This window comes from Janthinobacterium aquaticum (genome assembly GCF_009208565.1).
In the GTDB taxonomy this organism is placed as follows: Bacteria; Pseudomonadota; Gammaproteobacteria; order Burkholderiales; family Burkholderiaceae_D; genus Janthinobacterium.
The window spans coordinates 115343-171302 of record NZ_WFLK01000002.1 but is presented as its reverse complement, the minus strand read 5'-3'; the positions used below and the strand labels follow the sequence as shown (position 1 = coordinate 171302).

Sequence of the window (55960 nt, the reverse complement as noted above, 5' to 3'; positions counted from 1 at the left end):
GTATTGAAAACCACCTCACCAGTGGTGTGACCGGCAGCGCCGATCGAAAAACCTTTGAAGATCGTTCCATCAGCAAGCGCTAATATGGCTGGAACGGCAGGGCCAGAAAAAAATGGCGGCAAGGGCAACTCCTGATAAAGTTACCGTAGCTGCGCCACGTCAGACCGACCGCCTAGGGGCTCGAAGCGTGCACTTCGGGCATTTCAACGGTCATTTTGAATGAGGGGATGGGTAGTCGCTACGGTATATGTGTGATTGGCTAAACCTTTGAATTATAACCAAAAGGCAGTCTTTATACAAGGTGAAAAATACCAAACCGACGGCATTTTTTTTGCGCAGCAACATAAAAACAGCGTTCATGAAAAAAGCCGCCAGACGCGTTACGCGTGGCGGCTGTTTTCCTGCACGGGCTGTTTATGCCGTCAGCGCAGCAATACCGGCTTTGGCCACCTGCGCGTCTTCGATCGACTTGACGCCCGACACACCCACCGCGCCGAGGCAGTGGCCTTCATGCATAATCGGCACGCCGCCTTCGAGCATGCCATCGATTTCAGGCGCGCTCAGGAAGGAATAGCGGCCATTATTGATGATCTCTTCATAGATGCGCGACTCGCGGCGACCCATGGCGGCCGTCTTGGCCTTCGATGGCGCCAGATGCGAGGAAATCGGCGCCACGCCATCCATGCGTTGCAGCCACAGCAGATGACCGCCATCGTCGACGATGGCAATCGTCACGGCCCAGTTATTCTTGACAGCTTCCGCTTCGGCAGCGGCCGCGATTTTCTTGACGTCTTCGAGTGTCAGTACTGGCTTTGATTGCATCATGTTTCCTTGTGGTTGAATAATATATAGCTCGGGGCTTACGGCTGTTCGCGTTTGGCCTTGAGCTTTTGCTTGATCTGCGCCATCACGGCGAAAGTGGCTTGCTCGCCGGCCAGGATGGCCTGGTTGCGGCTGTTGAAATCGTTGCCTTTCATGCTGCCCAGGCTGGGCTGGATGACCACGTCGGCGTCCTTGAGCTCGAACTGGTTGATGCGCTGGCCCATAATGGCAAAGGTCTGCATGATCACCTCCATCGAGCTGATGGCTTTCTGGCTGTCGGTTTGCGATGAAATATTGACGGCGATAATAAAGTCGGCGCCCATGTCGCGCGCAAAGCGCACCGGCACCGGCGCCACCAGGCCGCCGTCGACATAGGTATGGCCGGCAATCACCACCGGCTGGAACACGCCGGGCACGGCAGACGAGGCGCGTACAGCCAGGCCGGTATTGCCGCGCTGGAACAGGATCGGTTGGCCATTCTTCAGGTCGGTTGCCACCACGCCAAACGGAATCTTGAGCTTTTCCAGCGAGGCGCCGCCAACGGCCTTGTTGACATAGCTTTGCAGCGCCTCGCCCTTGAGCACGCCCGAGGACTTGCCGAACAGCGGCAGGGCCCAGTCCGAAATGGCCGCCTCGTCCATGTCAAACGCCATCTTTTGCAGGGCAAAACCGGAGTTGCCTGCCGCATACAGCGCACCGACCACGCTGCCGGCGCTGGTGCCGGTCACGATATCGGCATTGATACCCTGCGACTCAAGCGCCTTGATCACGCCAATATGGGCAAAGCCGCGCGCGGCGCCGCCGCCCAGCGCCAGGCCGATCTTGATCTTGCGCGGCGTAACGGCAACCGGCTCGGGCGGCGTCAGCACCTGCGTGGGTTTAGGGGTAGTGGTATCGCAGCCAGCCAGCGCAAAGGCAGCCAGGGCAAGCAGGGTCAGGCGTTTAGGAAACATGGTGACAGTAAGAAACTGCTGTAAGGGAAGCGGCGATTGTAGCGCAAGCGCTGCACCGCGCGCTGAAGAGTATATAAGTAGGTCGGATTAGCCGCGTAGCGGCGTAATCCGACAACAGCGCTGACGCCAACAATGTTGTCGGATTACGCGGGGCTTCGCCCCGCTAATCCGACCTACGGCCCGCGGCACCATGATCTGGCCCCACCTCGAAGAAATCCATTGACAGGCAGGCCCTGCCTCCCTTACATTAAGTGCATGTCCTCCTTCAAATTTCATTCCCCTTCCCTGTCGCTATCGCGACTACTACCAGCAAACGCATAAGTTTGCCGCATTGCTTCGCCTGGCCACACGCCAGCGTGTTTCAAAAACCCTGGAAGGTTTGATGATGTTTGTACCATCCCCACAAGTACACCGTATTTTCGCGACCGCTGGCGCTTTCGCCGCTGCCCCGCTTTGCCTGCTAAAACTACCGATCGCCTGCCTGGCCTCGTGTCACGTGGCCGCCGGGCGGGCTTGCGCCACACCGCTTTGATTTCGATTTCCCCCAATTCAGGAGTACCCGATCATGATGTTGCAGAATCCAGCTACCAAATACCGCGCTTTTCCTCCAGTCAATTTGACCGACCGCCAATGGCCCAACCAGATCATCAGCAAGCCGCCGATCTGGATGAGCACCGACTTGCGCGACGGTAACCAGTCGCTGATCGAACCGATGAGCGCGGAAAAGAAACTGCGCTTCTTTGACATGCTGATCGCTGTCGGCCTGAAGGAAATCGAAGTGGGCTTCCCGTCTGCTTCACAAACCGATTTCGACTTCGTGCGCAAACTTGTCGAGGAAAACCGCATTCCCGACGATGTCACCATTATCGTGCTGACGCAGTCGCGCGAAGAACTGATACGCCGCACGGTCGATTCCGTGGTGGGCGCCAAGCGCGCCATTATCCACCTGTACAACTCGGTGGCGCCGGTGTTCCGCAAGGTCGTGTTCGGCATGTCGCGTGAGGAAATCACGCAGATCGCCACCACCGGCACCACGCTGGTCAAGGAACTGGTGGCGCAGCATCCTGAAACCGAATGGGGCTTTGAATACACGCCGGAATCGTTCTCGACTACCGAACTCGATTTTTCCAAGCATATCTGCGACGCCGTCAGCGCCATCTGGAAGCCGACCCCGGCCAACAAGATGATCATCAACCTGCCGTCGACGGTGGAATGCAGCACGCCGAACGTGTATGCCGACCAGATCGAATGGATGTCGCGCAAACTGGCGCGCCGCGATTCCATCATTATCAGCGTGCACCCGCATAACGACCGCGGCACTGCCGTCGCCTCGGCCGAACTGGCCGTGATGGCCGGCGCCGACCGTGTCGAAGGCTGTTTGTTCGGCAATGGCGAGCGCACCGGCAACGTCGACCTGGTCACGCTGGCGATGAATTTGTACACCCAGGGCGTCAACCCCGGCCTCGATTTCTCGGACATCGACACGGTGCGCAAATGCGTGGAAGAATGCAACCAGTTGCCGGTTCACCCGCGCCATCCGTATGCGGGCGACCTGGTCTTTACCGCTTTCTCCGGCTCGCATCAGGATGCCATCAAGAAGGGCTTTGCCAAGCAACAGCCGGACAGCATCTGGGAGGTGCCTTACCTGCCGATCGACCCGGCCGACCTGGGCCGCAGCTACGACGCCGTGATCCGCGTCAACAGTCAGTCCGGCAAGGGCGGCATGTCCTACCTGCTGGAACAGGAATACGGCCTGGTGTTGCCACGCCGTCTGCAGATCGAGTTCTCGCGCGCCGTGCAGGCCGTGGCCGACGCCACCGGCCGTGAAATCGCCGCCCAGGACATCCATGAAATCTTCCAGCGCGAATACCTGGAGCAGGATGCGCCTTACGCCTACGGTTCGCACCGCCTGGTGGAAGACACCAAAAATGCCGAATCGGTACAGATCGATATCAACCTGACCCATCGTGCCAGTGCACTGGCCCTGCAGGGCGGCGGCAACGGCCCGATCGACGCCTTTGTCAATGCGCTGGGACTCGACATCAAGCTGATGGACTACCATGAGCACTCGATCGGCTCGGGCGCCAACGCCAAGGCCGCCTGCTATGTGGAACTGCGCCTCGATAACGGCCCGACCCTGTTTGGCGCTGGCATCGACAGCAATATCGTGACCGCTTCGTTCAAGGCGGTGCTGTCGGCAGTCAACCGCCGCATCAAGCAAACCGAGGGCGAAAAAACAACAGCGGCAGCAGCATAAGTTCCGCACTTCCAGCTTTGCCGCAATAGAAAACGGCACGACTTGACGGTCGTGCCGTTTTTTCATTCTTCCGGGTAATTATGACCTCCTGCCCTCTGTTGCCGCCCCTATAATGGATTAAAAAAGATACTTGGGAGACAACTTGATCAGCTATCGAAGGAAGCAAGATGAAATTGACGGACATGAAGATCGGCACGCGCCTGGGCGCAGGCTTTGGCGTGGTACTGCTGCTGATGGTGGTGCTGGTACTGACCGGGCTGCTACGGCTTGACAAGATCGGCGGCCTGTCCGAATCGATCATCAAGAGCGACTGGGCCAAGGCCGACGCGATTGCCACCATCCGCAGCACGACCCGCTCCAATGCCGCCCTGGTGCTGGAACTGTTTATTCACGAAGAGCCGGCACGTGCGGCCACCATCCATGACGAGATCGATGCCAACAAACGCACCATCAGCGAGGCACTGGTCATACTCGATCGCCTGGTCACCCGCCCCGAAGGCAAACAGCTGCTGGCCACACTGAAGGAACAGCGCAAAGCCTATGTCGCCTCGTTCAGCCAGGCTGACAAGATGCTGACCGAAGGCCAGCGCGCCGAAGCGGCCGTATTCGTGCGCGACGATACCCTGCCCGCCCTCAATCGGCTGCAGGTAACCGTCAATCAGCTCAATGAGCTGCAGCGCCAGATCGTGCTGCAAAGCGGCGATCTGATCCAGCATCATATCTCGCTGGCCAATGTGCTGATGGCCGGCTTCGGCACGGCAGCGCTGCTGCTGGGTATCGCCTTTGCCTGGCAGGTCACGCGTTCGATCACCACGCCGCTGGGCGACGCGCTGCGCGTGGCGCAGGCGGTCGCTTCGGGCAACCTCGGCACCCGCATCGTGGCGGAAGGAAAAGACGAAACCGGCCAGCTGATGCAGGCCCTGAAAGAAATGAACGGCAACCTGGCAGCGCTGGTGGGCCAGGTGCGCACCGGCACCGGCACCATTGCCGTGGCCTCGAGCGAAATTGCCAGCGGCAACGCCGACCTGTCGGCGCGCACCGAAGCGCAGGCCAGCGCCCTCGAAGAAACAGCCTCGTCCATGATCGAGATGACCGGCACCGTGCGCAGCAACAGCGACAACGCGCGCCAGGCCGACCAGCTGGCGCGCAACGCCTCAAACGTGGCGCAGCGCGGCGGCAACGCCATGACGGAAGTGATCGACACCATGAACGCCATCAATGCGTCCTCGCGCAAGATCGTCGATATTATCGGCGTGATCGACGGCATCGCCTTCCAGACCAATATCCTGGCCTTGAATGCGGCCGTGGAAGCGGCGCGCGCCGGCGAACAGGGCCGCGGCTTTGCGGTGGTGGCCACTGAAGTACGCAGCCTGGCGCAGCGCTCCGCTGCCGCCGCCAGGGAAATCAAGGAACTGATCGCCGACTCCGTCAGCCGCGTCGACCAGGGCGCCCAGCTGGTCAATGCGGCCGGCAACACCATGCAGGAGGTGGTCAGCAGCGTCGGCCAGGTCAGCGCCATCGTCGGTGAAATCAGCGTGGCCAACCACGAGCAGAGCGAAGGCATCGAGCAGATCAATGCGGCCATCATGCAGATGGACCAGACCACCCAGCAAAACGCGGCGCTGGTCGAGCAGGCAGCAGCGGCTGCGGCCGCCATGCATGGCCAGGCCAATGAACTCGAGGCGCTGGTGAGCCGGTTTGTTCTGCACGAAACCCAAGTGGCACGCCGCCCGGATTAAGGCGTAGGTCGGATTAGGCCCCGCAGGAGCCGTAATCCAACAACATTGTTGGCGTCAACGGTGTTGTCGGATTACGCGCCATCAGCGCACCATCAGCACGCCAATTCACCGCGCCAGCCTGATCCCGCTAAACTGCCAGCGCGCCCCGGCCGGAAAGAAATTGCGGTAGCTGGCGCGCGCATGGCCTTCCGGCGTGGCGCACGACGAGCCGCGCAGCACGTATTGATTGAGCATGAACTTGCCGTTGTATTCGCCCAAAGCGCCCGGCGCGGTGCGGTAGCCCGGATACGGCGCATAGCTGCTGCTGGTCCATTGCCAGCAGTGGCCGAACAGTTGCCGCAAGCCGGCCTGCGCGGCGGCCACCGCCGGATGCCACTGGCCGCCCTGCACCGCCTGGCCTTGCGCGGCCAGTTCCCACTCCGACTCGGTCGGCAGGCGCGCGCCAGCCCAATGGGCGTAGGCGTCGGCCTCGAACAGCGACAAGTGCACGACTGGCAGCGCCGGATCGAGCCGCTGCAAGCCATGCAGCGTGAATTCGAGCCACTGGCCGGCCTCGCCTTCTTGCCAGTACAGCGGATGCTGCAGGCGATTGCTGCAGACCCAGTCCCAGCCCTCGGCCAGCCACAGATGCGCGGTGCGGTAGCCGCCCGCTTCGATAAAGGCCAGGTACTGGCCATTGGTAACCAGAGTTGATGCGAGCTCGAACGGCGCCACGAACTGCCGGTGGCGCGGCAACTCGTTATCGAAGCAAAAACCATCGCCATCGTGGCCGATCTCGACCAGGCCGCCGTCAAACGCCACCCAGCCGGCCAGCCCGTCCGGCGCTGCCACCAGCTCACGCACGGCGCGCGCTGGCGCATCCAGATAGGCGGGAAACAGCGGGTTTTGCGCCAGCAGGTGCTTGACGTCGGTCAGCAGCAGTTCCTGGTGCTGCTGCTCGTGCTGCAAACCCAGCGTCAGCAGCATGCTCAGCTGCGCACGCTGCTGCGGCGCAAGCTCAGAATCCATCAGGCGCACCATGCGCGCATCGACGTCGTGCCGGTAGGCGCGTACCTGCGCCATGGCCGGACGCGTCAGCAGGCCGCGCTGTGGCCGCGGATGCTTGTCTCCGACACCGTTGTAATAAGAATTGAACAGCACCCGGAAGGCCGCATGAAACGGCGCAAAGTCCGGCTCCAGGGTTTCCAGGATAAACGTTTCAAAAAACCAGGTGGTATGCGCCAGATGCCACTTGACCGGGCTGGCGTCGGGCATTGACTGGGCGCCGCAGTCTTCGTCGGACAGCGGCTCGGCCAGCAGCAGCGTGTGCTGGCGCACCTGCCGGTAGCGCGCCTGCAGTTGTTCCAGCGGGCAGCAATGGTGCTCGGGCGGCAAGGTGGCAATCGCATTGGACATGTTGTTTCCTTCCTTGCCGCTCAGTCGCGGATCGCGCGCGCATGGATCACGGCAAACCATTGCTGCTCATCGGTCCAGATATCGCGGGCGGCAAAACCGGCCTGTTCGAGCAGGCCGACAAAGCTGGCGCGCGTGTATTTGTAGCTGTCTTCGGTATGGATGCGTTCGCCCTGCGCAAAGCGGCGCTGGCCGCCCTGCCAGCGCACCAGCTGGTCGCTGCGCGCTTCCAGATGCATCTCCACCCGGCTTTCCACGGCGTTGAAAAAGCCGTGGTGGCGCCAGGCGCGCACATCGAAGTCGGCGCCCAGCAAGTGATTGAGGTGGCGCAGCAGGTTCAGGTTGAAGGCGGCCGTGACGCCCAGCGCATCGTCGTAGGCGGCGTCGAGCGTGGCCTGGTCCTTGATCAGGTCAACGCCGATCAGCAGCCCGCCGTCGTCGCCGGCCTGCGCGCGCAGGCGGCGCAAAAAGGCAATCGCTTCTTCGGGCGCGAAATTGCCGATCGAGGAACCGGGATAGAAAAACAGGCGGCGCGACTGGCGCACGCTCGCTGGCAAGGCGATCTCGCCCGACAGATCGAGGCCCAGGCCGGTCATCTCGATCTGCGGAAAGCGCTGCTGCAAGCGGCTCAGCGACTCGCACAGGAACTCATAGGAAATATCGATGGGCACGTATTGGGCCGGCTGCAAGCGCGGAAACAGGCTGGCAGCCTTGGCGCAATTGCCGGCGCCCAGGTCGATCAGCGTGCTGCCAGTGCCGGCCGCCAGTGCGATATCGGCGCCATGGCGCTCGAAAATGGACGCCTCGGTGCGGGTTGGATAGTATTCAGGCAAGGCGCAGATGGCCTCAAACAGTTTGGAGCCGAGCGCATCGTACAGGTACTTGGGCGAGGTCCAGGCCGATGGCGCCATCAGGCCACGGCTGACCTCGACTATCGTGGCAGGAGTGGCGTTGGCGCGGTTCAATGGCGTGCTGGCTGGCTGGGTGTGCTGCACCGTCTGCTGTTCGAGGGAGATGCTCATGTGGGCTGGCCGATCAGTAAAATAGCGATAAAGTAAGGCAGCAAAACGCGCCGCTCTATAGAGGAGTACCGGACAAAACAGGCGCCAGGTACCGATAACGTTTTTCCATCATAGCCGAAGTTCTCATTGCGATACGTACGGTTGCTAACAAGAAAAAATATTGTAAAAAGCTGAATCCACTTCGGCATTTTTTACGTAAATGCATGTGTCCAAGCAAAAGTAGCAAGCCTGACATATACTACACATTGCCGGCCAAACAATCCGCGCGCCAATGCAGTTTCCAGGCCCCCTCCTCCCCGCGGCCAACTCTTACGATCGTTATGACTATGCTTGAATTACGCCATCTGTCGAAGTCCTATGCCCACGCGCGTCCCGTGCTGGCCGATATCTCCTGCCAGTTCAAGGCCGGCGAGTTCATTGCCATCATGGGCGATTCGGGCGTCGGCAAGTCTACCCTGCTGAACCTGATTGCCGGCCTCGATACGCCGGACGCGGGCAGCGAAGCGCATCCGATCCGCATCGACGGCATCGCCATGTCCAGCCTCGATGATGCGGCCGCCACGCGCTTGCGACGCGCCCGCATGGGCTTTATCTTCCAGGCTTTCCATGTGCTGCCGCACCTGACGCTGCAACAGAACGTGGCCTTGCCGCTGCTGCTCAACGGCCTGCCGCAAGAGCGCGCCGCCGTCATGCTCGACGCGGTTGGCCTGGGCGGACGCGGCAACGACTTTCCGCAGCAGCTGTCGGGCGGCGAAATGCAGCGCGTGGCCATTGCCCGCGCGCTGGTGCACCAGCCAGCGCTGGTGCTGGCGGACGAACCGACCGGCAACCTCGATCCGGACACGGCGCACGGCATCTTGCAACTGCTGCGCGCCGAGATCAAGGCCAACGGCAGCTGCGCCATCATGGTCACCCATTCGCTGGCTGCCGCCGCGATGGCTGACCGCACCATGATACTGACCCGCAATGGCTTGCATAACGCAACACTCAGTTAATTTTATCAACCATCTATCACTATTTTTGTTATCGTAGTATTATTTTAAAAATTGTTTCGCAGCTAATGTTTTTACCAAAATGATATTGCGATAATGCCCACTGCGGGGCGTGATTGCCCCGCTCAACTTGCCTGAAGGAGGAGTAAATGAACGTTCGGCAAAAGAAGCTGGAATTGATTGAAGCGATGAACCGGGCGCGTGCGCTGGAACCATCAAGCTTTGTTCCCAACAAGCTGCTCGATACCCTGATCGAAAAGCTGAACCTGAAAAATGACGCGGAGCTGTGCCGCCTGCTGGAAGTACAGCCGCCGATTATCAGCAAGATTCGCCACGGCAAGCTGGCCGTGGGTGCCACGATCCTGCTGCGCATGCATGAGAAGTCGGATCTCAGTATCCGTGAATTGAAAGAACTGTCCGCTACGCCGACTCATTGAAGTCCAACGTGATGCCTTGCCAGGCACTGCGTACCGGCGCACCGAACTTCAGCCACACCCTCGCTCGAGTTCCTGCCCCATAAAGCAACCAGACAGCCGCACCCGATAGTGGAAGAAGCACAGCCCCAACCCTGCTGGCCGTTTCTGCCCCCCCTCGATCAAGCGCGCGCCCCACCACCCTCCGCATTTCATCTGCTGCACCATCCAGATACTTCCTTGACGCTGCCTTCAGATCAGACCGGCACGACCCCGTAATGACGCGCATAGCGTTCATCAAGATTAGCCAGCGGCATCATCATAAAGATATCGGCACTCTCGAAATCAGGATCCCAGGCCGGTTCGCCGCATATCCACGCGCCCGAACGCAGGTACCCCTTGATCAGCGGCGGCACCTGCGGCTTTTGCGCCGCCTGCACCTGATGAATCGGAAATGGCAGGTGCGGCGTGACGCGGTACTCGGCCGGCGCCAGGTGTTTTTCCGCCAGCGCTTCATACACGGCCACGGCGTTGTGGCCGCCGTCGACCAGGCTGATGCTGGCGCAACCCACCAGATAGTCGCAACGCTCGCGGCGCATGTATTCGGCCAGGCCCGACCACAACAGCATGATCACGCTGCCGCCGCGGTATTTCGGATGGATACAGGCGCGGCCCGCTTCGACCATGCGGCCGCGCAGGTGCTTGAGGCGGCTCAGGTCGAATTCGTTTTCCGAATACAGGCGGCCGATCCTGGCGGCTTTGGCGGCGCTCAGCACGCGATAGGTGCCGACCACTTTCAGGGTATCGGCGTCGCGCACGATCAGATGATCGCAGTGCTCGTCGAATTCATCGCTGTCGAGTCCCTCGGCGTTGGCCAGCGAACTCAAGCCCATGGTTTCGATAAACACCTTGTAGCGCAGGCGCTGCACTTCGCGCAGCTCTTCCGGCGTGCTGGCCTGGCTCAGCACCAGTTGTACTGGCCGCGCCTTGGCGTCGGCACTTGCGATAACGTTCTGCATGGTTTCCATCCCGTGTGATAAGACGGTTCCAGCGTACTTGCCAAATATGTCAGGAAAATGACACCTTGGTGTCATTTTCGTGACGCAAATCAGATTGTGGGCAGCATGATTTCCGGCGTGTAATCGACAAAGGTATCGTGCCGGCAAAAGCCCACCAGCTTCATGCCAGCCTGGCCGGCAATGCGGATAGCCAGCGTGCTGGGCGCGGAAATGGTGGCCAGCAGCGGGATCTGCATGCGCGCCGCCTTGCGCGCCAGCTCGTAGCTGCCGCGACTGGACAAAAACACGAAGCCGCCGCGCATGTCGACATTGTGTAACGCCAGATGGCCGATCAGCTTGTCGAGCCCGTTATGACGCCCCACATCCTCGAACGCATGCACGATCGTGCCGTCGGGCGCGCACCAGGCGGCCGCATGCACGCCGCCGGTCTGCTCCATCAAGGCCTGGTGCGAACGCAAGCCGGCCGCAGCGCGCGCCAGCGCCGCCGGCAGGTCGATCTGCAGGCGTGCCGGCGGCAGCGGTTCGGGCTGCAGGTCGAGCAATTCCAGGCTTTCAATGCCGCATACGCCGCAGCCGGTACGCCCGCTCAGCGCGCGGCGGCGCTGCTTGAGGCGCATGAAATCCTGCTGCGCAATGGTCATGGCCACTTCGGCACTGTTGTCGCCAAGCGACACTTCGCAATCGAAAATATCGGCGGCCGACGCCACCACGCCTTCGGTCAGGGCAAAGCCGACCGCAAACGCTTCAAGGTCGCGCGGGGTCGCCATCATGACCACATGGGAAATGCCGTTAAAGACCAGCGCCACCGGAATTTCTTCGGCAACAGAGTCGATCGCCGGCGTGCTGCTGGCGCCGCGATGGCGCACAATGGCGCAGCCGGCAAAGCCGGCGCGCGGGGAGATGGGTGTTTCTTGTTCTGCGGACATGGCAACCATGAGGGTACGGTACAGGCCTCATGGTAAACCAGAATGGGGACGGAGGTTTGGTGTCGGCTGGCTGGCAACCGAGTTAGCGCATATCACGTAGGTCGGATTAGCCGGGCCGCGCAGGCCGTGTAGCGGCGTAATCCGACAACATTGTTGGAGTCAGCGGTGTTGTTGGATTACGGCCCTATGGGCCTAATCCAACCTACATCCGCTGTCTCGTCGGCGACTGCGGTCAAATCGCCCGCAAGACCATCAGTCTTTCTTCGGACGACCGGTTTTCAGCTGCGGCAGGCCGGCCAGCACGTTTTGCAGCGTGGCCAGGTCGATCTGGCTGATCAGGGCCACGCCGATGCGAAGCAGTTCGCTTTTCTTGATTTCAAAACCCGCTTTCAGGCAGGCTTTCTTGACCTGGCCCAGCACTTCGTACTCGGCTTCCGGCATGGTAAAGCTGTCGCGCACCAGTTTTGGCTTGCGCGCTTTTTCCTTGGCGGCAGCGACCGGCTTGGCGGCTGGCGCCTTCTTGGCAGCGGCTTTCACGGCAGGTTTCGCTGCGGCTTTGGCGGCTGGCTTGGCGGCGGCGGCTGGTGCAGCCTTGGCGGCGGCGGGCTTGGTTGCTGCCGGCTTGGCAACAGCGGTCTTGGCTGCCGGCTTGACTGCTGCAGGCTTTGCTGCAGCTGGCTTGGCGGCGACCGGCTTGGCCGCTGCCGTCTTCGCTACCGCAGCTGGCTTGACCGCTGCCGGCTTGGCTGCAACCGCAGGCTTGGCTGCACGCTTGGCGGCTGGCTTGACAGCCACTACTGCTTTTGCGGCATCGTCTGGGGCTGCGGCGGCTGCGGCCTTGACCGACTCGCTGGTCGGGAAAATCGGTGCCGCTGGCGCGCTCGATGCTGCGGCGTCGGCTGCTGGCTTAGTGGCTAGTTTGGTGGCTGGCGTGGTCTTGGTCATATGCTCTCCAATATTATTAATATAAACAATATATACTGTTTTCAGAAAATTTGCTTGCCCGCTTCAGGCAAACACCGTCAGGCCGTGGCGCGCACGGTAAAGTCGACGCCCACCTCGTCCCAGAATTCCTGTTCCTTTTCGATCCAGAACGACACGGTCGGATGATGCGCCACCCAGCTGCGCTTGATATCGAGCTCGATGCGGCTTTTCATGCGCAGGCGCAGTTCGCTGAAATCGGGCTCGATGCGCGCATGCATCAGCAAAATCGACAAACGCAGCGCCAGCACTGCCTTGGCAAAATCGGGATCGGCCAGCACATTGTCGATCTTGCGCAGGTTGCCCTTCTGCGCCAGGATCAAGCGGCTCATGGTGTTCTGCTCGCGCGTGGTAAAGCCGGGCAGGTCGGCGTTTTCCACGATATAGGCGGCATGCTTGTGATAACCGGTCTGCGACACCACCATGCCCACTTCATGCAGCAGGCTGCTCCAGCGCAGTGCCTTGACCAGCGCATCGGAGCTCGGCTTCAACTGCGCGTACATGGCCAGCGCCTGTTCGGCCACGTGGCCGGCACGCTGCTGGTCGATATGAAATTTGTCCATGCAGGCCTGCACCGACTGCTCGCGGCGGTCACGCCTGGTCGAACGCAGATACAGGTCCCACATCACGCCCATGCGCAGGCCCGCCTCGATCGGCGTCATGACGGGAATGGCCAGCTCGCGGAACAGGCCCAGCAAAATTGCCAGGCCGCCGACGATGGTGCTGGCGCGGTCGGGCCGCAGGCCTGGCATGTCGATCTTGCTAGTGTGGCCGATTTCAATAAAGCGACGCACCAGCGCTTCCAGGCTGACGGCCGTCAGCAGGCCGTCGCCCAGCTTGTTGCGGGCGATGATGTCGGCAATCGTGCGGATCGTGCCCGATGAGCCGTAGGCGCTCTTCCAGTGCTGCGGGCCATAGGGCGGCGCGCCGTCCTCGAAATGGCTGCGCGCCGACAGGATCGCCGCCTCGAACGACGGTGCGTCGATGCGCCCGCCGATAAAGAACGACAGGCTTTGCTTGACCGTGCCCAGGCTGAACGACTCGACCCGCTCGACATCCTGGCCGCGCCCCAGTATCAGCTCGGTCGAGCCGCCGCCGATATCCATCACCAGGCGCCGCTCGCCGGGAATGGCCAGCGAATTGGCCACGCCCATGTAGATCAGGCGGCCCTCTTCTTCGCCCGAGATGATCTCGATCGGGTAGCCGATGGCCGCTTCGGCCAGCGGCAGGAACACCGCGCCGTTACGCGCCACGCGCATGGCCGAGGTGGCCACCACGCGCACGGCGTCGAGCTGGTAGCCGTCAAGCACGGCGCGAAAACGCTGCAGGCACGCCAGCGCGTTCTGCATGGCAGCCTCGGTCAGGTCGCCACTGGCGTCCAGGCCGGCAGCCAGGCGTATCGGATCGCGCACGCTCTTGATTACGCGGATCGCCTCGCCATCATGTTTGCCCACGTGCAAACGAAAACTGTTGGACCCCAGGTCCACCGCTGCATACATACTGGCCTCTATCTAGTCTGGAGACTTCCCTGCCCGGAAGACAGAGAAATTATATAAATCATTTAAACGATTTAAAAATCCTACCACACTAACGCCATCATATGACAACAGCATGACACAACCGTGACATGCCGAAGCGGCTGACCATCACCATGTCAGGGCACGATGGTGGTAAACAAATACACGGCAAAGATCACCAGATGCACCGTACCTTGCATGACAGTGGTGCGACCGGTACCGAGCGACAGCGTGGCCACCATCAGCGACAGCAGCAGCAGCACGGTCGACTTGATGTCGAGCCCCAGCGTAATGGTCATGCCGGTGGCCAATGCCACCACTACCACCGCCGGAATCGTCAGGCCGATGCTGGCCAGGGCCGAGCCGAGCGCCAGGTTCAGACTGGTCTGAAGGCGGTTGGCACGCGCCGCGCGCACGGCGGCCAGTCCTTCCGGCAGCAGCACGATGGCGGCAATCACGATGCCGACCAGGGTCTTCGGCGCACCCATGGCGGCAATCGCCGTCTCCAGCGCCGGCGCCAGCGACTTGGCCAGCAGCACCACCGCCCCCAGGCACACCAGCAACGCGCCGGCACTGATCCAGGCCACGCTCGCTGCAGGCGGCTCGGCATGCGCCTCTTCGTCGCCGTTTTTATCCTTGGGCAGGAAGTAGTCGCGGTGACGTACCGTCTGCACCAGCACGAAGGTACCGTATAGGACCAGCGAAATGACGGCAATAAAGATCAGCTGGCTGGAGTTGTAATACGGGCCGGCCGCGCTCGAGGTGTAATTGGGCAGCACCAGCGTCAGGATGGCAATCGCCGCCAGCGTGGCCAGCGAAGCGCTGACACCGAGCAGGCCAAAACTCTGTTCCTTGTGGCGCCCGGCGCCCAGCAGCAGGCAGATGCCGACGATGCCGTTAAGGATAATCATAATGGCGGCAAACACCGTGTCGCGCGCCAGGCCGGTGGTTTCCGGGCCACCGGCCAGCATCAGCGAGACGATCAGCGCCACTTCGATCAGCGTGACGGCCAGCGCCAGCACCAGCGTGCCGTAAGGTTCGCCGATGCGATGGGCCACCACCTCGGCGTGATACACGGCGGCCAGCACGCTGCCGATCAGGCCGGCAACGAGCAGCAACTGGTACGCGCCGCCAAAACCAAGGGTGGAACCAAACAGGAACAGCCAGCCGGCAACCGGCGCAGCCAGGGGCCAGATTGGCAGGGATTTAAGAATTTTCATGGGGTTCGCCTGACAAGAGTGGGGAAAATTACAACGCTTTTGCACAGCGCTATCTTCCCTGATAATAACTTGCCAAACTTAGAACACCGTTAGATCACGCGTCCAGTGTGCTCGCTTGCGGCGCTTCAACCACGCGATTGCGTCCACCCGCCTTGGCTGCCTGCAGTGCTTCGTCGGCGCGCTTGAACAGGCTGACGGTGCTGTCTTCGGCGCGGATGGTGGTCACGCCCAGGCTGGCCGTCAGGTTCAATACCGCCTTGTCGGTCTTGACCGGCAGGCTGGCGACGGCGGCGCGGATGCGTTCGGCCACCATCAGCGCGTCAGCCAGGCTGGTGCGCGGCAGCTGGATGGCAAATTCGGCGCCGCCCAGGCGGCCCATCAGGTCGCTGTCGCGCAGCTGCTGGCGGCAGGTGTCGACCACGGTTTTAAGCACCGCATCGCCGACCGGATGGCCATAACTGTCATTGACGCGCTTGAAGTCATCGAGGTTGAGCACCACCAGCGCCGTCGGCAGGCCGGGCCGGCGCGCTAGCGCCATCCACGGCGCCAGCGCCTGGTAAAAGCCGCGCCGGTTCGGCACGCCCGTGGCCGCGTCGACCACTTCCAGGCGCGCCAGTTCACCGCCGAGCTTTTCACGCGACAGCAGCAGATAGCCAAAGGCGTTGGTCAGCATCATCAGGTACAAGGCGCCAAAACCGGCCAGTTGCATCAGTTCGGCGTCAAACCCGTCGACAAGGGCGGCCAGCACGCCGCGCAGTGCAATCAGCAGCGACAGCAGGCCCATGCTGACGACCAGGAAGCGGCGCAGCATGGTCGCTTCGTTCCATTTCAGGCACAGCGCCGCCACGCCCGACAGGAAAAAGCCGGCCACGATCAGCGAACCACCGGCGCTGCGCAGCAGCGGCGCCACGTCGAACAGGTAGCAGGCGGCAAACAGGCCAACGGCCGCACCGAGCGCCGGCATGATCGTGCGGCGCCAGCCGGCGCGCCCGGCCGCCTGCCACAGCGCGCCGGCGTCGAGCGCCATGCCGGCAAACAGCAGGCAGTTACCGAGCAGCACCGAGAGCAAGTCGGGCAGCACGCCACGGAAATACAGCAGTATCCAGGCGATCGCCTGGCATTGCTTGGCCACCGCCCAGGTCGACATGCTGAGCGACTTCTTGCGTTCGTATTCAAAGAAAAACAGCGCCGCGCACAAGCTCAGATTGCCGAGCGCCAGGGCCAGTACCAACGTCTTGATATCCATAAATTATTCCGCCGCAATTGCGTACCGATGCGCCTGCGCCTCAGATCTCGTGTTCGACATTGGTGCTGCCATCGCCAACCTTGCTGGCCCAGGCCTGCACGAAATAGTGCTTTTCGGCCTCGCTCGGGGCCTCGTGCCAGAACACGATCAGGGTGCCCTTGTGGTCGTGGATCTGCGCCACTTTTTCAATAAACTGGGCGCTGCCACCGTGGTCGGCCAGCGCAGCGGCGTAGCCGTACACCCGCGTCAGCCGTTCTATGCGGTCATGCTCGGTAAAACTGTTGGTGGCCGTGATAATGGGGTGATCCAAAAACATGCTTGTCTCCATGGTGCCCGATTGCGCGGCCTTGAAGGGTCATAAATCAGGTGTGCTGCTGGCAAGTTGCGGGTATTCTTCGGGGAGCTTATCAGATTTCTCTCATTGCAACAAAACATCGCTGCACTTGCCTGCCACTTATCGACCATCGACCACCATGGAGCCGCATGCCCGACCGCCAGTCCTCTCCACCCTTGCCGCTGCGCGTGCTGACCGACGGCGACCGGCGCCGCCTGGAATTTCGGCCCGGCATGATCCAGAGCGAGATGCTGCTGTCGCGCCCCAACCATCTGCTGCTGCGCTATGTACGCGCGATGATGTGCTTTACGCTGTTCGTACCGCGTCCGCGCCATATCCTGATGGTCGGCCTGGGCGGCGGCTCGCTGCTGAAATTCTGCCACCGCCACCTGCCCGATACGCGCATCACGGTACTTGAACTGCGCGCCGACGTGATCGCACTGCGCGAACAATTCAAGCTGCCAGCCGACGACGCGCGCGTGCGCATCATCGAGACCGATGCCCTGAGCTATATTGCGCGCCACCCGGCATGCGCCGATGTGCTGCTGCTCGACGGCTACGATGCCGACGGCCTGCCGCCGGCGCTGGGCAGCGCGCGCTTTTATGCCGACTGCCACCGCGCCCTGCTGCCCGGCGGCGTGCTGGTGGCCAATCTGTTCAGTTACGACCCGCATTACCGCGCCATGCTGGCGCGCCTGATGCAGATCTTCCATGGCGCCGTCTGCCATTTCCACGGCATTGCCGGCAATAACCGGATTATTTTTGCGGCCCGTCCCGAGTGCGCCGCGCCCGGGCGCGCCATGCGCGTAACGCGACTGGTGCGCTGGCGCCGCCTGCTGGGCATGGGTTTCCTGAACCGCCTGCTGCCCGGCTGGCAACTGTGGCGCCTGCGTGGCCGCTCCGGGCGCAACGATGACTGAGCGGCAGGCACAGGCGAACTGCGTGCAAAAATGTTGCGTAATTGCACGAATCAAGGGCAAAATCAAGGCCGGCACACTGCTTTTATGACACACTACTGCCTTCGCCTGGCGGCTACCACCGAACCAACCGGTCTTTACAGTCAATCCAAGGAATATTCATGCTGCGTGGCCGCCTGCCATTGTCTCTATCTGCTGCGGCCGTACTGACCTTTGCCTGCGGCCTGTCGGTCACGGCCGTGCTGTTTGCCGCCATCAGCCAGCTTGAATACGACAAGATGAGCCTGAGCCTGCAGCAGCGCGCCGGCGTGCGCGTGGCTGCCGTCGAACAGGGGCTGGCCGATGCAGTCGAGGTACTGACCACCACCAACCAGCTGTTTTCGGCCATCGTACCGGTCACGCGCCAGCAGTTCCACGACTTCACCACGCCGCTGCTGGAGCGCCATCCGTTTATCCAGGCCTTCAATTTTCACCGGCGCCTGCCGCATGGCGAGCGCGCTGCACTCGAAGCCGACCTGCGCAGCATCGTGCCTGACTATGTCATGCAGGAGATGCACGACGGCGTGCTGGTGCCGGCGCCGGAGCGCAGCCAGTATATGGTGGTGGAGTATCTCGAACCGATGCAGGGCAACCTGCCGGCCTTTGGCCTGAACGTGCGCCCTGACGGCCTGTTGTCGAATGCGCTGGAACAGGCCATCACGGCCAACAAAACCGTCGCCACCGGCCTGGTGGCGCTGGCGCAGGGCAGCGAACCGGGTTTCGTGATCATGCGTCCCGTCTACCGCCACGGCATGCCACTGTCGACTTCGGCACAGCGGCGCGCAGCGCTGATCGGCGACACGGCAGCGATTATTCGCGGCAGTTCGCTGGTAGAAAAAATCCTGGCAAACGCCGACCTGCTCGACGACGCGCAACTCGACATTGCCGTCTATGCGGCCGCCAGCGCCGATCCGCAGGCGCGCATTTTCCATCAGGGCGCCAGCACCGACAGTGAGGCCGGCACGCGCTGGCCGCTGCCGCGCTGGCTGCAGTTCGCCTATCACAGCCAGGTTGACAGCGCCTTCATGGCGGCGGGGCGCCCCTGGCATGTGCAGGTGATCGCCCATCCGCGCCCTTTCCTGAACGACCATCTGGGCTCGCTCTTTACGCTGATCACCGGCCTGCTGTTCAGCATCCTGACCGCCGCCTTCGTGCAGTCGCTGACGCAGCGTTCGCGCCGCGTGCAACTGCTGGTGGAACAGCGCACGGCCGACCTCAAGCGCAGTAACGAGGCCCTCAGCGAAGACGTGCGGGCACGCCAGCGCACCGAACGCGCGCTGCAGGAAAGTGAAAAGCGTTTCCGCCGCCTGCTGGCCCTGTCGTCGGACTGGTACTGGGAACAGGACGCCAATTTCTGCTTCAGCCATATCACCAGCGGCTTTGCCGACAAATCGAATATGCCGCTCGAGCAGTTCCTCGGCAAGACGCGCTGGGAGCAGCTGCCGGCCATGCACAACACGCGCTGGGGCCGCCAGCATATGGCCGACCTGCAGGCGCACCGGCCCTTCTTCAACCTCGAATATGCGATGGCCGACCGCGGCGGCAAGCAGCGCTGGTTCAGCATCAACGGCGAGCCGCTGTTCAGCGATGCCGGCGACTTCTGCGGCTACCGCGGCACCGGTTCGGAAATTACCGAACGCAAGCTGGCCGAGCAGCAAATCCGGCATATCGCCCACCACGATGTGCTGACCGGGCTGCCCAACCGCGCCCTGCTGCGCGACCGCCTGACGCAGGCCATGGCCATGTCGCGCCGCAAGGGCCGCGCGCTATGGGTGTTGCTGATCGACCTGGACCGCTTCAAGTTCGTCAACGACAGCCTGGGCCACAAGGCCGGCGACGATCTGCTCAAGACGATCGCTGCGCGCCTGCAGGCCAGCCTGCGCGAGAGCGACACGGTGGCGCGCCTGTCGGGCGACGAATTTGTCGCCATCCTGTGCGAGCAGCCCGGCGAAACGCTGAGCGCGACGGTAGTGCAGCGCGTGATGGATGCGGTGGCGCAGCCGGTGATGTTGGACGGCAAGGAGTTCATCGTTACCTGCAGCATTGGCGTGGCTGTCTACGACATCTCGCAGTTCGATGCGCCGGGCGACGTCACCCTCAACGGCGAGACGCAGAACCTGATCGAGCAGGCCGATATCGCCATGTACAGTGCCAAGAAACAGGGCCGCAACAATATCAAGTTCTATACCTCGGCCATGAACCAGGCCACGCTGGAGCGGCTGCGCATCGAGACGGCGCTGCGCAATGCGCTTGAACGCGAACAGTTCGTGCTGCACTACCAGCCGCAGATCGACTTGGCCAGCGGGCGCGTGGTCGGCGTCGAGGCGCTGCTGCGCTGGCGCCATCCCGAACTGGGCATGGTCGCGCCCAGCCGTTTTATCGCATTGGCCGAAGACACCGGCCTGATCGTGCCGATCGGCGCGTGGGTAATGCGCCAGGCCTGCGCGCAGATGCAGGCCTGGCATGCGGCCGGCCTGGGAGCGCTGCGGCTGGCCGTCAACCTGTCGGCGCGCCAGTTCAACGAGCCCAATCTGGTGGCCTCGATTGCCGACGTGCTGCGCGACACCGGCCTGGCGCCGGCCTGCCTGGAGCTGGAGCTGACCGAAAGCCTGTTCATGCACGATGTGGCGCTGGCCGTCAGCCAGTTGCACGACATGAAGGCGCTGGGCGTGCAGCTGTCGATCGACGATTTCGGCACCGGCTATTCCAGCTTTGCCTACCTGCGCACTTTCCCGATCGACGTACTCAAAATCGACCGCAGCTTTGTCGGCGACGTTGCCAGCGACGCCGACGACGCCGCCATCGTGGTGTCGATCATCGCGCTGGCGCACAACCTCAAGCTGCGCGTGGTGGCCGAAGGCGTCGAGACGGCGGCCCAGCTCGACTACCTGCGCCACCACGGCTGCGACGAGGCGCAGGGCTATTACTTCAGCCATCCGCTGCCGGTCGAGGAGGTAGAAGTGATGTTGCGCAACCAGAGCCGGCACGATTAGTTCCGGCCGATCCTGTTACAGCTTCTGCTGCAGGAACTCGAGAAAGCAGCTGATGCGTTGCGCCAGCTGGGTGTTGCGGTAGTAGACGGCGTGAATCTGCTGGCGGTAGCCGGTATTGAACGGCGCGAGCAGCGGCACCAGCCGGCCGGCAGCGATATCGGCGCGCGTCATGAAGTCGGCCAGGCAGACGATGCCCTGGTCGTGCAGGGCCAGCTGGCGCAGCGTCTCGCCGCTGGAGGCGGCCAGCGCCGGCGCGATCTGCAGGCTGTTGCCGCTGGCGTGGCGCAGCGGCCACTGATTGCCCAGTTCATACTGCGCAAAACCGAGCAGCGCATGCTGATTCAGCTCTTCCGGCGAGGCCGGTGCGCCGTGGCGCGCCAGATAGGCAGGCGCGGCCAGGATATGCAATGCGCTGGAGGTGAGCGGACGCGCATGCAGGGTCGAATCGACCAGCGCGCCGATGCGGATGGCAATATCGGTGCGGTGTTCGAGCAGGTCGGCAATCTGGTCGTTGCTGGTCAGCTCGAGCCGGATCTCGGGATACATGGCGCGAAACTCGGCCACATGCGGCACCACGCAGTGCAGCATAAAGGGCGAAGCAGCATCGACCGACAAGCGCCCCGCCGGCTTCTGGCGGCGGATACGGATCGACTCTTCCACGTCTTCCATCGAAGCCAGGATGGCGCGCGCCTTGTCGAGGAACAGCTGGCCTTCTTCCGTCAGCTCCATGCGGCGCGTGGTGCGCGTCAGCAGCGAGGTGGCCAGCTTGTCTTCCAGGCGCGACAGGCCGCGGCTGACGCCCGACGTGGTCTGCCCCAGATGCACGGCCGCTGCGCTAAGGGTGCCGCTGTCGATCACGGTGACGAAAATTTTCAGATCGTCGGAGTTGATATCCATTGCTTATTATTGCCTCTATCTCACAGATCGGGCCATTATAATGGAAATCGAGCAATAGTTTCTTGCGACTATATTATCTATCCCCGGCTAGACGACGTAGAGCAGGATCGCAATAAAATGACACATGCTGCCAACGAGCACAAACAGATGCCAGATACCGTGGGCGTGGCGCAGCCTGCCGTCAGCGATATAGAAACCGATGCCACCGGTGTAACTGAGGCCGCCAGCGACCAGCCAGGCAATGGCACGTGTGTCCAGCGCAGCCAAGAGCGGCTTGATGCCGATCACCACCAGCCAGCCCATGGCGATATAGATCACCAGCGACACGATGCGCGCGCCCTTTGCAAACAACCATTCCTGCACGATGCCGATCACGGCCAGGCCCCATACCACGCCAAACAGCGACCAGCCCCAGGGCCCGCGCAGGCTGACCAGCATGAACGGCGTATACGTCCCCGCAATCAGCAGATAGATCGCGCAATGGTCAAGCCGCTGCAGCACCGGCTTGGCCTTGCCGCGCACGCTGTGATAGAGCGTCGAGGTCAGATACAGCGTCAGCAGCATGGTTGCATAGACACTGCAGCTGACGATTTTCCAGGGGTCACCGGTGCGCGCCGCCGCCACGATCAGAATAACGCCGCCGACAACTGCCAGCAGCGCACCGATTGCATGGGAAATACCGTTGAAACGTTCGCCGTCATACATGCCAGGCCTGTCGTCCGGTTGAAAACACGCCATGCTACACCGGATGACGGATCAGGCGCGCTAGTCGCTGCGGCTATGCGCCTGCGAGACGTTGCTGCCCGGCGGCACGCTGTGGGTCAGCCAGACATTGCCGCCCACGGTGGAGCCGGCGCCGATGGTAATGCGCCCCAGCACGGTGGCGCCGGCGTAGATCACCACGTCGTCCTCGACAATCGGATGGCGCGGCGTGCCCTTGATCAGCACCCCGCTGGCGTCGGCCGGGAAGCGCTTGGCGCCCAGCGTGACGGCCTGGTACAGGCGCACGCGCTGGCCGATAATGGCCGTCTCGCCGATTACCACGCCGGTGCCATGGTCGATAAAGAAACTGGCGCCGATCTGCGCACCCGGATGGATATCGATGCCGGTCAGGGTATGGGCGATATCGGCAATGAGCCGCGCCAGGAAGGGCGAACCGAGCGCCTGCAGCTGGTGCGCCAGGCGGTGGTACAAAATGGCGATGGTGCCCGGGTAGCACAGCATGATTTCGGCAATCGAGGTGGCGGCCGGATCGCCCGCGTAGGCTGCCTGCACGTCCGACACCAGCAGCGCGCGGATGTCCGGCAGGCTGGCAGCAAAGGCGCGCGTAATGTCGCGCGCCCTGGTCGCCAGTTGGGCCTCATCGGCCTCGCTCTCATCGGAAAACAGCAGGCCGCGCCGCACCTGTTCGGACAGGCGGTTGAGGGTGGTGTTCAATGTATCGCCGACAAAATAATCGATGCTCTCGTCGGTCAGGTTCGGCCGCCCGTAATGGGTCGGGAACAGCGCGGCCGACAGGCCGTTGACGATGGTGATCAACGCTTCGCGCGACGGCAGTTCGCGCACCCTGCCCTGGTGGCGGATCTTGTGCTTGTCCTCGCGCGAGACGCGCAGGGCGGCGATCACCGGGCCCAGGTTCCATTGGGCGGCATCGTCGGCGGAATGTGGCGCCGACACCGGGCCGGGCAGATTGCTGTTGTACATGTATGGCCTGAAGGTAGAAGTAGCGGTTGCGCCGCACCAGCTTAGCGGCTCATGGCGGACTCGCCTACGAACAATTTCGCACTTGCATATGCAAAATCCGCATATACGGCCGATGGCGTCGCCAACCGAGTTTGCGCCACTCGCGTAAAATGGCGGCCTAACAAAAACACCGTTGAACATGACTAAATTATTAACCTGGATACTGGCGGGCCTGGCGATGGTCGGACCGCTGGCCATTGACACCTACCTGCCCTCCTTCCCTGCGATTGTGCAGGATCTGCACACCAGCCCCTTGCTGGTGCAGCAGACGCTGAGCTTTTTCCTGTTTACCTTTGCCTTCATGATGCTGTTTTACGGCACCCTGTCGGACTCGTTTGGCCGCCGCCCGGTAATCCTGGTATCGCTGGTGCTGTACGTGATTGCCTCGATCGGCGCCGCGCTGGCGCCGTCGCTGGGCGTGCTGCTGGCCTGGCGCGTGCTGCAGGGCCTGTCGGCCGGCGCCGGCTCGGTGATCGGGCGCGCCATCGTGCAGGACCGCTATGCGGGCGCCGAAGCACAAAAAATCCTGTCGCATATCATGATGGTGTTTGCGCTGGCGCCGGCGATTGCCCCGGTACTGGGCGGCTGGCTGCAGGTGGCGCTGGGCTGGCGCTCGGTGTTCTGGTTCCTGACCGGCTTTGGCGTGCTGATGTTCGTGGTGGTGTATCGCGCCCTGCCGGAAAGCCTGCCCAAAGAGCAGCGCCACGCCTTCCATCTGGGCCAGATCGCCGTCAATTACTGGAGCGTACTGCGCCACCGCCAGTTCCTGCTGCTGTCGGTGGCCATCGGCGCGGCCTTTGGCGGCTTTGCGCTGTATATCGGCTCGGCCGCGTACTTCATCATGAATATCCTGCACCTGCCCGAGACGGCGTTTGCCTGGCTGTTTATTCCCCTGATCAGCGGCATGGTGTTCGGCTCGGCCCTGTCGGGCAAGATCGCGCACCGCTATAGCCAGCGCCAGATGATCTGGGCCGGCTTCGTGCTGATGATCGTTGCTGCCGCCGCCAATATTGGCTACAACCTCTTCTTTGCCGCCGAAGTGCCGTGGGCCGTGCTGCCGCTGTTCTTCTACTCGTTTGCGCTGTCGATCGCCATGCCGCCAATGACGCTGATGGCGCTCAACCACTTCCCCAACAACAGCGGCCTGGCTTCGTCGATGCAGTCGTTTATCCAGATGCTGCTGTTTGCGCTGGTCTCGGGCCTGGTCGCGCCGCTGCTGTTCGACAGCGCCCTCAAGCTCGCCTACGGCGTGATGGGCGGCCTGCTGGTGGCGCTGCTGTGCTGGGTTGGGGTGGCTTCAACGGGTAAAAAATCGTAATTCAGGCCTCAGCGGCCGTCCCCCACCCTCAAGGCCAGGGTGCGGGGGTTACATCGCGGTATTGCGGGCCGCCGTCTTCCGGCTCGGCGGCTGCATCGGCGTGGTTGGGTTGGTTCAGCGATCCGGTCGGCGAGCGCAGGCTCAGAATTTCCTTGCGCGCTTCGACAAAGTCGGCCGAGCTCAAAGGATGCTGCGGGTCGGGCCAGTTGCTGATGGCCCATTCCTGCAGCGCCTCGTAGCGGCGCCACAGTTCGGCCACGAATTCGCGCCGTGCCTGCTCATGCTGCTCCTGCTGTTCTGGCGTGCGCTCGGCATCGCTTCCGGTAAATGCTTGCATTGCTGGCTCCTCATATCAGGTGGACAATGGCAGCAGCATACAGCCAAGCGCAAACAGGCGTCGGTTCGCCTGCAAACTTAGTCCGGCATTTTGCCAAAGCCGACCGCCAGGCGATTCCAGGTATTGATGGTGCCGATGGCCAGCGATACGTTGACCATCTCGGCCGGTGTCAGTTCGGCCGCCAGCGCTGCGTAGTCGGCGTCTTGAGGATGCTGCTGCGCGATATTGGTCAGCGCTTCGGTCCAGGCCAGTACGGCGCGCTCGCGTGGCGTAAAGAACGGCGTCTCGCGCCAGACCGAGACGGCGTACAGGCGGCGCTCGGTTTCGCCGGCCTTGCGCGCGTCGGCCGTATGCATGTCGACGCAAAAGGCGCAGCCATTGATCTGCGAGGCGCGCAGGCGGATCAGTTCAAGCAGCGAATGCTCAATGCCGAACTTGGCAATCGCGCCTTCAAGCGCATACATAGCTTTGACGGTATCGGGCGAGGCTTGCATGAAGTCGTGGCGTTGCTGTGTCATGATGGCATTCCTTGTTGAGGTAAAGAAGCTATTCTAAAATTGCCGCGCACAGGCGCGGCAGACCAATCGAGCGCAATCACGGCAGACCAAGATGGAACTTCATATCAGTATCGAAGGCACGCGCGACCTCGGCGGCCAGTTATACCGGCAACTGAGCGACGCCATCCGCAGCGGGCGCCTGGCCGACGGCCAGCAGTTGCCGCCGTCGCGCCTGCTGGCCAGCCAGCTGGGCCTGTCGCGCAAGACCGTATCGGACGTGTATGACCGGCTCGGCTATGAAAAGCTGCTGCAGGGCCGCGTGGGCGTAGGCAGCTTCGTACAGGCGCCACCGGCTTCTGCACCCAAGCCCCAGCACACCGTGGCGCTTGCCAGCAGCGCGCGCCTGGCGCGCTGGGAAGCTGCGCCGCGTCCGCTGGTTCAAGGGCCCAAGTCGGAAAGAGCGCGTTATGCGTTTATTGGCGGGCGCGCCACGCCGTCGCTGTTTCCGCAGGAAGCCTGGCGCAGCTGCGTGCTGCAGGCGCTGCGCCAGGACCGCGGCGAGCGTGGCAACTATGCACCGGTCGAAGGCCTGGCCGGATTGCGCGCGGCCATTGCCGGCCACGCTGCGTTTAGCCGCGGCATCGTCTGTACACCGGAGCAGGTACTGGTCACGGCCGGCGCGCAGCAGGCATTGTCGCTCTTGGGCCTGACGCTGCTCGAACCGGGCGACACGGTGGCAGTGGAAGAACCGGGCTACCCGATGGCGCGCCAGCTGTACGCCTGCCAGGGCGCCACGGTGGTGGGCGTGCCGGTCGATGCAGAAGGCATGCAAGTGGCGCAGATACCGGACGGCACACGATTGATCTATGTCACGCCGGCGCACCAGTTCCCGCTCGGCATGCCGATGAGCATGGCACGCCGCCAGGCGCTGCTGGCGCGCGCCAGGGAACTCGGTGCGGTTATCGTGGAAGACGATTACGACAGCGCCTACCGCTATGAGGGCCGGCCGACCGACTCGCTGCAAAGCATGGACCTGCATGGCCTGGTGGTGCATGTCGGCAGTTTTTCCAAGACCATGCTGCCCGAGCTGCGCCTCGGTTACGCCGTGCTGCCCCCTGCACTGCTCAAGGCTGTGCAGACCGTCAAATACCTGCACGACTGGCATACGCCCAGCCTGAACCAGCTGGCGCTGGCCAAGTTTATCGGCGACGGCCATCTGCTGCGTCATATCCGCCGCTGCCATGAGGTCTATGCGGCGCGACGCGCACGGCTGCAGCACTGGTTCCATGGCGCGCTGGCACCGTGGTTCGAACTGGTGCCGGCCACCGCCGGCTTTCATATGACGGCGCTGGTGCGCGCCAGCGTGGCGCTGGACATGGCACAGCTGCTGCGCCGCGCCCGCCAGCAGGACGTCGGGCTATTGTCGGTAGCGCAGTTCTATCACGGCCAGGCTGGCCGCGACGGCCTGTATCTGGGCTACGGCGCCATCGACACGCTCGATATCGATGCAGCGCTGGCCATCGTGCACGCTATCGTGCAGCAACTGGCGCCAAGTTCGGCATCTACCTCGGTTGCCAGCGATAGTGGCCCGTGACGGCATAACCGAACAGGATATCCTCCTCGCGCGTACCGGCGCCGATATTATGAATAATCAGCGGCACCCCGCTACTCGTTTGCTTGTCGCTGACAATGCCGATATGGGTCAGGTTACCCGGCAGCAGCCAGGTCACGATATCGCCCGGGCGATAGTCGTGCGGCGCCTTGCTCGGTGGCAGGCTGCTGCCGTGGCGGCCGAAAAAAGTGGCCAGGTTAGGCACGCGCCGGTGGTCGATATTACGATCCGGCGCCTTCATCTGCCAGCGCCCGTTCTTCTGGTAGACGGCCCACGATTTTTTCATGTCTTCATGCACCAGCACCTGCAGGTCGGCCCCAAGCTTGCGATAGGCGCGCACCACCACGTCGGTGCACACGCCGCGCTCGGGCGGCACGTCGCCACCCGGATAGGTCAAGCGCTCGTAGCGCGGATCGTAGGACAGCGTCACGCCTACCTGGCTGCGGGCGGCGGCAACCAGCGGCGTGGAAGCGGTGGCGCTGAAAGCTGGTGCAATCAGCAGGGAAAACAGCAATACAGGCAGTAGACGCATGGACAAGTCATGAAATGGGGAAAATATGACTGTAGCGCAAAGGCGCTTGCTGCGACGCATGAAACCTTATTGCGCTTGATTGGCCTTGCGCGCCCAGGCAATAATCGTATTGGCGTCGACCGCACCGGGCTGGCGCGCCACTTCGCGGCCGTTGCGAAACAGCGCCAGCGTGGGAATGCTGCGGATATTGTAGCGGCTGCCGATATCGGGCGACGCTTCGGTGTTGACCTTGACCACGCGGAAATGCGGCTCCAGCGTCTGCGCGGCCTGGGCGTAGAACGGCGTCATGGTACGGCAAGGGCCGCACCACGGCGCCCAGAAGTCGACCAGCACGGGAATATCGCTGCGTTCGATATGCTTGAGAAAACGCGCGCTGGCCAGGTCGACCGGCTGGCCGGTAAACAGCGCTTTCTGGCATTTGCCGCAGGTGGGCTGTTCGGCAAGGCGTGCTGGCGGCAGGCGATTGACGGTGTCGCAGTGCGGGCAAACGATATGCAGGGCGTCGGGCGTAGTTGATGTCATGGTGTCCTCTGTGCGGTATGGCGGCCACCCGGGATCACCCGGACGCCGGCCTGAAAAACCTACCTTAGCAGAAATCGCGCCGCCGTTCCGCAGGCTTGCTTACAGGAACAAGGAAGCCGCGATCGCCCACATCACCAGCGCAATAATACCGTCCAGCACGCGCCAGGCAACCGGCTTGGCAAACACCGGCGCCAGATAGCGCGCACCAAAGCCCAGCAGGCAGAACCACAATGCCGAAGCCATAATGGCGCCGCCGGCAAAGTAGATGCGTCCATCGCCGTCATGCTGGCCGCCAATCGAGCCGAGCAGGATGACGGTGTCGAGAAACGCATGCGGGTTGAGCAGGCTGAACGCCAGCGCAGCGCCGATCACGGCCCAGTAACCATCGGGCGCCTTGGCGGTCGAGGCGTTCAGCGCCGAAGGGCGCCAGGCCGATTTGGCTGCACGCAGGCCATAGGCGATCAGGAAGGTGGCGCCGCCAGCCTTGGCCCACAGCAGGAAGCTGGGGTTATCGGCAATAAAGCTGCCCATGCCGGCCACGCCGGCTGAAATCAGCATGGCGTCACATAGCAGGCATACCAGGATGCAGGTAAGCACATAATGGCGTTTCAGGCCCTGTTTCAATAAAAATGCGTTTTGTGTGCCGATGGCCACGATCAGGCTGGCGCCGAGGCCCATGCCTTTCAAGAAAATTGCGCTATCCATAGTGTTTGCCTTTCCAAGCTGTTGCATTCCACGCGCGCGCAGGCGTTCGCATCCGGCCGGTGTCAACACGGCGGAAATATCATTGAAAGATGAAAATGTCGCGGCGACTGGCGCGGCGGCGTGGAATAGTTATCTCAAGCGACTATTTTAAAGAAAGCGCTTACATAAGTATAATCAATGATTTTAAACATATATAAGACATTCTTATGCGCACAGTCGATTACCGTGGCCTGGCGGCGCTCGATGCCGTGATCGGCCTGGGCAGTTTCGAGCGCGCGGCGCAGGCGCTGGCCATCAGCCAGCCAGCCATCTCGCAGCGCATCCGCACACTGGAAAACCTCGAGGGGACACTGCTGATTATCCGCAGCCAGCCACCCAAGCCGACCGAGGCCGGCCAGCGCCTGATCGCCCACTACCGCCAGGTCAAGCTGCTCGAAGCGGCGCTGGACGCCAAGCCTGGCCCCACCACGCAGCTGCCGGAACTGGCGATTGCCGTCAACGCCGACAGCGCCGCCACCTGGATACCGGAAGCGCTGGGGCCCTTGCTGACGCCGCCCTCGTGCCTGCTCGATATTCGCCTGGACGACCAGGACCACACCCTGAGCCAGCTGCGCGAAGGGCGCGTGTTTGCCTGCGTGACCAGCACCACCGAGCTGGTGGCCGGCACCACCGCCACGCTGCTGGGCAGCATGCGCTACCTGTGCCTGGCTTCACCGGCGTTTGCGCAGCAGTGGTTTGCCGACGGTTTCACAGCCGAGGCCGTCAGCTTAGCGCCGGCGATTACCTTCGGCAGCAAGGACGCCATGCATGAGCGCTACCTGGAACACCGGCTCGGCTATACGGGTCGCTACCCGCACCATGTGCTCGGTTCGGCGCGCGACTTCGTGCGCTTTATCGAAGCCGGCTACGCCTACGGCATGGTGCCGCAGTTGCAGGCGGAAAAATCGCTGGCCGAAGGCAAACTGGTGGACGTGGCGGCCGGCCAGGCCATCGATGTGCCGCTGATGTGGCATGCATGGGATATCCAGACGCCGCTGACGCGCACGCTGTCGGACGCGGTAATTGCCACCGCCCGCAAATGGCTGCTGCAAGGCGGCGCGCGCCTAACGAGCCTCGGCCTGGCCGGCGTGTCGGATGCCGACAGCGGCCAGGCATGAACAGCTTTTCTGCCACTTTGGTGCGCTGCCACCCAAACGAAGATGCGCAGCTGCACTACACTAGCTCAACAATAAAACCGTGGCGGACTTCATGACAATAGCGCGCACCACCCTGCTGACCCTGCTGGCCATCGTTCCTGTCACGGCCGGCCTGGTCGCCTGCTCGCCGCTGACGGCCATCAACGCGCTGTCCCCGGGCGGCGCCTCGCAGGTCACGCACGACCTGGCCTACGGCCCCCTGCCGCGCCAGAAGCTCGACGTGTATGCCCCAAAACAGCATGCCGGGCCGGTGCCGGTGGTGGTATTTTTTTATGGCGGCAACTGGGTGGCCGGCGAGCGCGGCGACTATGCCTTTGTCGGCCATGCGCTGGCCTCGCGCGGCTATCTGGCGGTGATTGCCGATTACCGGCTCTATCCTGAGGTGCATTATCCGGGCGTGCTGCAAGACAGCGCGCGCGCCGTGGCCTGGGCTGCGATGGAAGCGGGCCGCTATGGCGGCGATACCACGCGCTTGTTCGTGATGGGCCACAGCGCCGGCGCTTATAACGCCGCCATGGTGGCGCTCGACCCGACGCTGCTGGCCCGCCACGGCATGCGCCCGCAGGACCTGCGCGGCTGGATTGGCCTGGCCGGCCCCTACGATTTCCTGCCGATCGAGAACCCGACCACGCGACCGGTATTTTATTTTCCCGACACCCCTGCCTCGTCGCAGCCGATCAACCATGTCACGGCCAGTGCGCCGCCGGCGCTGCTGATCGCACCGAAACCGGGCAAGGACAAGCTGGTCGACCCCGAACGCAATACCGGCAAGCTCGCCAGCGCCTTGCGCGCACAACAGCGGCCGGTGACAGAAAAATACCTCGATGGCGTGACCCACGCCACGCTGGTGGCGTCGATTGCCGCCCCGCTGCGCATGCTGGCGCCCACGCTCGATGAGATCAGCGCGTTTATTGACGCCAATAGCCAGCCGGCCCCGCAACAGATCAAATAAGCTTCACGCGCCAGGCAGCACCGGCGCATACCCGCGCTGGCGCAGCGACGCTTCGAGCCAGCGGTTGCCGTACCAGCCGCGCGCCAGCAGGTAGCTCAGTTCCATGCAGCCCATCAGCAGCACCAGCGGCTCGCGCTGCAGGCCTTCGGCCAGCTGGCTGCCGAACCAGAGGCACAGTTCCATCGCCAGCATCAACACCAGCAGATACCAGCGCCGCTTGGCCACGGCCCACAGCGGCCCGAGGAAAAAAGCCGGCCAGGAAAAGCCGGCGCTCACATAGGCGTAGCGGCCGGCGCCATCGGCAAACAGGGCGGCGCCTCGCTTCATCAACTAGCGCAGGTTGCCGGTATGGCCGAGCGAATAGCGGCCCGGTTGCGGCCACACGGTCAGGCCATGCGGCTCCTGGCCGACCTTGACCTTGTCGACATTGCCGCTGGCCGTGTCGATGCGGTAGACCACATCGTCGAAGCGGCCCGACAACCACAGGTATTTGCCATCGGCGCTGACGTTGCCCATATCGGGGCTGCCGCCGCCGGGAATCGGCCACTGCGACACCACCTGCTCGGTAGCAAAGTCGATCACACTGACACTGCCCTTGCCTTTTGGTTTGCCGTGGATGCGGTGCGTGCCGCGGTTGGCCACGTACAGCTTCTTGCCGTCGCGGCTCGGGTACAGGCCGTGCGCGCCGATGCCGGTATGGATAAAGCCGATTTCCTTCAGGCTGGCGCCATCGACGATATGCACGCCGTCTGCGTCCATGTCGGCAATAAAGAATTTCTTGCCGTCCGGTGATATGCGGATGTCCTGCGGCATGCCCTTCTTGACGCTGCAAATTTCATTGGCCGGGCCGCCGACCGGGCCGGACTCCGAAAAGCGTTTGGACGGCATCTGCAGCTTCAGGTAGCCGTCGACCTTGCGGCCCACCAGGTCGATCTTGGCAATCGTGCCGTCGAATTCGCAGGTAAAGACGGCGTAGCGGCCGTCATTGGAAAAGTCCGCATGGTTGATGCCGCCGCATTGCGGCGTATCGATCGCGTACTGCACCGCCATGGTTTTCGGATCACGGAAGTCCAGCCGATGGCGCGCTTCGGCCACCACGATGGCCGACTTGCCGTCGGGCGTGTAATACATATTGTACGGGTCGTCCACCGGCACGTTCTTGCCCGGCTTGCCTGTCAACGGATCGACCGGCGTCAGGCTGCCCTTGTCGGTACGCTCGGCGTTATTGGCCACCCACAGCGTGCGCAGGTCCCACGACGGCACCACGTGCTGTGGACCCAGGCCTACCTTGAATTTGTCGACCACCTTCAGGCTTTCCTGGTCGATCACATACACGTCGTTCGAGCGCAGATTGGGTACGTAGACGCGGCGCAGATGATCCTTGACTACCGGATTCATATTGCCAGGACCTATGCTGCCATAGACATTTTTCGGGTCGACCAGCGGCGGCATGCCGGGCACTGGCGAGTAGGCCGGCGCGGCCGCCGGTGCTGGTGCTGCAGGGCTGGCGCCGATAACCTGGCTGGCGACACCCAGGCCGGCTGCCGCAGCAGCGATGGCGCAGAAGGTGACGAGAGTGCGTCGTTGTGGTGTTTTCATATCGAGTAGTGTGATGGTCGTCGGATTATTTCTGTTGCACTAATTTCTTGATGGCCGCCACCGAAGTGTCGACCTGCAGCTTGATGCCGATCTCGCCCAGTTCGGCGGTGGCGCGCGTGGCGTCGCCGCGCACGCCGTCGGCCACGCCGGGCTTCGGTCCTTTGGCCATGGCCGCGCTGCGCACCAGCGACGGGTCAGTCGCGAGCATCAGCGCCGCATCCGCCAGGCCCGCGTGCAGGCCGATTTCGGCATTGCTGTAGCCGCGCTTCTGCAGCGCGGCCACGTAGGCAGACTGGGTAATATCGTAATAATCAAGCAAGGCGTGCGCGCGCGCCGGATGCTCACCGCCCTTGCCCCAGGCACGGTTAAGCTTGTTGGCTACATTGGTTTCGTTCTTCTGGTAGCCGCCATGGTCGCCGATAAAGACAATATCGCGAAAGCCATGCTGGCGCAGGCTGGCCGCCGCGCCTTCGAGGATGGCCTCGAAAGCGGCTGGCGGTATGGAAATGGTGCCGGCGTGGCGCATATGGCCGGCTGGCGGGCTGATGGATCCTTCGGGAACGTAGGACACCACCGGCGCCACGATGGCATTGCCCAGTTGCTCGGCAATGCGGCGCGCCAGCAGCCCGGCACGCACATTGTGCTTGCCCAGCGCAATATACGGCCCGCTTTGTTCGACGCCGCCGACCGGTATCAGCACAGTAGTAGCACCATGTTCGATGCGGTTTTGCAGTTCGGTGCTGGTCAGTTCTTCAAGCACCACGCTGTTACCGGCGGGCGCAGCCACGGCGGCAGAAAGTGGCGCAATGGACAACAAAGAGACAACAGACAGGACGGAGACAAGACGGGACAAACGATACTGCGCGGTCATAAGCAACTTCTTTCGTGTTCTTCAGGCGCTTAGCGCCTCACGCAAGAATTGTATTCCATTGGCAGTGGATCAGCACGTTATATTGAAGTATGAGCTAGGGGATTTCTTGACTAAGTAGGTCGGATTAGCCGCGTAGCGGCGTAATCCGACAATATCTGCTGCTAATTGTCGGATTACGCTACGCCTGCGCGGCCCGGCCTGCGCGGCCCGACTAATCCGACCTACCGTCTGATGAGCTTGTGTAGCAATGGCCGACTTGACCCCGTTTTACATCAAGCCAGCAAACGCTGCACTGGCTCTGCCGGACGACGCGGCGCGGCCGCTGGCGGCAGGCCGCCGGCCACGGTAAAGGCTGGCTTGGCGGCGTCGCCGCGCAGGCGGAACACGGCCACCACGTCGACCAGTTCGACGGCGCGCTCTTCCAGCGACGACGCTGCAGCGGCTGCCTCTTCGACCAGCGCCGCGTTTTGCTGGGTCACCTGGTCCATCTGCGAGATGGCCTGGTTGACCTGCTCGATGCCGGCGCTCTGCTCGTGGCTGGCGTTGGCGATTTCGCCCATGATGTCGGTTACGCGGCGGATGCTGGCCACAATCTCTTCCATCGTGGCGCCGGCCTGGTCGACCAGCACGCTGCCGGTACTGACCTTGTCGACCGAGTCTTCGATCAGGCCCTTGATTTCCTTGGCTGCTGCGGCCGAGCGCTGGGCCAGGTTGCGTACTTCAGTGGCCACCACGGCAAAGCCGCGACCCTGCTCGCCGGCGCGCGCCGCTTCCACGGCCGCGTTCAGCGCCAGGATATTGGTCTGGAAGGCGATGCCGTCGATTACGCCGATAATATCGGCAATCTTGCGCGCCGACTCATTGATCGAACCCATGGTGCCGACCACTTGCGCCACCACGGCGCCGCCCTTGCGGGCCACATCCGAGGCCGACAGCGCCAGCGTGTTGGCCTGGCGGGCATTGTCGGTATTCTGGCGCACGGCCGAAGTCAGCTCTTCCAGGCTCGACGCAGTTTCTTCCAGCGACGAGGCCTGTTGTTCGGTACGCACCGACAGGTCGGCATTGCCGGCGGTAATCTGGGCAGCCGCCACGCTGACGGTATCGGCCGAATTGCGCACGGTGGAAATGACCTCGACGATACGTTCCATGAATTTATTGAAGGCAGTGGCGGTGCGGCCCACTTCGTCCATGCGCTCGACCGGCATTGTGCTCGACAGGTCGAGCGAGGCGCTGACGCGCTCCAGGCTGCTCTGGATATTGCCCAGGCCGCCACTGATGGTGCGGTAGATATGCCAGGCCAGCGCACCGGTCAGCAGCACGGCGATCACCAGTACCACGATCATGGTGTTGAAAGCGCGGTCATAGGCGGCCAGGCTTTCGGCGCGCACATCGGCCACCAGCTTGTTGTTGTAGGCAATATGGTCGTCCATGCTTTTCTTGGCGGCTGCGGCATTCAATGCCAGTGGCGTGCCGGCCAGCAAGGTCGCACGCACGCCGTCCATGTCACCCGCGTAAGCGGCGGCAAAAAACGGCTTCAAGGCCTGGCGATAGCCTTCCATGGCGGCCACGTCGGCGTCAAGCATCTTGCGGTCGGTTTCATCGTAGATGCGTTCGGCGCGGTATTTGGCGACCAGATCGTCAAAATCCTTGTTGGCTGCTGCCAGTGCCTTGTCCAGCGCGGATTTGTCGGCCAGGTTGGAAAACACCGACAGGCGATAGCCGGCCAGGCGCGAATCGGTCAGTGCAGCCTTGGCGGCATTCAAGCCCTGGATGCTGGGAATAATGCGGCTTTGCACCGTATCGAAACGCTCTTGCGCGCGTTGCAGCTGGATGGCGCCGCCGGTACCCAGCAACAGCAGGGCCAGCAAGGCGATGGACAGGGTTAAAACAAGTTGCTTGGTGATATTCATGATGTGCTCAACAGGTGATAGGCTGGCCGCACACGGCGGCCGGTAGAGGTCAGCATGGGCTGGCCTGCGGCTTATGCCGCCAACGGGGTATCTTCTGCCGCACGGCGCAGCAGATCGCCATGCTCGCGGCAAAACGCCAGGCCGGCCTTGTGGCCGACCTCGAACAGCAATTGCATGTTCGAGCTCGACCAGTCCAATGTATCGGGCCAGTGCTGCTCAGGGATGCCTCCCATCAAGTCCAGTTTCAGCAGACGGCGCTTGGGCTGGCCCGTGCGCGCGTCGGTATTGTGTTCCAGTTCAAACAGGCGCATCTCGGTCTTGGAAATTTTTACCAGCGGCGTGATGATCGAGCGCACCCAGGCGTCGTACAGATTGCGCGGCTTGCGCAGCAGGCGCTCGTCGCCGAGGATATCGAGGATGACCAGCGTGTCGGCATCGTGATGCTCGCCCTTGCCCTCGATAAACGGATCAAAGTTGAGCGTATCGAGCGCCGCGCCTTCGATATAGTCGTGGCCGCCGATATTGGTAGGCGCATACAGGAACGGAAACGACAGCGCCGCGCGCACATGCACCGGTTCGATCTCGTGCTTGCTCCAGTTCTGCATGCGGTGTTCGTTGAGGTTGTAGGCGTTGATATAAAACTGCGGGCGCATGTGCTTGACGCGCGAGAAATCCACGGCCTTTTCCAGGAACGGCAGATGGGCGCACAAGCCCAGGCTTTTGGACGACAGGTCCGACGGCGACAGCGACGACATCATCAGCTTGCCCCAGTCCGACCAGGCCACCGGCGCCCCCGCAAACGTTTGCTGGAACGCCTGAAAAAAAGGATTGTTGGCCGGTGGCTGGAACGCATCGCGGAAAGTGCTGGCCTGCACGCCTGGCTTCTGGAAGATCTTGTAGTTGATCGGGATCATCTTGTAGATGCTGTCGGCCACGCCGGTATCGGCCCAGCTTTGCAAGGCCTGGCGCGGCGTGGCGTCGTGCGGCGCCGTATAAAGCAGCCCCATCAGCACCCCGGCGCCGGAAGCCGAGATCACGTCGAATTCGATGCCTTCGTCGACAAAGGCAGCCAGTGCGCCAGCGATCAGGGTCGAATTTGGTGCACCGCCACCAAGCAGCAGCCCGGTTTTGCGAGCGCGGCCTGGAATGGTAGCTGTCGATGTCCTGTTTCCTGTACTCATGCGCTCTCCTGATAGGCAATGAAGGGTCTTAAGTGATGGTTGCTACGTTTCCATGGACAACATAATGTTGCCAAAACAGATAGTAAATTAGCATATTTTAATTCCACATGGCAATTTAGTTAACGCATATAGGATATTCATAAATGAAATAAGTAGACTGCATGCGGCTTTGCGTGGTGCAACGCAGCAAAATTATTTTATGGAAAGCAAGAAAATTGTGTTGCGCCATGGGAACATTGCAGTGTTACAAAGCGCGTATGTTCAAACACGCAAAAAGCGCAGGTGTTCGTGCAGAAAATCGACAAACACCCGCAACTTCGGCGACAGATGGCGGCTCGACGGCCATAACACCCAGAATTTGCTGGTAGTTTGCAGATAGCTGCCCAGCACGCTGCGCAGCTTCCCTGAAGCAATCGCCTCGCGCACCAGGAAATCGGGCAGATAAGCCAGTCCCAGACCCTGGCTGGCCGCGCCGATCAGCGCTTCGATATTGTTGCAGGTGAGCGCCGTGCGCAGCAGCAACTCCCCTTCCACATGGTCACGCTCGATGGCCCACTGCTGCAGCTTGCCGGTGCTGGGAAATTTGTAGCGTACGCAGCCATGCTGCTCAAGGTCGCGCGGTACCTGAGGCACGCCATGGCGCGCCAGATAGACAGGCGAGCCGACGATCACGAAGCCGAACGGCCCCAGTTCGCGCGCCATCAGGCGCGAGTCGACCAGCTCGCCGCTGCGCACGGCCACATCGACGCCTTCGGCCACCACGTCGACCAGCCTGTCGCTGAAATCCAGATCGAGTTCAATTTCAGGGTAACGCTGCGCAAATTCGGCCAGCAGCGGCACGATCATGCGGTAGCCGATCACCGGCAGGCTGACCTTGAGCTTGCCGCGCGGCGCCTGCGCCAGGTGCGACAGTTCCAGTTCAGCGTCGTCGAGGTCGGCCAGGATACGCTGGCAGCGCTCGTAGAACAGCGCCCCTTCATTACTGAGGCTGATACGGCGCGTACTGCGGTTAAGCAGGCGTACGCCCAGCTTGTGCTCGAGCCGCGCCACGCTTTTCCCCACAGCCGAGGCCGACACTCCGAGCAGCCGCCCGGCAGCCACAAAGCTGCAGGTTTCGGCAGCGCGCACAAAGGCGGCAATTGCGTTCAGATTATCCATGCTGACCCATTCAAGAAATTTTGTCCGTTATATCTGGATTCACAGCTACTTTTTTGATCATTACGGCCATCCTATCATTAATGATTATTGACTTTGATCGCGACCATGTCCTTCACTTCCCAACCGGCGCGCCCGCTGGCGGCCCTGCTGGCCGTCTGTCTGGCCGCCCTGTGCATGCCACTGAGCTTTACCGGCCCGGCCGTAGCGCTGCCGGCAATTGCCGCCGAACTGCCCGGCACGCCGCTGGCGCTGGCCTGGATTACCAACGCCTTCATGCTCAGCTTTGGCGGCTGCCTGATGGCGGCCGGCGCGCTGGCTGACCGCTATGGCCGCAAGCGCCTCTTCCTGCTGGGCGTCGGGGTGTTCTGCGCCGCTGCGCTGGCCTTGTCTGCCGCCGGCAGCCTGGCCATGCTGGGTCTGATGCGCGCCGTGCAGGGGCTGGGCTGCGCGCTGGCCCTGTCGTCGGGACTGGCGGCGCTGGCGCAGCTGTTTGACGGCGCCACCCGGGCGGGCGCCTTCAGCCTGATCGGCACCACCTTTGGCGCCGGGCTGGCTTTCGGCCCCATCGCGGCCGGTGTGCTGGTCAACCACTTTGGCTGGCGCAGTTTGTTCGTGGCCACCGCCGCCACGGGGCTGGCGGCGCTGCTGCTGGGCAGCCGCACTCTGCGCGAATCGCGCGACCCGCAGGCGGCCGGCCTGGACTGGCCTGGCGCCTTGAGCTTTACCGGCGCGCTGTCGCTGCTGACCTATGGCCTGCTGCAAGCGCCGAACACAGGCTGGACCGGCAGCGCCAGCCTGGCCCTGTTCGGCGGCGCCGCGCTGCTGCTGGCGCTGTTCGTGGCTGTCGAGCGGCGCACCGCGCGGCCCATGCTCGACCTGTCGCTGCTGCGCGTGCCCGCTTTTGCCGGCGTCCAGCTGCTGGCGGCTGCGCCGGCGTTCTCCTTCGTTGTTCTGCTGGTGCTGCTGCCGGCGCGCCTGATCGGCGTCGAAGGCTACAGTGCGCAAGGCGCCGGCGCCATGCTGCTGGCGCTGTCGGCGCCGATGCTGGTGCTGCCGATGGCAGCCGGCGTGGCGGCGCGGCGCATCGCACCGGCATATCTGTGCAGCGCCGGCCTGCTGGCGGCAGCTGGCGGTCTGCTGTGGCTGTCTGTGTGCGCACCGGGCCAGCCCGCCACCACCCTGTTCGGGCCCCTGCTGCTGATCGGCGCCGGCATCAGCCAGCCGTGGGGGCTGATGGACGGCCTGGCCGTCAGCGTGGCGCCGGTCGAGCGGGCCGGCATGGCGGCGGGCATCTTCAATACCACCCGCGTGGCCGGCGAAGGCCTGGCACTGGCCATCGTGGCGGCGCTGCTCGCGTCCTTCGTGCTGACGGCGCTGCTGGCGCTGCCGGCCATCGCGCCGCAGCAAGCTGCATTGGCTGCGCCGCTGCTGGCGGCCGGCGACCTGCATGGCGCCAGCGCGCTGCTGCCGCAGCTGCCGGCCAGCCAGTTAATGCAGGCTTATGGCGACGCCATGCACCATCTGCTGCAGGTACTGGCCGCCATCTCGCTGCTGTCGGCGCTGCTGTTGCTGGTATTCCTGCGCCCCGGCGTCGCGGCGGGCACCGCGGCGCTTATGCCGGATCGGCACTAGCTTATGACTTAATATTCGATTCAAGCTTGACGCCGGGATGGCAAGCCGGCCAGGCGCGCATGGCACAATGGTTCTGGAATAACAACCTGAAAAATCACCGGAGACCCTATGCGCATTGAAACCCTGGCCGTCCACGCCGGCTACAGCCCCGACCCGACCACCAAGGCGGCCGCCGTGCCGATCTACCAGACGGTGGCCTATGCTTTTGATAACGCCCAGCACGGCGCCGACCTGTTCGACCTGAAAGTCGCCGGCAATATCTACACGCGCATCATGAACCCGACCCAGGACGTGCTGGAAAAACGCGTGGCGGCACTTGAAGGCGGCGTGGCCGCGCTGGCAGTGGCCTCGGGCATGGCGGCCATTACCTATGCGATCCAGACGATTGCCGAAGCGGGCGACAATTTCATCTCGGCCAGCCAGCTCTATGGCGGCACCTACAACCTGTTTGCCCACACGCTGCCGCAGATCGGCATCGAAGTGCGCTTTGCCGATGCGCGCCAGCCAGAAACCTTTGCCGCGCTGATCGATGCGCGTACCAAGGCGATTTTCTGCGAGTCGATCGGCAACCCGCTGGGCAATGTAACCGATGTAGCGAGGCTGGCCGAGATCGCCCACGCGCACGGCATTCCGCTGATCGTCGACAATACCGTACCGAGCCCCTACCTGTTTCGCCCGATCGAGCACGGCGCCGACATCGTGGTCCATTCGCTGACCAAATACCTGGGCGGCCACGGCACCACGGTGGGCGGCGCGATTGTCGACAGCGGCAAGTTTCCATGGGCAGAACACAAGCAGCGTTTCAAGCGCCTGAATGAACCCGATGTGTCGTATCACGGCGTGGTCTATACGGAAGCGTTCGGCCCGGCCGCCTTTATCGGCCGCGCACGCGTGGTCCCGCTGCGCAATATGGGCGCGGCGATTGCGCCTTTGAGCGCCTTCCAGCTGATCCAGGGCATCGAAACGCTGGCGCTGCGCATGGACCGCATCTGCGACAACACGCTGGCGCTGGCGCGCCATCTGCAACAGCATCCGAAAGTAGCCTGGGTCAATTACGCCGGCCTGGAAGACCATCCCGACCATGCGCTGGTGCGCAAATACATGCAGGGCCGCGCCTCGGGCATCCTGTCGTTCGGCCTGAAGCTGGCCGACGGCGAAGACGCCCGTGCAGCCGGCGCGCGCGTGCTCGACGCGCTGCAGCTGTTTACCCGCCTGGTCAATATCGGCGACGCCAAGTCGCTCGCTACCCACCCGGCTTCCACCACGCATCGCCAGCTGAACCCCGAAGAACTGGCCAAAGCCGGCGTCTCGGAAGACATGCTGCGCCTGTCGGTGGGGATCGAGCATATCGATGATTTGCTTGAGGATCTGGAGCGGGCGCTGGCTGCGGCGTAATCATTGTTGATGCTGATGGTGTTGTCGGATTACGCCGCTGCGCGGCTAATCCGACCTACGGTCGCAACGGCGCGTAGGTCGGATTAGGCCCTTCGGGCCGTAATCCGACAACATTGTTGGCGCTAAAGGTATCATCGGATTACGCCCCTTCCATCACCCGCACGGCATCCGCCACGCGCTGCTCCAGCGGCCCTTCCAGTACCACGAACGCGATGCTGCGCCGCGCCAGTTCGGCACGGTACCAGGCATCCTGGCGCAAACGAAAGCTGTCGTCGCGCCGGGTACCGTCCTGGATAAACGGAAAATCGGGTGCGCACAGCAGCACCAGGTCGTAGCGGTGATCAGCCAGCTGCGCAAGTTCGGCCTCACAGCGGCCAAACATCTCGTTGCAGTAAAACCAGGTGGTCAGCGGCGAGGTGTCGCACACCAGCCAGCGCTGCACCCTGGCAGTGGCTAGCGCCTCGCGCAACAACTGCTCGCGGCCGATCTTGAGCAAATCATCGTATGCCAGTACGCCGTCTTGCGCCTCCCACAACTCGCGCCCGTATTCAGCCACCCATTCGGTGCCCAGCTGCTGCGCCAGCGCGCCAGCCAGCGTGGTCTTGCCGCTCGACTCTCCGCCCAGTATGCAGATGCGCCTGACCAGCGTGTCGCGCACTGCCGGCGACAGCCACGCGCTATGCGCCTGCGGGTCGTGCCGCACGCGCGTACCCGATACGGGCACCTGCGTGCGCGCCGGGTCCACGCTCACATGCGCCACCGGCGCGCTCGCATAGTGCCGCGCCAGCACGGCCGCAAAACCGGGCCCGTAGTCTTCGCTGGAAAACACCGCATCGACCGGCAGCTTCAACACCGCCCAGCACAACCAGCCCATAAAGTGGCGATGCAGCTCGCCGTCGTCGTCATTGTGCGGCAGCACGCGCGGCGCAACGCCGGCTTGCGCACACAGCGCAGCCAGGCGCGCATCGTCCAACACCACGATCCGCGCTGCCGGGCACTGCGCCTGCAGCCAGGCCTCGCGCCGGTGCGGTTCGTAGCCGGGAAATTCCGGTTTGGTATAGCTGACGACCAGCACTTCTTCACAGCCATCGAGGGCCTGCTGGATCAGCAGTTCATGGCCGCGGTGCAGCGGACAGAATTTACCCACCACCAGGCCACGTTTGTATTTTGCTGCCCTGTACTTTGTCATGCCGCTGCTTCCTGCAAATCCGAGGTGTATTGAATGATCTTGTCCTGCGCCTGCAGCGCTTCGACCGTGATGGCGTCAAAAAACAGCGCCAGCAGGGCGCAGGCCTGGCCGGCCAGCGGCATGGCGCCGGGAGACAGCCGCAGCGTGATGCTGCCGTCAGCAAACTGGTGCACGCCAAACAGCGCAATGGCCAGCGGTTTGAGGGCATGCGTGATATCGATATTGTTGATCCACTTGCCTGCGCTGGTACGGTAGCGCAGCGGGCTGCGTCCGGCCAGCCCCACCAGCACCGGACCGTGCGGCCCAAAGGCCAGCGAAGCATGGTCGCCGGTACGGTAGCGCAGCAGCGGCAGGCAAAAATTGAAGCCGCCGGTCACCACGATTTCGCCGCGCTGACCCGGCGCCACCGGCTGGCCATGCACATCGAGTATTTCCACATACAGCCGGTGCTGCAGCAGTACATGGCCGCCGGCCGCCTCGTCGTAGACGGCCACCGGACCCACTTCATTGAGCGAATAAATGTCAAGCACGGGGCAGCCAAAGCGCTGCTCCAGGCGCGCGCGCATGCCCGGCAGCAGCATCATCGAGACCGACATCAAGGCAGCCGGCCGGTGCGTCATCGGCAAGGTCAGCAGTTCGGCAAACGAGATCGGGTCGCCGGCAATCAGTTCGGGCGCCATCGCGTCGAGGTAGCGCGCGCGATCGTCCGGATCGCGCCAGTCGTCCACGTGCAGATTGATCTTTGCCAGCCCCGATTCGCCCATCGTGGGCGTCACCGACACATAGGTAAAGCAGCGCTGCTGATGCCCCAGCAGCATCACGCCCACCTGACCTGTTCCATGGCGCAGCGTCACACCAAAGCGCTGCAAGGCGCGTTTGTGAAACGCCAGGTAGCGCCCCGCCACCACCGGGTGCGACGGGATCATCAGCGGATGGCCGGTGGTGCCGGTAGTATGGAAATGGATCATGCGCGCCAGGTCCACGTCGTCGGGCACGAAACTGGCCACGTCGTGCGACAGGTCGGCGCGCGAGACCGGCGCCACATCCTGCAAGCGCGCCGGCGGCGAACCGCAGGCGCGCCAGTATGGCACGCGGGCAAAGGTGTCGGCCACGAAACCCGGCAGCCAGGCCGGCGGCGCAGCGTTCGTCCAGTCGATGATGGCCTGCGCCACTTCGCACTCGTCATCGCGCAGGGCAGCGACTTCGTCTGCGAGCAGCTTGTTGCCGCTGCGGTTGCGGTAAACGGGCGCGCAAGGATGGCTGCGCAACTGCGCCAGCATGCGCGCACCGGCCTGCGACAGCGTGGGGCAGTAATCGAGGTCGGACTTGAGCGCACCGGCCGGCAGATTGTCGGCTTGCTGCATCGTCACTATTCGCGCGACCATTTGTCTGCCGATTCCTCGGCCGCCTTTTTGGCCAGCGCTTCGCGGATCTCGCGTGCGCGCTGCTCGGCCAGGCGGCTCGCTTCGAGCAGGCGGCGCCGTTCGGTGCCGCTGATGGCTGTCAGGCGGTCGGTAGCCTGCGCCAGGCTTTCGTCGCCGGGACGAAGATCGAGCCGCGCCAGCACGATGCGCGCCAGTTCCTCGCGCCGCTCCGGGTCCTGCGTGTAGCGGTGCGCCGGCGCGGCAGCGGCCAGTTCGCGCACGGCCTCGCCCAGCACCTGCAGCAAAGCCTCCTGCGCCATGCGCCGTGCGACAAACCAGTCATCGGCCAGCAGCCAGCAGCCGATCATGGCCAGCGCCAGGCGGTTGCGGTCGGCCTTGACCTGGGCGCCATGAAAGCCCTGCAAGGCAGCTGCCGGCGCGCGCATGCCGTGCAGGCGCAGCACATCGTTGACCAGTGCGGCCACCGCCACCGCCTGCGGGTTGTGCACGCCGGCGATGCGCGGCTCGCCCAAGAATTCCATGGGCGTCTCGGCCAGGCGGTGGGTCAGGGTTTCAAGCGAGGGGCCGGGGTTGTTCATTTTTCTCACCATAATTGCGCCGGCTGAAGGCGCGTGCAAACGCCAGCAGGTCTTCAAACTGCTCGACTGCGTGAATATCCCAGCCCTGCTCGCGGCGCGCGCGGCGCAGGTCGTCGTAGATCTGCTGGCGCCACTTGCTCGGCTGGCCATTGTCCCAGTCGCGATCAAGGTTGAGCGCCATGGTGCCGCCGGCGCCGGCCTTGGCCAGCGCCTTGGCCGAGACATCCCAGCCGCTGTTGCCCAGTTCATCGTCGTCGAACATGGTGGTAATGCCATCGTCGGAAATCATCAGAATATGCGCCGGCCGCTCGCGCTTGCCCGCATAGGTCTTGCGCAGGCAGTGGATCGGGAACGCCGTCGCGCCACAAAAACTGTCGGTCAGCACACCGAGTATCATTTCCTCGTCGCGCACGAAACCGGGCGTCTGCATCACCTGGTTCTTGCCGCTCCACAGCGTTACCTGTACCTTCGAGCCGGCGCGCAGGGCCGACAGCGCAATCACGGCGCCGGCCAGCGCCAGGTACGAGATGCGCTGCTGCGGATTGGGCATGGAGCCGGAACTGTCGACATACATGTCGAGGTCGACCGGCACCGCATCGTGCACGCGCGCCGGTTCGCGCCCATAGGTACGGCGCACGGTGGTCACGCCCGGTATCGGGCGCGGCGACTGCATGACCGACTGCAGCCAGTCGATTTCATCGAGCGCGTCGCCGGTTTCCCACGGTTCGAGCCCTTCCATCTGCGGCTCGTCCGATTCGGGCGCCGGGCGCGAAGGAAACGCCACCAGATGCGGCAAAGCGCGTTCGCGATAGTAGCGGATGGCGATTTCATGGTCGCTCAGATTGATCCCCGAGGCCTTGAGAATTTCACCCAGTTCAAACGGTTCGCGCAACTGGCCGGCGCCCTGCCCTTTGGCCGGCGCCGCCTCAGCCGGCTCTTCTTCCTCCAGCCCGGAAATGCGCGCATCGTGCACCGGATGGACGGCGCCGCCCTCCTCGTCGTCTTCGATCTGCTGCGCGCCGTAGGTCTGGCAGCCGCGCGCGGCGTCGCGGGTATCGTGGAAGTAGCGGCTCGGGCCGAGCGCGTCGGTGTCGTTGACCAGATAGGGCAGCAGCAAGGTGGCAAAGCGCCCGGCCGCCATCATCCAGTCGTTGGCGTAGACGCGTATGAGCCGCGCGCCCAGCCAGGCATCCGTATCGAGCGCTTCGTCAGCTTCGCCGCCACCGAGCTCGCCCTTGGGCAGCTGCCACAGGTTTTCATAGATGCGCATATACAGCGTCCAGACGGCGCCGCTGCCTTTTTTCTCCGGATCATCCACCTTGCGCTGTTCCAGCGTGCGGTAGATATCGGCCATGCGCAGGCTGGCGTGGCGCTGCAGGCGGTCGTTGATCAGCAGGTCGGTGTACAGGTTGGCCACCATCGGCGCGTGCTGCTCGAGCGTGGGCAGCGCGCGGCGCATGCGCGCGAGCAGCCGGAACTGGTCGCCGGCGCTGCCTGGCGCGAGGATATGGTGGCCGATTTCATGGGCCAGGATTTCCAGCGCATAGTCGGTCAAACCGAGTTCCGTTACCAGCGGCAGGTCGACCACCACGCTCTGGTCGAGCAGGCGGATCATGGCAAAGCTGCCGGACAAACCCTCTTTGCTGGCTGCCACCCGGCTGGTGCACAGGGCCGGGTCGCGCAGGCGCGTAAATTTGCTCCAGACGGCCAGCGCCTCGGGCCAGGCGGCGCGCCATCGCTCAAGCAGCAAGGTGTCGGCAGCGCTCCTCATGTGCGCGGCAGCAGGCGGATCGCATGCGTGTAAGGGGAGCTCACGGCCACCGTATGGGCGTTGGCACAGACCTCTATCTGGCCGGTCGGCAGGTCCAGCGCAAATTCACGCGTGCCGATCACGATGGCGGCCTCGCGCAACTGCACGCCGGCTGGCGCTTCACTGCCGGCCTGCGCATACTCTTCTTCGGTGGCGCCATGCAGCACGGCGCCATAGGCGTCGGCCAGCAGGAAAAAGTAACGCTCGCCGCTATGGACAACAAACCCTTCGCTGCTGGCGCGCACCTGCGGCGGCGTGGCAAAGTCGCCGCCCAAGCCGGTAAAGGCGCCAACCTCGACGCCGATGGCATTGCCATGCCAGGGGCTGGCCAGCAGTTGCGCGCGCAAGGCGGGCCAGTCCGGCGCAGGTGCAGATGCCGGCACTTCAAACGCGGCCAGCGCCAGCGCCGGCGGCAAATTGTCTGCCGCCGCCAGCGCGCCAGCACGAAAATGCGCCACGCCGGCGCGCCAGGCCAGTAGCTGCCCCAGTGCGCGCAGCGTGGCCACGCTGTCGACCTGCGGCGCCAGCGCCTGCAGTTCGCGCCGCCACTGCGCCGGCCGCGCGCCAGCCACGCCAGCCAGGTGCACCGCCGCATTGCTGGCCAGCGCCAGCACCTCCGCCGGCGCCGTGGCCACCAGCGGCGCCATGGCAGGCAAAAGTTCGCGCCAGCAGTCGTTGACGGCCTGGTTTTTGGCTGACGGTCCGGCCAGGCCATGACCGACCAGTTCCAGCGCCATATCGTAGGCGGCAAACGCCACGCTACCGGCGCGCTCGGGCGCGTGATCGGCCACCGCCACCACCAGCGGATCGACGCCGTCGCGCAGAAAGGCGGCAAACGCCGCCATATCGAGCGTGGCAAAACGGCGCCGCGCCTCCTGCGCGCGCGCATTGAACTGGGGCCGGCCTGCGGCCAGGAGTTCGGCAAAGGTGGACGAAATCATGGCAGGCTCAGTCGCTGTGCGAGAAGTGCAGCAAATAGCGCTCGGCGTCGCTGCCTGCACCGCGCTCGAAGGCGATTTCATCCCAGTGTATCGCATACCACATCGGCGGGCGCATGCCCACTTTGAAGGCAGCAAAACCGCTCAAAGACTGCTGCAAGGCGCTGACAAAGGCGTTTTGCACATTGCGGCGAAAAGCGCCGCCTGGCGCTGCCTGCATATGCTGTGACGAAAAGAACCAGCGCTCAACGATCACATCGAACTCGCCCTCAGCGAGCGGGCGCGTGTCGATCTGCCAAAGATGGGCAGGCAGTTCGCGTGCCGGTGCGATCTGGTTGAGCGCATGGTCTTCCACGCGCCGCCCCAGCGCCTCGGCAAGACTGGGCGCCGCTGGCAGCGCCTGCAGTTCGTAGCTGGCAGCCAGATCGCTCGCCTCGCTGTTCAGCAGCGCCAGTACGTCAAGAAAGCCGCGGCAGTAATCGAGTGGCACGGTCATTATTGCGAACGCAGCCAGCTGCGGTAATTGGTATAGCGCTGATGCAGGTATTTGAGCTTGAGCAGGTCGTCGTACAGCGGCCCGTACAACTTGCGTCCGCGCGTGCGCTCGGCGATCAGTTTTTCTATGCGGTTCAGGCGCGCCAGCGTTTCACGCTCGCTCAGGCCATCCAAGCCCTGGTCGAACTGCTTCGACAGCTCGCCGACCGGATCGTCGCGGTCGAGATCCAGGCGGTTGAATTCCTCGTTCGACAAGTCGAACAGCCGGCGCAGCCAGCCGAGACGGTCGCTGCGATAGGCGGCGTTTTCCGGCAGCGCAAAGAACGGCGCGTCCAGGTCCGGCTGCAGCTTGTTATGCAGCACAAAGGGCAGCACCTGGCGCAGGTCTTCCAGGTCCACTTCGTCATTGCCACGGAAATAGCTCATGGCCTTGGCGTAGATCAAAAGCGCCATCAGCGTGCGCACCGAAATGCCGTTCAGGGTCTGGCAGCCCAGGTCTTTCAGGCGGTCGCGCCCGTTGTCGGCCGCCTGCGCAGCATTGCGGTCGGCACCGGACAGGCGCGCCGTATCCTTGGTCATGTATTCGAACTGGCCGCCGGCCGTTTCAAACAGCTCGAACTGGCTGGCAAAAAACTCCAGGCGACGGCGCACTGCTTCCGGCACGGCCACTTGGCGGATCGCCTCGCCCATCTGGTCGACCTCGGCTTCGGTAAAGATGATTTCCGGTGGCACCAGCTCTTCCGGGCGCACGTTTTCCTCGACCCGCAGCAGCAGTTCATTGAGAAAGCGCGGATTGAAGGCCAGCGCCTGCACCGTCACATCGACCCGGTCGCGCAGCGCCTCGATCACCTGGTAGGTGCCGCCGCCCTGGTCGTCATTGGCCGTCAGGTACCAGGCCGCTTCCGGGCACTCATAAATATGATTGAGCACTTCGGCGTAATTGTCGCCCATCACGGTCAGCAGCGCGCTCTGGGTACGGGTGGGAATGCGGTTGTATTCGTCGACGATCTTCACCCGCATGCCCAGCCAGGCGCGCCAGGCGATGCGGATATCGTCCATGCTCTGCGCGTTGACCAGGTCGGCCGGCAGCGGGTTGCCCAGCAGGTCGGCAATCGTCATCTGCGGGTGGCCATGCTGCATGGCGCGCTTGACCTGTTTCACGCTGGACCCGGCCAGCACGCCCATCAACAGCGCGCTGGCCGTCTTGCCGCGCCCCGGCCCGCCGACAAACAGGCATTTTCGACGCGTGGCAAAGGTCAGCAGCGGCAGCAGGATAAAACTCGAATAACTTTGCGCCGACGGCAGGTTGAGCGTGCGCCGGCTGTCGCCCACCGCATAGGTCTGCGAGGGGCCGTCGTTGTATTCGATATCGTAATGCGGACTGATAATGGCGTGGTTGACGATCCAGAAGTAGGCCTGGCGCAGTTTTTCATCGAAGGCGCGCACGCCAACGCTGCCATCTTCGCCGCCGGTTGCCAGCGGCCCCTGGTACAAATCGGCAACATCGAACTGGCGCGCCGCCGGGGCGGCCTTGGGTTTGGTGGGGGCCTGGGAAACGCGCTGGAACAGGTTAAATGGCGGCATAAGGATAACGGTCGTAAGTTATGCCGAAATTATTACATATCGGGCATTTTTGCTGCGTCCGTTTCACACCTGGCCAGTGCGCGCCAGCGGCAGGCGCCGATTGCCACGCACGCTGTGAGCAACAGCAGCAGGCCGCTGATCTCGTGGCGTATCTCGTGCAGCGACGCGCCCAACTGGTTGAGCGCCACGAAACCCTGGATGCCGGCCGTTGACGGCAGCAGCCAGCGCAGCGCCTGCAACGGCGCCGGCATCAGGTCGACCGGCCAGGTCAGGCCGGCCAGGAACAGCACCGGCATCGAGGTGGCGATCATCAGCTGGGTGCCGCGTTCGCGCGTGCGAAACAGCATGCCCAGCAGCATGCCGAAGGCGGCCACCGTCAGGGAGAACAGCACCAGCAGCACCAGCATGCCGCCGAAATTGCCGCCGCGCGGATAATCCTGGAACCAGAACACAAAACCGAAAAAGTAGCAGCAGTTCAGGAGCGCCACCGACGCAAACGCCAGCAGCATGCCCACGTAACCGCGCGCCGTATGGCCGGCCTGCAGCGGAAAGCTTTTGCGCTGGAACCAGGTACCGAACAGCATGGTCATGCCGATCAACAGCGTCTGCTGCACGATCAGCGTGGCGACGCCCGGTACTACATAGGCGCCATAGCCCTCGCTGACATTAAACAGCGGCACCGCATCGAGCCTGACGGGCGCACGCTGCGCCGCCGCCTGCGCGGCGGACGGCGTGCCAGCGGCCAGGCGCTTGAGTTCAATACCGGCCGACACCGTGCCCACCACCTCGGCCAGGCCATTCAGGGCTACCTTGTTGAGCATCAGGTACAAGCCATTGCCGGCCACCTGCGCCTGCGCGGCGCGGCCGGCCAGCACGTCGCTTTGCAGCCCTTGCGGAATAATCAGCACCCCCATGATGTCGCCCCGCCACAGCTGCTGCTGTACGGCGGGTAGATCCGGTGCCACCGCCACCACATCGAGCGCAGGGTGAGCCATGGCAAAGCGCGTCAGCTGGCGCGACATGGCGCTGCGGTCCTGGTCGACCACCGCCACCGGCACGCGCTGCACGATCTCCTTTGAATACGGCAGCGGATAGAAAAACGAATAGGCCACGCAGCCCACGAACAGCAGCGTCAAGGCGCCCTTGTCGGCCAGCATGGCGCGCCAGGTGGCGACAAAGGCAGACCAGATACCAGCGCGGGCGTTCATGTGCGCCCCCAGGCTTCGGGACGGTTGGCGCGGCGCGCCAGCAGCAGCATGCCCGGCAGGCCAAAGCCGACGATCATAGCGACCAGCACCAGCATCTGCGGCACGCCATAGCGCCAAGGCGCTCCACCGAGCCAGCAGGCCGTCTGCAGTTGCAGGTAGTGCGTGAGCGGCAGCGCTTCGGCCCAGAAGCGCGCCAGCGGCGGCATGGCCATCAACGGAAACGCCTGGCCGGCAAAGGCAAAGGCCGGCGCGGTAATAAAGGCCGCGCCGGACAGCGACAGGCGCAGTGACAGCGTGGCCGCGACCAGCAGCAGCGCCAGCGCGCAATAGGCCAGCACCAGCAGCAGCATGCCGGCCAACAGACCCGCCAGGCTGCCAGCCACCGCCCAGCCGCGCGCCAGGCTGAAAAACAGTAGATAAGCGAGCGACAGCGCGCCGTAGGCCACCAGCGGGAACAGCAGCTTGGCGCCGACCGCGCGCCACCAGCTGCCCTTGGCCGAAGCCAGCCACTGCGGCACGGTGCCATCGCGCAGTTCGCGCCCGATGGTGGTGACCACCGCTATCACGATAAAAATCTGCAGCATCGACGGCATCAGCGCCAGCGTCAGAAACGCTTCATAGCTGGTGTTGTCGTTATAGAGGCTGTTCAATACGGTGCGGATCGGCTCGAACTGGGCCTGCGCCTGCTGGATCGAGACGCCTTTTTTCTCGCGCCCCGTCATTTCCGCTCCAGCCGACAAGGTGGTGGTCACGGTGCGCACCTCGCGCAGCAAAGCGCCGGCGTGCGAGGAAAACTGCGCGTTGTACAGCCACTGCACGTCGGCCTGACGACCAGCCTGCAGCTGGCGCGAAAAATCGGCGGGGATCACCAGGAAGCCAAACGCGCTGCGTTCGCGCAGCAGCTGCAGCGCCTCGGCGCTTGAGCCGACCTGCGCGGCCACCTTGACGCCCGGTGCGGCGTCCATCCACCGCACCAACTGGCGCGACAGGGCCGAATTGTCCTGGTCGATCACGGCGATCGGCAGCTTGCGCGTGACGCCGCCGGAAAAGATCGCCCACAGCAAAGCGCACAGCAGCAGCGGAATCCAGCTCAGCATGGCCAGATCCCAGAAGTCGCCGCGCAGGCGCCGCCATTCGCGCGCGACAGCACCGGCTTTGTCCAGGCTGACCGTCATCACAGCGGCGGGAACACGACCGACATGCCGGGACGCAGGCCTTCCACTCTGATGGCCGGGCGCAAACGGATTTCAAACGTGCGCAGGTCGGTGCCGCCCGGACGTGCTGCGCGCCAGGTGGCAAAGTCGGGCATCACGGCAATCGAGCTGACCTTGAAACTGATTTGCTGCTTCAAGGCCGGCACATTGGCCGCATGCGTGCTGCCCATGGTGAAAGCGCCCATCTCGTCTTCGCGCACCTGCAGCACGGCCCAGGCATCGTCGAGATTGACCAGCGTGATGACCGGAAAACCCTGCGGCGCCAGCTCGCCCGGCTGTATCTGGATCTTGCTGACCTGGCCGGCCACCGGTGCGGCAATCTTTGTTTCGGCCAGCGCCACCTGCGCTTCCGACAGCACGGCGCCAGCCTGGCGCGCCTGCGCCTGCGCGGCAGCCTTGTCTTCGGGGCGCGCGCCCTTGAGCGCCATATCGTATTGCGCGCGCGCGGCTTGTGCAAGCTGCTCGCCGGACTGCCACTGCGCTTGCGCTTCGTCACGCTTCTGGCGCGCGATCACGCCCTGCTCATACATATTATTGACGCGCTCAAACGTGGTTCTGGCAATTGCCGCGCCAGTTTGCGCGCGTTCCCAGTTAGCTTTGGCTGCGCGTATTTCTTCAGGCCGCGCGCCATCGTCTGCCTTTTTGGCCACTGCCTCGGCAGCCTGGGTGGCGGCCGTGGCCTGCGCCACTTTGGCATCGACTTCAGGGCTGGTCAGCTGGAACAGCACATGGCCCTTGGGCACGGTCTGGCCCAGCGTGACATACAGCTCGCCCACCCTGCCGGCCACCTTGGACGAGACATTGACTTCCTGCGCATCCATCTGTCCCTGCAGCGGCAGGCGCTGCGGCTTGTACGCCGCGTACAGGCCCCAGGCCACCAGGCCCAGCACCACGATGCCGGCAGCGCCAGCCAGTTGTTTTTTCAAATTGCTCATTGCGTTGTGTCCAGTGGCAGGTGTATATCGGCTTGCGCGGCCAGGCTGGCCAGGCGCTGCGTCTCGCCCGTTGCTTCAAGCAGCTGCGCCAGTCCCATCACATAGTTATAGGCGTTCTGGGCGCGCTGGGTTTCGATTTTTGCCAGGTTCAGGCGCGCGTCGACCACCTCGAGCGACGTCACCTGCCCTTGCTTGAAAGCGATGCCTTGCAGGCGGATGTTTTCACGCGCCAGTTCCACCGACGACGCGGTGGACAGGAACTGGATACGGGCGTTTTCCAGCGCGCGCCAGTTCTTCTCGATCAGCGTGGGAATATCGCGCTCGGCCTGGCGCGCCGTGACTTCCACGCGTTCCTGGTCCAGCTTGGCTGCTGCAATCATCTTGCTGGTGTCGATGCGGTGCACCAGCGGCACCGACACCACCAAGCCCACCGCCCAGTTCGAGCGCACCAGGTCGGCGCTGCCGTGATTGCGGTTGTAATTGCCGACCGCGAACACGGTCGGGCTGTATTCCTTGCCCTGCAGGCGCAGCGCCTGCTCCGACTGCACGCGCTTGCTGGCAATTTTTTTCCACGCCGCGTTCTCGCGCATGCCGGTGTTGATAAACGACTGCAGCGTGCCAACCGGCAGGCTGTTGACAAACAGCGGCGTCAATGGCCGCACCTGGGCGCTCGAATTGAGCAGGCGGTCAAGCGCCACTTGTGCTACTTGGGCGTCACTGCGCGCCTGCGCCTCTTCGCTTTTCGCGCCATCGAGCGCTACGTCGGCGCGCAGGCGCTCGGCACGCGAAATCAGGCCGCCTTTTTCCAGCTTGACGGCGTCGCGCTGGTGCTCGGCGATGCCGGCCGTGACTTCGGCACGCACGGCCGCCACGCGCTGCGCCAGCAGCAACTGGAAATAGCGCTGGGCTACCAAGGTGGCCAGCTTTTCTTCCGCTTCCGCCTGCTCGGCCTGCGCCTCCTGTCCCATGCCGGCCGCCAGCCCCTTGACTGCCTCCAGGCGCCCACCCGTATACAGCGGCCACAATCCCACCAGGCCGAACGAGGTCAGGTCGGTGGCCACGGACTTGTTGAGCGAATTGGGAATCTCGGGCACCGGCAAACCCGGCAGCGCCGCGCCGATGCCGCCGACCACCCCGGCCAGGCGGCTGGTGTCGACACTGAGATCAGTCGACAGGCGGCCGCGAAAAGCGGTCAGGTCGAGCGAAGGACCGTCGATATTGCTCAAGGCCTCGGCCTTGAGCGTCTTGGCGCGCACATCGAGCGAAGCGCCCTGCACGCTGCCCGAGCTACCGGCAGCCTGGCTCAGGGCGTCGCTGAAATACAGCGGCGTGACGCCTGGCTGCGCCTGCGCCGGCAGTGCGCCAGCAACCGCCAGCAGCAAACATGATCGTTGTAAAAAACCCATGGCTATCCTGTCTGTCCGGCCTGCACCGGATCTTTATACTTTCATAACGGCAATTATAGGCAAAGATGTTTAAGCGAGCCGTACGCTTGCAAACATGAAAATATGGGCAATACAACAAGTGTGGAATGTGATTTGAATCAAGAAATGTCGAAATCAAGGGAGAAATCGGCGTAGCAGGCTGGACGCGGCATGCCGCCCTCGCCTACGCTGCTTTTTTATCTTTAAAGCAAGAGGCAACAATGCAGACAGCGCGACTGACAATTACCGGCATGGACCATGAAGGCTGTGCCGATCTCCTCAACGATCTGCTGCAGGCAGTCGATGGCGTGGAAACGGTCTGCGTATCGCTGGCGCGCAGCGACGCCACGGTGCAGTTTGATGAAAGCGTGGCGTCCCACGAACGGCTGCTGAACGCCGTGCAGCAGGCCGGTTTTATCGGTGAGATGGCGCAAGCGGCCGCCGGCATCCCGTGCACGGGCGCCTGCGGCCACTGTCAGCGCATGTAAGCGCTCAGCGCCGGCGCAGCAGCGCCAGCACGCGGTGTGGCGCCAGCGACTGCAGCTCGAACGGCGGCAGCTCCAGGCTGTCGAGTGTATTTTTGAACAGCAGCCCCAGTTCGGTATCGCCTTCAAGCAGCAGGCGGCGGCTGAAAAACAGCGTGTCCGGGTCCTCCTGGCGGCGCGCCAGCAGCATCAGGTCATGCACGCTGGCGCCGATGCACAGGTCGGGCGCAGCGCCGTGGCGGGCGGCGGCAAACGCGCTGCCCTGCCAGGCAAAGTCAAACGCCACGCCGGCGTCAAACAATTTCAAGCGCAGGGTGCGTGCGGCCAGCAGCGCGCGCACATCGTCGGGCAGCTGCGGCGCCAGCAAGCGGTTAAGGCCCTGCACGAACACCCACGACGCCGGATAAGGCGGCAGGCGTGACAGCAGCCGCGCCACCGGCTGGGGCAGGCGAAATGGTACGGATGGCGCGGATGGGGTGCCGGCAGGCGGCAGCGTAACGGGCAGGTGTTGCATGAAGGTCTCCTTTTCAGTGATCTGCTCAATGATGCAGTGCAGCTTGTTGTTCCATGCCGGGCCGGCCATGCCAGTAGCCATCGCAGGCCGCAGCCGGCTGGCAGGCAGCCAGCTGCGCCTGGGCGGTTGCGCCATCGAGTTCGCCGCGACGCACGCGGTCAAAGAGCGCGATCACCTGGTCGGTATGCGCTGACTGCGGGCTGATACGCGCCACCGTCCCGCCCATCTGTGCCATCGCCGCCAGTTCGGCCACCAGGTTATAAACTAGCGCCGACTGGGTCTGCGTGCCGTTCAGCACCAGGAACGGTTCCTCGTCGCGCGTGCGCATCAAGAGGCCGTCGGGTTCTTCCAGGCAGCTGTAGCCGCAATCGTCCTTGGGCAGGTTGCGGTTGCGCGCCGTAAAGCAGCGCGCGGAAAACGCCAGCGGCATGCGGCCATAGGCAAACACCTCGGTTTCCAGCCCGGCCGGCGCCTGGCGGCGCATTTCGGCCAGCGCCTCGCCGCTCATTTCCAGCGGCATCACCCAGCGCCGCGCGCCCAGCGACGCCAGCAGTTGCAGGCTTGGGCCATTGAACAGGTTCAGATGCGGGCCAGCCACAAAGGGCAGCGCGCCGGTTTCCTTTTCCAGGCAGTGCACGGCGCCCATATCATTGGCCTCGACCGCGTAGCGGCCATTGCCGGTGATGCGGCGCAGCGTGGCCAGTTCGGCGTTCGATTCGATCAGCGCCTGCGTCGACAGCACCACCTCCTTGCCGGCGGAGGCCAGCATGTCGGCGATATCGATCCAGTCTGACAGGCGCAGTTCATGGCGGCGCGAACAGACCGTCTCGCCCAGGTAGACGATATCGACGGCGCTGGCGGCGATCTGCTGGTAAAAATCAAAGACCGTGGTGCGCGGCCAGTAGTACAGCAAGGGACCCAGAGATAGTTTCAGCATGATGATTCCTGTTATGGTCTATTTCCACGACCGGTGATAAGCGCCCAGCGTGTGCTGCTGCCCTTCGGCCAGCTTGTCCATGGCGGCCATCCAGCCGGGCTTGACGGTGTAGCGCTGCTGGCCTGCGCGGCAAACACCAAGGCTATCGATAGCTTCGCGCCACACGCGCGTCACCTGCGCTACATAGGCCGGGCTGCGCTGGCGCCCTTCAATCTTGACGGCGCGCACGCCCATGGCAACCAGTTGCGGCAGCAGTGCCAGCGTATTGAGACTGGCCGGCTCTTCGATCGCGTAATACTGTTCGTCGTTGACGTCGAAGCGCCCTTTGCACAGGGTCGGATAGCTGGCGTTTTCACCGGGGCCATAGCGGTCGATCAGCACGCCGTTCAGGCGCGACTCCAGGCCGCCCGGCGTTTCCAGCCAGC

General features: G+C 63.4%; 53 protein-coding genes (2 of these 53 cut by a window edge). 13 read left to right on the top strand and 40 right to left on the bottom strand.

Annotated elements, in window-relative coordinates; all coding sequences use genetic code 11:
• The 3 genes from carA to GCM43_RS03675 form a co-directional block, all read right to left on the bottom strand.
• Window positions 1-122, bottom strand: partial view of a glutamine-hydrolyzing carbamoyl-phosphate synthase small subunit gene (gene carA / locus GCM43_RS03685; protein WP_152242168.1) — the start only. It extends 1057 nt beyond the left edge of the window; the window shows 122 of its 1179 coding nt (coding positions 1-122); it begins with the start codon at window positions 120-122; its stop codon lies beyond the left edge, outside the window.
• A 292-nt stretch (window positions 123-414) separates the two neighbouring features.
• The gene (locus GCM43_RS03680; protein ID WP_152242167.1) at window positions 415-822 is read right to left on the bottom strand and encodes a GlcG/HbpS family heme-binding protein; all 408 of its coding nucleotides are present in this window, start codon (window positions 820-822) and stop codon (window positions 415-417) included.
• Window positions 823-860: 38 nt separating this feature from the next.
• A complete protein-coding gene (locus tag GCM43_RS03675) occupies window positions 861-1775 on the bottom strand; it encodes a patatin-like phospholipase family protein (RefSeq protein ID WP_152242166.1) in 915 nt (304 codons plus the stop codon).
• A gap of 565 nt (window positions 1776-2340) precedes the next feature.
• On the opposite strand from GCM43_RS03675, the gene leuA reads away from it, so the two are divergent.
• Together leuA and GCM43_RS26365 are read left to right on the top strand one after the other, a co-directional pair.
• Window positions 2341-4032: a 2-isopropylmalate synthase gene (leuA, locus tag GCM43_RS03670; RefSeq protein WP_152242165.1), complete on the top strand. Its 1692-nt coding sequence runs from the start codon at window positions 2341-2343 to the stop codon at window positions 4030-4032.
• 167 nt (window positions 4033-4199) lie between these two features.
• Window positions 4200-5771, top strand: a complete 1572-nt coding sequence (locus GCM43_RS26365) for a methyl-accepting chemotaxis protein (protein WP_319636933.1) — start codon at window positions 4200-4202, stop codon at window positions 5769-5771.
• A 105-nt stretch (window positions 5772-5876) separates the two neighbouring features.
• Here the strand turns inward: GCM43_RS26365 and egtB are convergent, their stop codons facing one another.
• Complete coding sequence (egtB, locus tag GCM43_RS03660; protein ID WP_152242164.1) at window positions 5877-7166, bottom strand: ergothioneine biosynthesis protein EgtB; 1290 nt, start codon at window positions 7164-7166, stop codon at window positions 5877-5879.
• Window positions 7167-7186: 20 nt separating this feature from the next.
• Window positions 7187-8185 carry an L-histidine N(alpha)-methyltransferase gene (gene egtD, locus GCM43_RS03655; RefSeq protein ID WP_152242163.1) on the bottom strand — a complete coding sequence of 333 codons (999 nt, stop codon included), beginning with the start codon at window positions 8183-8185 and terminating at the stop codon, window positions 7187-7189.
• 326 nt (window positions 8186-8511) lie between these two features.
• Between egtD and GCM43_RS03650 the strand changes: the two genes are divergently transcribed.
• Both GCM43_RS03650 and GCM43_RS03645 read left to right on the top strand, forming a co-directional pair.
• The gene (locus tag GCM43_RS03650) at window positions 8512-9180 is read left to right on the top strand and encodes an ABC transporter ATP-binding protein (RefSeq protein ID WP_152242162.1); all 669 of its coding nucleotides are present in this window, start codon (window positions 8512-8514) and stop codon (window positions 9178-9180) included.
• 146 nt (window positions 9181-9326) lie between these two features.
• On the top strand, window positions 9327-9614 hold the full coding sequence (locus GCM43_RS03645; protein ID WP_152242161.1) for a hypothetical protein: 288 nt from the start codon (window positions 9327-9329) through the stop codon (window positions 9612-9614).
• 233 nt (window positions 9615-9847) lie between these two features.
• Here GCM43_RS03645 and GCM43_RS03640 read toward each other — a convergent pair whose 3' ends face one another.
• The 7 genes from GCM43_RS03640 to GCM43_RS03610 form a co-directional block, all read right to left on the bottom strand.
• Window positions 9848-10609 carry a GNAT family N-acetyltransferase gene (locus GCM43_RS03640; RefSeq protein WP_152242160.1) on the bottom strand — a complete coding sequence of 254 codons (762 nt, stop codon included), beginning with the start codon at window positions 10607-10609 and terminating at the stop codon, window positions 9848-9850.
• A gap of 89 nt (window positions 10610-10698) precedes the next feature.
• Window positions 10699-11535: a formate dehydrogenase accessory sulfurtransferase FdhD gene (gene fdhD, locus GCM43_RS03635; RefSeq protein WP_226929305.1), complete on the bottom strand. Its 837-nt coding sequence runs from the start codon at window positions 11533-11535 to the stop codon at window positions 10699-10701.
• 252 nt (window positions 11536-11787) lie between these two features.
• A complete protein-coding gene (locus GCM43_RS03630; protein WP_226929304.1) occupies window positions 11788-12480 on the bottom strand; it encodes a hypothetical protein in 693 nt (230 codons plus the stop codon).
• A 77-nt stretch (window positions 12481-12557) separates the two neighbouring features.
• Window positions 12558-14015 carry a Ppx/GppA phosphatase family protein gene (locus GCM43_RS03625; RefSeq protein WP_152242158.1) on the bottom strand — a complete coding sequence of 486 codons (1458 nt, stop codon included), beginning with the start codon at window positions 14013-14015 and terminating at the stop codon, window positions 12558-12560.
• A 155-nt stretch (window positions 14016-14170) separates the two neighbouring features.
• Entirely contained in the window at window positions 14171-15253 is a 1083-nt protein-coding gene (locus tag GCM43_RS03620; RefSeq protein WP_152242157.1) for a calcium:cation antiporter, read from the bottom strand.
• A gap of 94 nt (window positions 15254-15347) precedes the next feature.
• Window positions 15348-16499 carry a GGDEF domain-containing protein gene (locus GCM43_RS03615; RefSeq protein ID WP_152242156.1) on the bottom strand — a complete coding sequence of 384 codons (1152 nt, stop codon included), beginning with the start codon at window positions 16497-16499 and terminating at the stop codon, window positions 15348-15350.
• Between the two features lie 40 nt (window positions 16500-16539).
• Entirely contained in the window at window positions 16540-16815 is a 276-nt protein-coding gene (locus GCM43_RS03610; protein ID WP_152242155.1) for a hypothetical protein, read from the bottom strand.
• A gap of 167 nt (window positions 16816-16982) precedes the next feature.
• Between GCM43_RS03610 and GCM43_RS03605 the strand changes: the two genes are divergently transcribed.
• Both GCM43_RS03605 and GCM43_RS03600 read left to right on the top strand, forming a co-directional pair.
• Window positions 16983-17753 carry a spermine/spermidine synthase domain-containing protein gene (locus GCM43_RS03605; protein ID WP_152242154.1) on the top strand — a complete coding sequence of 257 codons (771 nt, stop codon included), beginning with the start codon at window positions 16983-16985 and terminating at the stop codon, window positions 17751-17753.
• Between the two features lie 158 nt (window positions 17754-17911).
• Entirely contained in the window at window positions 17912-20782 is a 2871-nt protein-coding gene (locus GCM43_RS03600) for a bifunctional diguanylate cyclase/phosphodiesterase (protein ID WP_193315520.1), read from the top strand.
• A gap of 15 nt (window positions 20783-20797) precedes the next feature.
• Here GCM43_RS03600 and GCM43_RS03595 read toward each other — a convergent pair whose 3' ends face one another.
• The 3 genes from GCM43_RS03595 to epsC all read right to left on the bottom strand — a co-directional run bounded on the left by GCM43_RS03595 (window position 20798) and on the right by epsC (window position 23383).
• Entirely contained in the window at window positions 20798-21679 is an 882-nt protein-coding gene (locus GCM43_RS03595) for a LysR family transcriptional regulator (RefSeq protein WP_152242153.1), read from the bottom strand.
• 87 nt (window positions 21680-21766) lie between these two features.
• On the bottom strand, window positions 21767-22384 hold the full coding sequence (gene trhA / locus GCM43_RS03590) for a PAQR family membrane homeostasis protein TrhA (RefSeq protein WP_152242511.1): 618 nt from the start codon (window positions 22382-22384) through the stop codon (window positions 21767-21769).
• Between the two features lie 60 nt (window positions 22385-22444).
• The gene (gene epsC, locus GCM43_RS03585) at window positions 22445-23383 is read right to left on the bottom strand and encodes a serine O-acetyltransferase EpsC (RefSeq protein ID WP_152242152.1); all 939 of its coding nucleotides are present in this window, start codon (window positions 23381-23383) and stop codon (window positions 22445-22447) included.
• 178 nt (window positions 23384-23561) lie between these two features.
• Between epsC and GCM43_RS03580 the strand changes: the two genes are divergently transcribed.
• Window positions 23562-24740, top strand: a complete 1179-nt coding sequence (locus GCM43_RS03580) for a multidrug effflux MFS transporter (RefSeq protein WP_152242151.1) — start codon at window positions 23562-23564, stop codon at window positions 24738-24740.
• A gap of 28 nt (window positions 24741-24768) precedes the next feature.
• On the opposite strand, the gene GCM43_RS03575 is transcribed toward GCM43_RS03580, so the two are convergent.
• Both GCM43_RS03575 and GCM43_RS03570 read right to left on the bottom strand, forming a co-directional pair.
• Window positions 24769-25077: a hypothetical protein gene (locus tag GCM43_RS03575; RefSeq protein WP_152242150.1), complete on the bottom strand. Its 309-nt coding sequence runs from the start codon at window positions 25075-25077 to the stop codon at window positions 24769-24771.
• A gap of 77 nt (window positions 25078-25154) precedes the next feature.
• Window positions 25155-25595, bottom strand: coding sequence for a carboxymuconolactone decarboxylase family protein (locus GCM43_RS03570; RefSeq protein WP_152242149.1), 441 nt, complete (start codon window positions 25593-25595; stop codon window positions 25155-25157).
• A gap of 91 nt (window positions 25596-25686) precedes the next feature.
• Between GCM43_RS03570 and pdxR the strand changes: the two genes are divergently transcribed.
• Window positions 25687-27168 carry a MocR-like pyridoxine biosynthesis transcription factor PdxR gene (gene pdxR, locus GCM43_RS03565; RefSeq protein WP_152242148.1) on the top strand — a complete coding sequence of 494 codons (1482 nt, stop codon included), beginning with the start codon at window positions 25687-25689 and terminating at the stop codon, window positions 27166-27168.
• Here the strand turns inward: pdxR and GCM43_RS03560 are convergent.
• The 3 genes from GCM43_RS03560 to GCM43_RS03550 form a co-directional block, all read right to left on the bottom strand.
• A complete protein-coding gene (locus GCM43_RS03560; RefSeq protein WP_152242147.1) occupies window positions 27137-27718 on the bottom strand; it encodes a DUF1287 domain-containing protein in 582 nt (193 codons plus the stop codon). The genes pdxR and GCM43_RS03560 overlap by 32 nt on opposite strands.
• Before the next feature lie 66 nt (window positions 27719-27784).
• Window positions 27785-28240: a thioredoxin TrxC gene (trxC, locus tag GCM43_RS03555; RefSeq protein WP_152242146.1), complete on the bottom strand. Its 456-nt coding sequence runs from the start codon at window positions 28238-28240 to the stop codon at window positions 27785-27787.
• 99 nt (window positions 28241-28339) lie between these two features.
• Window positions 28340-28945: a LysE/ArgO family amino acid transporter gene (locus GCM43_RS03550; protein ID WP_152242145.1), complete on the bottom strand. Its 606-nt coding sequence runs from the start codon at window positions 28943-28945 to the stop codon at window positions 28340-28342.
• A gap of 206 nt (window positions 28946-29151) precedes the next feature.
• Here GCM43_RS03550 and GCM43_RS03545 point away from each other — a divergent pair, with 206 nt between their 5' ends.
• Together GCM43_RS03545 and GCM43_RS03540 are read left to right on the top strand one after the other, a co-directional pair.
• Complete coding sequence (locus tag GCM43_RS03545) at window positions 29152-30102, top strand: LysR family transcriptional regulator ArgP (protein ID WP_226929303.1); 951 nt, start codon at window positions 29152-29154, stop codon at window positions 30100-30102.
• Between the two features lie 91 nt (window positions 30103-30193).
• The gene (locus GCM43_RS03540) at window positions 30194-31093 is read left to right on the top strand and encodes an alpha/beta hydrolase (protein ID WP_152242144.1); all 900 of its coding nucleotides are present in this window, start codon (window positions 30194-30196) and stop codon (window positions 31091-31093) included.
• Window positions 31094-31096: 3 nt separating this feature from the next.
• On the opposite strand, the gene GCM43_RS03535 is transcribed toward GCM43_RS03540, so the two are convergent.
• From GCM43_RS03535 to GCM43_RS03510, 6 genes are all read right to left on the bottom strand, one after another.
• Entirely contained in the window at window positions 31097-31420 is a 324-nt protein-coding gene (locus tag GCM43_RS03535; RefSeq protein WP_152242143.1) for a hypothetical protein, read from the bottom strand.
• Window positions 31421-31423: 3 nt separating this feature from the next.
• Window positions 31424-32692 carry a YVTN family beta-propeller repeat protein gene (locus tag GCM43_RS03530; protein ID WP_152242142.1) on the bottom strand — a complete coding sequence of 423 codons (1269 nt, stop codon included), beginning with the start codon at window positions 32690-32692 and terminating at the stop codon, window positions 31424-31426.
• A 25-nt stretch (window positions 32693-32717) separates the two neighbouring features.
• Window positions 32718-33479, bottom strand: a complete 762-nt coding sequence (locus tag GCM43_RS03525) for a creatininase family protein (RefSeq protein WP_226929302.1) — start codon at window positions 33477-33479, stop codon at window positions 32718-32720.
• Window positions 33480-33835: 356 nt separating this feature from the next.
• Window positions 33836-35473, bottom strand: a complete 1638-nt coding sequence (locus tag GCM43_RS03520) for a methyl-accepting chemotaxis protein (RefSeq protein ID WP_152242140.1) — start codon at window positions 35471-35473, stop codon at window positions 33836-33838.
• 71 nt (window positions 35474-35544) lie between these two features.
• Window positions 35545-36654 (bottom strand): patatin-like phospholipase family protein, encoded by a 1110-nt coding sequence (locus tag GCM43_RS03515; protein WP_152242139.1) that lies wholly within the window; start codon window positions 36652-36654, stop codon window positions 35545-35547.
• Window positions 36655-36915: 261 nt separating this feature from the next.
• Complete coding sequence (locus tag GCM43_RS03510; RefSeq protein ID WP_152242138.1) at window positions 36916-37812, bottom strand: LysR family transcriptional regulator; 897 nt, start codon at window positions 37810-37812, stop codon at window positions 36916-36918.
• 105 nt (window positions 37813-37917) lie between these two features.
• Here GCM43_RS03510 and GCM43_RS03505 point away from each other — a divergent pair, with 105 nt between their 5' ends.
• Both GCM43_RS03505 and GCM43_RS03500 read left to right on the top strand, forming a co-directional pair.
• The gene (locus GCM43_RS03505; RefSeq protein WP_152242137.1) at window positions 37918-39444 is read left to right on the top strand and encodes an MFS transporter; all 1527 of its coding nucleotides are present in this window, start codon (window positions 37918-37920) and stop codon (window positions 39442-39444) included.
• 108 nt (window positions 39445-39552) lie between these two features.
• A complete protein-coding gene (locus tag GCM43_RS03500) occupies window positions 39553-40839 on the top strand; it encodes an O-acetylhomoserine aminocarboxypropyltransferase/cysteine synthase family protein (protein ID WP_152242136.1) in 1287 nt (428 codons plus the stop codon).
• A 139-nt stretch (window positions 40840-40978) separates the two neighbouring features.
• Here GCM43_RS03500 and GCM43_RS03495 read toward each other — a convergent pair whose 3' ends face one another.
• The 11 genes from GCM43_RS03495 to GCM43_RS03445 are packed head-to-tail and all read right to left on the bottom strand — an operon-like array spanning window position 40979 to window position 53581.
• Complete coding sequence (locus GCM43_RS03495; protein ID WP_152242135.1) at window positions 40979-42028, bottom strand: AAA family ATPase; 1050 nt, start codon at window positions 42026-42028, stop codon at window positions 40979-40981.
• A complete protein-coding gene (locus GCM43_RS03490) occupies window positions 42025-43413 on the bottom strand; it encodes an AMP-binding protein (protein WP_226929301.1) in 1389 nt (462 codons plus the stop codon). Before GCM43_RS03490 ends, GCM43_RS03495 begins: the two co-directional genes overlap by 4 nt.
• Entirely contained in the window at window positions 43398-43991 is a 594-nt protein-coding gene (locus GCM43_RS03485; protein ID WP_152242134.1) for a hypothetical protein, read from the bottom strand. Before GCM43_RS03485 ends, GCM43_RS03490 begins: the two co-directional genes overlap by 16 nt.
• Window positions 43966-45762 carry a VWA domain-containing protein gene (locus GCM43_RS03480; RefSeq protein ID WP_152242133.1) on the bottom strand — a complete coding sequence of 599 codons (1797 nt, stop codon included), beginning with the start codon at window positions 45760-45762 and terminating at the stop codon, window positions 43966-43968. Before GCM43_RS03480 ends, GCM43_RS03485 begins: the two co-directional genes overlap by 26 nt.
• Complete coding sequence (locus GCM43_RS03475) at window positions 45759-46742, bottom strand: polysaccharide deacetylase family protein (RefSeq protein WP_152242132.1); 984 nt, start codon at window positions 46740-46742, stop codon at window positions 45759-45761. Before GCM43_RS03475 ends, GCM43_RS03480 begins: the two co-directional genes overlap by 4 nt.
• A gap of 7 nt (window positions 46743-46749) precedes the next feature.
• A complete protein-coding gene (locus tag GCM43_RS03470; RefSeq protein WP_152242131.1) occupies window positions 46750-47235 on the bottom strand; it encodes a hypothetical protein in 486 nt (161 codons plus the stop codon).
• Window positions 47235-48818 (bottom strand): AAA family ATPase, encoded by a 1584-nt coding sequence (locus tag GCM43_RS03465; RefSeq protein ID WP_152242130.1) that lies wholly within the window; start codon window positions 48816-48818, stop codon window positions 47235-47237. Before GCM43_RS03465 ends, GCM43_RS03470 begins: the two co-directional genes overlap by 1 nt.
• A 32-nt stretch (window positions 48819-48850) precedes the next feature.
• The gene (locus GCM43_RS03460) at window positions 48851-50026 is read right to left on the bottom strand and encodes an ABC transporter permease (protein ID WP_152242129.1); all 1176 of its coding nucleotides are present in this window, start codon (window positions 50024-50026) and stop codon (window positions 48851-48853) included.
• Window positions 50023-51201, bottom strand: a complete 1179-nt coding sequence (locus GCM43_RS03455) for an ABC transporter permease (RefSeq protein ID WP_152242128.1) — start codon at window positions 51199-51201, stop codon at window positions 50023-50025. The genes GCM43_RS03460 and GCM43_RS03455 overlap by 4 nt, the downstream gene beginning before the upstream one ends.
• Window positions 51201-52175, bottom strand: a complete 975-nt coding sequence (locus GCM43_RS03450; RefSeq protein ID WP_152242127.1) for an HlyD family secretion protein — start codon at window positions 52173-52175, stop codon at window positions 51201-51203. Before GCM43_RS03450 ends, GCM43_RS03455 begins: the two co-directional genes overlap by 1 nt.
• Complete coding sequence (locus GCM43_RS03445; RefSeq protein ID WP_152242126.1) at window positions 52172-53581, bottom strand: TolC family protein; 1410 nt, start codon at window positions 53579-53581, stop codon at window positions 52172-52174. Before GCM43_RS03445 ends, GCM43_RS03450 begins: the two co-directional genes overlap by 4 nt.
• Window positions 53582-53820: 239 nt before the next feature.
• Here GCM43_RS03445 and GCM43_RS03440 point away from each other — a divergent pair, with 239 nt between their 5' ends.
• A complete protein-coding gene (locus GCM43_RS03440; RefSeq protein WP_152242125.1) occupies window positions 53821-54087 on the top strand; it encodes a heavy-metal-associated domain-containing protein in 267 nt (88 codons plus the stop codon).
• A gap of 4 nt (window positions 54088-54091) precedes the next feature.
• Here the strand turns inward: GCM43_RS03440 and ubiT are convergent, their stop codons facing one another.
• The 3 genes in view from ubiT to ubiU are tightly spaced (at most 25 nt apart) and all read right to left on the bottom strand, a layout consistent with a single transcriptional unit that may run on beyond the window.
• Window positions 54092-54598 (bottom strand): ubiquinone anaerobic biosynthesis accessory factor UbiT, encoded by a 507-nt coding sequence (ubiT, locus tag GCM43_RS03435; protein ID WP_152242124.1) that lies wholly within the window; start codon window positions 54596-54598, stop codon window positions 54092-54094.
• 25 nt (window positions 54599-54623) lie between these two features.
• Complete coding sequence (locus GCM43_RS03430; protein WP_152242123.1) at window positions 54624-55535, bottom strand: U32 family peptidase; 912 nt, start codon at window positions 55533-55535, stop codon at window positions 54624-54626.
• Between the two features lie 18 nt (window positions 55536-55553).
• On the bottom strand, window positions 55554-55960 hold the 3' end of the coding sequence (gene ubiU, locus GCM43_RS03425) for a ubiquinone anaerobic biosynthesis protein UbiU (RefSeq protein WP_152242122.1). Its footprint extends 640 nt past the window's final position; 407 of the gene's 1047 nt are visible here — the last part of the coding sequence; its start codon lies beyond the right edge, outside the window; it ends in the stop codon at window positions 55554-55556.

What these genes read in the sequence shown, in the direction of transcription:
- GCM43_RS03445 (WP_152242126.1), bottom strand. Translation starts at nt 53,581, where the DNA reads ATGGGTTTTTTACAACGATCATGTTTGCTGCTGGCGGTTGCTGGCGCA.
- GCM43_RS03650 (WP_152242162.1), top strand. Translation starts at nt 8,512, where the DNA reads ATGCTTGAATTACGCCATCTGTCGAAGTCCTATGCCCACGCGCGTCCC.
- GCM43_RS03545 (WP_226929303.1), top strand. Translation starts at nt 29,152, where the DNA reads ATGCGCACAGTCGATTACCGTGGCCTGGCGGCGCTCGATGCCGTGATC.
- GCM43_RS03595 (WP_152242153.1), bottom strand. Translation starts at nt 21,679, where the DNA reads ATGGATATCAACTCCGACGATCTGAAAATTTTCGTCACCGTGATCGAC.
- GCM43_RS03510 (WP_152242138.1), bottom strand. Translation starts at nt 37,812, where the DNA reads ATGGATAATCTGAACGCAATTGCCGCCTTTGTGCGCGCTGCCGAAACC.
- GCM43_RS03625 (WP_152242158.1), bottom strand. Translation starts at nt 14,015, where the DNA reads ATGTATGCAGCGGTGGACCTGGGGTCCAACAGTTTTCGTTTGCACGTG.
- GCM43_RS03570 (WP_152242149.1), bottom strand. Translation starts at nt 25,595, where the DNA reads ATGACACAGCAACGCCACGACTTCATGCAAGCCTCGCCCGATACCGTC.
- GCM43_RS03535 (WP_152242143.1), bottom strand. Translation starts at nt 31,420, where the DNA reads ATGAAGCGAGGCGCCGCCCTGTTTGCCGATGGCGCCGGCCGCTACGCC.
- pdxR (WP_152242148.1), top strand. Translation starts at nt 25,687, where the DNA reads ATGGAACTTCATATCAGTATCGAAGGCACGCGCGACCTCGGCGGCCAG.
- GCM43_RS03615 (WP_152242156.1), bottom strand. Translation starts at nt 16,499, where the DNA reads ATGGATATCAAGACGTTGGTACTGGCCCTGGCGCTCGGCAATCTGAGC.
- GCM43_RS03540 (WP_152242144.1), top strand. Translation starts at nt 30,194, where the DNA reads ATGACAATAGCGCGCACCACCCTGCTGACCCTGCTGGCCATCGTTCCT.
- GCM43_RS03500 (WP_152242136.1), top strand. Translation starts at nt 39,553, where the DNA reads ATGCGCATTGAAACCCTGGCCGTCCACGCCGGCTACAGCCCCGACCCG.
- GCM43_RS03645 (WP_152242161.1), top strand. Translation starts at nt 9,327, where the DNA reads ATGAACGTTCGGCAAAAGAAGCTGGAATTGATTGAAGCGATGAACCGG.
- GCM43_RS03520 (WP_152242140.1), bottom strand. Translation starts at nt 35,473, where the DNA reads ATGAATATCACCAAGCAACTTGTTTTAACCCTGTCCATCGCCTTGCTG.
- trhA (WP_152242511.1), bottom strand. Translation starts at nt 22,384, where the DNA reads ATGTATGACGGCGAACGTTTCAACGGTATTTCCCATGCAATCGGTGCG.
- GCM43_RS03680 (WP_152242167.1), bottom strand. Translation starts at nt 822, where the DNA reads ATGCAATCAAAGCCAGTACTGACACTCGAAGACGTCAAGAAAATCGCG.
- GCM43_RS03455 (WP_152242128.1), bottom strand. Translation starts at nt 51,201, where the DNA reads ATGACGGTCAGCCTGGACAAAGCCGGTGCTGTCGCGCGCGAATGGCGG.
- GCM43_RS03480 (WP_152242133.1), bottom strand. Translation starts at nt 45,762, where the DNA reads ATGAGGAGCGCTGCCGACACCTTGCTGCTTGAGCGATGGCGCGCCGCC.
- GCM43_RS03475 (WP_152242132.1), bottom strand. Translation starts at nt 46,742, where the DNA reads ATGATTTCGTCCACCTTTGCCGAACTCCTGGCCGCAGGCCGGCCCCAG.
- GCM43_RS03600 (WP_193315520.1), top strand. Translation starts at nt 17,912, where the DNA reads ATGCTGCGTGGCCGCCTGCCATTGTCTCTATCTGCTGCGGCCGTACTG.
- ubiT (WP_152242124.1), bottom strand. Translation starts at nt 54,598, where the DNA reads ATGCAACACCTGCCCGTTACGCTGCCGCCTGCCGGCACCCCATCCGCG.
- fdhD (WP_226929305.1), bottom strand. Translation starts at nt 11,535, where the DNA reads ATGTCCGCAGAACAAGAAACACCCATCTCCCCGCGCGCCGGCTTTGCC.
- GCM43_RS03640 (WP_152242160.1), bottom strand. Translation starts at nt 10,609, where the DNA reads ATGCAGAACGTTATCGCAAGTGCCGACGCCAAGGCGCGGCCAGTACAA.
- GCM43_RS03630 (WP_226929304.1), bottom strand. Translation starts at nt 12,480, where the DNA reads ATGACCAAGACCACGCCAGCCACCAAACTAGCCACTAAGCCAGCAGCC.
- GCM43_RS03460 (WP_152242129.1), bottom strand. Translation starts at nt 50,026, where the DNA reads ATGAACGCCCGCGCTGGTATCTGGTCTGCCTTTGTCGCCACCTGGCGC.
- GCM43_RS03450 (WP_152242127.1), bottom strand. Translation starts at nt 52,175, where the DNA reads ATGAGCAATTTGAAAAAACAACTGGCTGGCGCTGCCGGCATCGTGGTG.
- GCM43_RS03560 (WP_152242147.1), bottom strand. Translation starts at nt 27,718, where the DNA reads ATGCGTCTACTGCCTGTATTGCTGTTTTCCCTGCTGATTGCACCAGCT.
- leuA (WP_152242165.1), top strand. Translation starts at nt 2,341, where the DNA reads ATGATGTTGCAGAATCCAGCTACCAAATACCGCGCTTTTCCTCCAGTC.
- egtD (WP_152242163.1), bottom strand. Translation starts at nt 8,185, where the DNA reads ATGAGCATCTCCCTCGAACAGCAGACGGTGCAGCACACCCAGCCAGCC.
- GCM43_RS03470 (WP_152242131.1), bottom strand. Translation starts at nt 47,235, where the DNA reads ATGACCGTGCCACTCGATTACTGCCGCGGCTTTCTTGACGTACTGGCG.
- GCM43_RS26365 (WP_319636933.1), top strand. Translation starts at nt 4,200, where the DNA reads ATGAAATTGACGGACATGAAGATCGGCACGCGCCTGGGCGCAGGCTTT.
- GCM43_RS03550 (WP_152242145.1), bottom strand. Translation starts at nt 28,945, where the DNA reads ATGGATAGCGCAATTTTCTTGAAAGGCATGGGCCTCGGCGCCAGCCTG.
- GCM43_RS03610 (WP_152242155.1), bottom strand. Translation starts at nt 16,815, where the DNA reads ATGTTTTTGGATCACCCCATTATCACGGCCACCAACAGTTTTACCGAG.
- egtB (WP_152242164.1), bottom strand. Translation starts at nt 7,166, where the DNA reads ATGTCCAATGCGATTGCCACCTTGCCGCCCGAGCACCATTGCTGCCCG.
- GCM43_RS03575 (WP_152242150.1), bottom strand. Translation starts at nt 25,077, where the DNA reads ATGCAAGCATTTACCGGAAGCGATGCCGAGCGCACGCCAGAACAGCAG.
- GCM43_RS03495 (WP_152242135.1), bottom strand. Translation starts at nt 42,028, where the DNA reads ATGACAAAGTACAGGGCAGCAAAATACAAACGTGGCCTGGTGGTGGGT.
- trxC (WP_152242146.1), bottom strand. Translation starts at nt 28,240, where the DNA reads ATGACATCAACTACGCCCGACGCCCTGCATATCGTTTGCCCGCACTGC.
- GCM43_RS03530 (WP_152242142.1), bottom strand. Translation starts at nt 32,692, where the DNA reads ATGAAAACACCACAACGACGCACTCTCGTCACCTTCTGCGCCATCGCT.
- epsC (WP_152242152.1), bottom strand. Translation starts at nt 23,383, where the DNA reads ATGTACAACAGCAATCTGCCCGGCCCGGTGTCGGCGCCACATTCCGCC.
- GCM43_RS03505 (WP_152242137.1), top strand. Translation starts at nt 37,918, where the DNA reads ATGTCCTTCACTTCCCAACCGGCGCGCCCGCTGGCGGCCCTGCTGGCC.
- GCM43_RS03465 (WP_152242130.1), bottom strand. Translation starts at nt 48,818, where the DNA reads ATGCCGCCATTTAACCTGTTCCAGCGCGTTTCCCAGGCCCCCACCAAA.
- GCM43_RS03430 (WP_152242123.1), bottom strand. Translation starts at nt 55,535, where the DNA reads ATGCTGAAACTATCTCTGGGTCCCTTGCTGTACTACTGGCCGCGCACC.
- GCM43_RS03605 (WP_152242154.1), top strand. Translation starts at nt 16,983, where the DNA reads ATGCCCGACCGCCAGTCCTCTCCACCCTTGCCGCTGCGCGTGCTGACC.
- GCM43_RS03675 (WP_152242166.1), bottom strand. Translation starts at nt 1,775, where the DNA reads ATGTTTCCTAAACGCCTGACCCTGCTTGCCCTGGCTGCCTTTGCGCTG.
- GCM43_RS03620 (WP_152242157.1), bottom strand. Translation starts at nt 15,253, where the DNA reads ATGAAAATTCTTAAATCCCTGCCAATCTGGCCCCTGGCTGCGCCGGTT.
- GCM43_RS03490 (WP_226929301.1), bottom strand. Translation starts at nt 43,413, where the DNA reads ATGGTCGCGCGAATAGTGACGATGCAGCAAGCCGACAATCTGCCGGCC.
- GCM43_RS03440 (WP_152242125.1), top strand. Translation starts at nt 53,821, where the DNA reads ATGCAGACAGCGCGACTGACAATTACCGGCATGGACCATGAAGGCTGT.
- GCM43_RS03580 (WP_152242151.1), top strand. Translation starts at nt 23,562, where the DNA reads ATGACTAAATTATTAACCTGGATACTGGCGGGCCTGGCGATGGTCGGA.
- GCM43_RS03485 (WP_152242134.1), bottom strand. Translation starts at nt 43,991, where the DNA reads ATGAACAACCCCGGCCCCTCGCTTGAAACCCTGACCCACCGCCTGGCC.
- GCM43_RS03515 (WP_152242139.1), bottom strand. Translation starts at nt 36,654, where the DNA reads ATGAGTACAGGAAACAGGACATCGACAGCTACCATTCCAGGCCGCGCT.